We start from the raw sequence: 53,219 nt of genomic DNA, 5'->3' as shown, positions 1-53,219 counted from the left end.
GCGCCGGCATCCTCGGCGATCTTCGCCTGCTCGGCGGTGACGACGTCCATGATGACGCCGCCCTTGAGCATCTCGGCGAGGCCGCGCTTGACGCGCGAGGATCCGGTCGTGGGGAGGTCGGTCATGAAAGGGCTCCTGTCGAAATGCAACTGATCAAGCCAGCAACATAACACCGGGCAGACTCCGCGGCGCCGCTTTATCCGGAAGGATCGCCTCTGATCACCCGCGCTTTACGTGTCATATCAGCCCCGGGTCATATGGCATCCCACCTACAGCATTGAGAACGCGGGAGATCACCCCGGGAATCCGAGCGGAATCTGAGCATCGGACCGACGCCCAACAGAATACCAATATCCCAGCATTCGATTGCAGGGGCGCCCGAGAGGACGAAAGAAGCCGCATGCTGAGGGGTAGGCTCCCACTCACGGCCAGTCAGACACACTTGGCCGCTCTTGAACGCGATAGGGAAGGAGGTGAAGAATGCGCAAATACAGCAAGCCAGTGCTCGTCAAAATCGACGTCGCGAAGGCACCAGGATCATTCACGCTCTGATATCAAAAGGTCGGGGCGTGCTCCGCCAGACCGATCACGCCCCGACTGACGGAGGTAAGGACAGAATGAAACCGGAAAGCAAGCCTCTGCGCTCTTTCAGCGTTGCCACCACCTCGCAAGATGGAAATCTGTACCTCGTGCAGGGGGATGCAGCTTTTCGCCTTGGCGACGTGGAAACGGCGATCTGGGGGCTCAGCAACGGAAAGAACTCCATCGTCGATATTGCGAGCACTTTGTCGAGAGACTATGGGATTGACGTCAAGACCGCAATGAAAGACGTCCTGGACTTCGTGAAACAGCTCTCGGACGCGGATCTACTCGACGATGAATAGGGGGGCGCGTGCCATGGGCACCAGGGAGGGTCAGACCACCCTGGTGATCACGTGTTGCACGCTATGGTTCATCGCGATACTGCGGAGAGATGATCCAAACGTGACGATCCTCGTCGCAGCGATCACCATTCCGCTGTGGAGCTGGGTGGATCTGTACAAAGCATTCCCCCGAAACACGATTGTACGCAGAATTCTCAAATTCATTCCATACTTTGTACCCATTGCTACTTTTGGAATCTCACTCAAGCCCGGTCTCGCCTCGATTCTCATCTGCGCCGGCACAGCCGCAGTGTGCCTGATAGTCACGTACCCGCAAATAAAAGAGGTATTGAATCGCCGGGTCTTGGCTCTCATGCCGCGCCAAACCCTTTCCAGGCGCGCGAGCGAGGCTATCTTCTTTCTCGGATCAGCGATCGCGCAGGAATACCTTCATAGATACGTCTTGGTGCTGTATCTGATGGAGATCAAGATTCCGCTCGTGAACATCGTCGTCATCACCGCTGCGACCTTTGTGTTAGAGCATTTCATCGTCCGAGACGGTGGGCACACCGCAAAGAGCAGTCGCAACATCATTCTGTGGGTGACCCTCGGACTGATTTTCGGAACAGCCTCGGTGTGCAATCCTGATGCGCTTCTGGGTTGCATCATCGGACACGGCATGATCAACATGCCAGCCGCGATCAGACCCTTTCTCCGCGGAGCAAGGAAGGTCACCCTTGAACGCTGAACTCAGTCTCCGGAGTACCCAGCGGGCCCTGATGGATCTGGTTCCCAATGACGTAGCCGACACCTCGATGGTCTTCCTCAGCGGATCACTTGTCGAAGGGTTCGGAAACGCGAAGTCGGACATCGACGTCGTGGCGATCGGCGCGCGCGATACGAGCCTCGAGTTGCCCTCACCCTGGGTGCCTCTCGGACCGGGCAAAGTTCTGATACGAACCCTCGACGGTCGTCGCGTCGACATCGAGTTCATCCCGGTCGACGTGCTCGAATCCGCGATAGACAAGCTCGATTCGGACTCTTCAGACCGGCATCCGGCAACACGGGCATTGTCCAGCGAGCTTCTCTCAGCCTTGCACAGTCTCCACATCGGCATTCCTTTGAATCGACTCGACCAGTTCCATGAGCTGAGGAGCGCTGTTCCGTGGGCCACCCTGAACTCGGCGATGAGCGACGTCGCCGCCTATATGTGCCGCGCAACCGGGGAGGACGCCGCGGGAGCGATACTTGCGGGTGACGCGTACTCCGCCATGATCAGCTCAAAAATCTCTCTGGGCTATTCGATAGACATGCTCACCGCCCGCCTGGGCCACACGAATCCGAAACCGAAGTGGCGCGCCCGCAAACTTCAAGCGCTCGGCGCGAACGCCGTGCTTCATCGTTACATCGAGCTCGAGGCCGACACCTCGATCGAGCCCGTCGCCCTGTTGCGCCAGAGCAAGGCCAGGGTCAGATACACGCAGGAGCTCCTCATCGAGGTCTCGCAGCAGGTGTGCGAACAGTGAGTCATCGGCCGACAGCACCCTCGGGCATGGCCCTGTTCTGGTTGGGACGAGTCGCGAATGCGGCCGGTGCAGTCCTCCTATCGCTCGCGCTGCCCTATTATCTGGCGGTAGTGCTCATAGCAGATCCTCCGCTGATATCGATCGTCATGACGGGGTCCTTCGTTGCTGCGCTGCTTTCCCCCTTATATGCGGGCGTTCTCGCGGATCTATTGAATCGACAGAGAATCTGCGTGGCGGCGGAGCTCGGTCGCTTCGGCCTCGTTCTCATCCTGGCGATCCTCGTGATGGGCCATACACGAGACTGGGCGCTACTGTTCGTCATCAACTTCTTCATCGCCGCTTGCGGATCGATCGTCTCAGCAAGCCTGTTCGCTGGGATCGCGGACTTTTTCGAAGAACACGAACTGACTCGCGCGAACTCAAGACTCCAGGTCATAAGGACACTGGCGGACTCGGCGGGCTCAGCAGGGGGCGGTTTTCTTCTGGCGCAATGCGGCGCGTTCTTCGGATTCCTGGTCGCCGGAGCATCTTTTCTCCTCTCTGCCTTGGGTACTGCTTTCATCCGTTGGCCACGCGCCTCGCGCACCCTCCGGGCGGACGACAGGAAGATCGGATACGTGCGACGTGTGTCCCGTGGGTTTGAGTTCGCGATATCCCGGCCCCTCATGCGCGACCTTCTTCTCTCGAGCACCATCGCCAATGTTGCGATCGGGGTAAGCTCCATTTCTTTGCTCTGGTTGCTGGTGCGTGACCTGGAATTCCCGTTCCTCGCCTATGCTTCGATACTCGGAGTGGGCTCGGTCGGGGCGGTGACCGGGGCAATTCTGGCCCGATCGAAGAGACTTTCCACTGCGCATCCGATGTCGATCCAGATCACGGCTCTTCTTCTATACGGGGCTTTGCTCGGGGCTTACTCGGTATTGCCCCCCCTTTTCTTGGGCCGCCGTCCTCATGGCGTCGGTCATCGATTTCGCAGTAGGCGTCTCAATTTCCCTCTATGTAGTGAGCAACACAGTGCAACAGCAGACGCTTGTTCCGTCAGCAGAGCGCGGCAGCATCGGCTCGATTCGATCGTTCTCCATGGGACTCGCAGGCGCGGGAGGAACTGCCCTATCTGGCGTGCTGATAGCGTCCGTCGGGTCACGGTACAGTCTCCTGATTTCAGGGACAGTCCTCGCGTCGTGCTCCATCATCCTGGCCAGGCGACGAGCTATGCGAACCTGACAGACCCTGAATATCGTGAATACGCGCAGAACTCGCTACTGAACAGATCGAGAATGAGGAAGAAAGCTATGGACGAGCATCTCGGCAGGGTTGGATCTCGTAATTCATCGCGGACAGACTTGCCTTATACATACCGCATTCGCTACGCCGGGTGCACCGTAACGTACGGCACCGACTCACCGGAGGAACTCGAGTTCGTGAGAATGATCTTCGGGCCTTTCAATTTCCCCGAGATCGCGGACCCGCCGAAACTGGAATTTGAGGTGCTCTCGTACTCGGCGGACGGTGGCTCGATACCGCGTCGCCTCATTTCTGCGCTAGAGCCGTCGAATCTCTACGGCTACGAGGTGGGGCGGCGCGGTGAAGCACACTATGATCCGCTCGGGGATGTGACCGTGATCCAGAAGAGAGGCAGTAGAGATCTGACCCTGTACTCGCGACGACGAAGAAGTGTGCACTATCTGCGCTCTGGCGGCGACCTGCTCGATCCGTTACATGTCGAACAGTTGTTGAAGTACGCGATGCGGCTCGGAGCGATGAGCGACGGTTACCTGCCCCTGCACTCGTCGGCATGGGTCTCCGGTGGCGGCGGCGTTGTCGTCGCAGTCGGTGATAAAGGTGCGGGGAAGAGCACACTGATGCTCAACGCGCTCGGCGCGGGGGCTCGATACATGTCGAACGATGGGGTCTTCGTGCGTCGCGTCGCGGATACGGACGATCTTGAAGTCGTGGGATGGCCCAACCTGATCCGGATCGCGGATGGCACCTTGAGTGGCCTGCCACACCTTCGTGACCTGTTGCACCACGCAGGCGAAACACTGCCGCGGTCGCTTCACCCGTGGCGCGGGCCAGACGGCAAACTTCAGTTCTTCCATCCTTTGCTCGATATCGCTTTCGGGTGCGGCGATCCTGTCCTGAGCGGCCCGCTGCAGAGAACGTTGAAGGCAGACTTCTCCACCGAGCGCTCGGTCTCACGAATCGGGATGGATTCGATCGAGTGGAGCGCGATCTCCGCCGTCGTGAGGAACCAGCCCTGGGCGGCATGGCTGGACCCTCACGACGCTCCGATCATGTCTTCAACTCACGCGAAGCTCACGGCAGACGATCTCCCTGCTCCGTGTCCTTTCGAATACGGGCCGCCGAAGTCAAGACCCGACCGCGTGCTTGCCGGCGCAGGGTTGTGCTAGCTGTCGCGGAGCAGGGCCCGACTAGAGCCCCGCATGCGAGAACTTTCTTGCTCGTATGCGACGGGCTCGGTGTAGGCGCCACTCCTGATGCGCACGACAGCACACGGAACACGGTGAGGAACACGCTTCGCCATTCGCCCACAACCCGAATCCCGTTCCTCGACGACGCCGGGCTCCGGGCACTCGCAGAGAACTCACCGGGTAGCGTCGGACGATGCGCAACGCGACTCAGACCGACGAACGTCGCGAATGACTCCCTGTTCGGCCATCAGGAGATGCTGGGGAACCTCTACGACGAAAGGCTCAGCACCCTCCACCTGGACGACTTCTCCCGCAGCGTCCCCGATGGTGCGGCGCGTGCCGAACTTCGACGCCGACTCGGTGCCATCCTCGGTTTCGTCGCGGGGACAGGGGAGAAGGTGCTGCGCGCCTTCGGCGAACAGCACCTTGTCATCGGTGCTCCGATCGTCTACTTCTCGTCTCCGCGCGTGGCTCAGGTAGCCATGCATGTCAATCGGTTCTCGGCCCATGAAGCATGGGCGTGGGCGACTCGGTACGGCGCGACTCTGGACGCACTTGGATACACATTCGATCGGATAATAGTCCGTCGGTTCGAAGGTGCAGCGACCGATCGCTTCGTTCGCGTGTGGCGACGCGATCTGACGAGACCCCTGAGACCCTCCATCATCGGGCACCTCCGCCGCGCCCGGGGCACCACGACGGTGGGCGTCGGCAAGGTCGCGAATCTGGCTCACGACGGCGATTTCTCATGGACTGCCTCTTGTGCCTCGAACGATGAAGCATTGTCGATCGTAGAGGAACTGCGCAGCTCCGACGCACGCTCTCTCGTGGTGATCGCAACGTTGGATGATTTCGACGCCATACATGGGCACGGCCGTGATCCCTCGGGCTTCGCACGGGCACTGACGCGATTCGACGTCCAGGTCAGGGACTTCGTGAGCGGGCTCGGCGAGTTCGAAACCGTCATCGTGACGGCCGACCACGGCAATGACCCGACAGCGCCGGGACATGGGCATTCTCGCGAGTACGTCCCGCTTCTCGTTTTCTCCGGCGATCGCCGCATCGATCTACCGGCTGAAGGCTCATCGTTGACGACGGTCGCGTCTCTCATCGGACACCTGCATGGCGAGCGAACAGGACAGGTGACAACGTGACCATAGTCGAGCGGCTCTTCGTTCGGTTCAGGCCGTACGTCGTGCGTCCGCGCGTGCGAAATCAGGATGCGTAGAGATGTCGACACGCGAGCAGAGCGATCTCGAGATTCTCATGATCGGCGCAGGATCGCTCGGTGCAGCGATCAGTTTGTCCCTTGCGCGCGTGGGACGAAAGGTCGGAGTTTGGGGACGTGACATCCCCGCCGCACGGTCGCGTCTCAGAGCACTTTCGGAGATCGATCCCTCATCGGCGAGCAAGGCGGACAGGAACGTGTCTTTTGTGTCGAGCGAAAGACTCAGGCAGCGCGCGCCATCCGCGATCCTGGTGGCATTGCCCGTCTTCGCATTAGCACCCGTCATGACGGAAATCGAACACCGGCTCCCTCACGCTCCCATCGTGCATATGTCGAAAGGCCTCGAACCGGGAACCGGCAGGACAGCGACCCAAGTCCTGGCAGCTTCAATCCGGAGAGATCGTTCGCCAGAGTTCGGCGTGTTGAGCGGAGCCAATGCCGCACATATCGTCGCGTCGGGGAGCGATAGGACTCGCGCGGTCCTGGCGGCCCCGACGATCACGCTCGCGCACGCGCTCGTCGGCTTGCTCGAAACCGATGATCTGACGTTGGCGGCGAGCGATGACGTTTCGGGCGTTGAGTTGGCTGGGGCGCTGAAGAATGTTGCGGCGTTCGGTTACGGCCTGACGGTAGGCATGGGGGTGCAAGACAGGTTTGCTGTGCGTATGCTCGCGCGCAGCATCGAGGAGATCATGGTTGTGCTGGTGGCCGAGGGCGCCTCTGCGGACACTCTGGCCTCGGCGGCCTTCATCGAAGATGTCCTCGAAACGGCGCTCCTTCGCAAGTCCCGAAGTTTCGGTGCGGGGGTTCGCATCGGGGCTGGAGATACGCCCGAAGCCTTGCCGAACGATCTTGTGCGGTCCGAGGGGTTCGTGTCGTCGAAGGCAATTCTCAGTCGCATCGGCGGCAGGTGTCTCGGGACGCCCATGTTGAACCATATCTCTACGGCAACTCTCGGCAAGCTTGATTCGTGGGCTTTGATCTCTGAGTTACGCGGACGCTAGCTGTTTTTCCCCGACAGGTTGTGATCGTGCGACATGAGCGGAGCGTCTGCTGCCGAGCCGATGGCGAGTGCGGCGAACGGCTTGTCCATGATCGGCCGAGCGCGAGCAGCGACGACTCCCGCCACGGGGTCGATCGCTCACCGTCACGCTCTGAAGGTTCCAGGTACCCGGGGGGATGGGTAGTCCCGATTCCGCTGGACGAGTTCGTCCACACTCAGGAGGCTGAGCCGGACCGACGTGATCATGCCGTCAGAGACCCGCACCAGTTCGACACACTCCGCAGGCAGTGGTCGGGCGAAGCATCGCTCCTCCGTCGCGATCACCGCCTCCGACGCCGGCGAGTAGCCCAGGGTCACCTTGGTGGCATCACAGGAGGGCGTGACTGCGAAAGGCGCGGTCTCCGGCAACAGCCAGACCAACGGCTCACCGGCCGGCATCCTCACGCAGCCTCACCCCGCGTCGCGTCCTCGCCGTGCGGAATCGGAGATGCTCCCCCGATCGCCGTCCGAGGAACACCTCGGATCCGCACTGAATCGCGCTACGGCTCTACCGCTTCCCCGCGATCTGCCGTCCGACGATCTCGCGCATGATCTCGTTGGTGCCGCCGTAGATGCGGTGCACGCGGGCGTCGAGGAACGCGCGGGCGATCGGGTACTCGGTGATGTACCCGTATCCGCCGTGCAGCTGCACGCCGGTGTCGAGCACCTCCCACTCGCGCTCGGTCGCCCAGAACTTGACCTTCGCGGCCTCTTCCGCCGAGAGCTTGCCCTTCGAGTACGCGAGCAGCGCGCGGTCGATGTAGGCCCAGAGGGCGTCGACCGTGGTGGCCATGTCGGCGATCTTGAAGCGGGTGTTCTGGAAGTCGATGATCCGCTCGCCGAACGCCTCGCGGTCCTTCGTGTAGGCGACCGTCCAGTCGAGCGCGGCCTGTGCGGCGGCCGCTCCGGCGACACCGATCGACAGGCGCTCGAGCGGCAGGTTCATCATGAGCTGCACGAAGCCCTTGCCCTCGACGCCGCCGATGAGGTTCTCCTCGGGCACGAACACGTCGGTGAACGAGAGCTCCGCGGTGTCGTGACCCTGGAAGCCCATCTTGTGCAGCTTCTTGCCGTGGTCGAAGCCCTCCATGCCGTTCTCGATCAGCACGAGGCTGAACGCGTCGGGACGGTTGCCCTCACCGGTCTTCACGAACGTGACGACGAGATCGGCGGTCGCACCCGACGAGATGAACGTCTTCGCGCCGTTGACGAGGTAGCCGCCGTCGACCTTCTTCGCGGTGGTCTTGATGCCGCGGAGGTCTGACCCTGCTCCCGGCTCGGTCATGGCGAGAGCGCCGACGACCTCACCGGTGGCCATGCGGGGCAGCCACTTCTCCTTCTGCTCCTGCGTGCCCATGTGCACGAGGTACGGCACGGCCAGGTCGTCCTGGATGCCGAACGCGCCGGCGAGCGAACCCGCCCCGGCCGCGATGACCTCTTCGTTCACGACCGCGCGGAACCGGTAGTCCTGCAGCATCCCTGCACCGCCGAACTCCTCGGGAACCGACAGGCCGATGATCCCGGCCTCACCCGCGGCGAGCATCGTGGCCCGGTCGACTTCTCCGTCGGCGTCCCACTTCTCGATCGTCGCGTTGGTGACGTAGCGCTTGACGAAATCCTTGACGAGGTCGCGGAATGCCTCGTGATCCTCTTCGTAGATGTCGCGTTCCATGCGATCCTCCTGAACGTGTCGTGCGTCGTTGCTCCGGCGATTCTATGCGCGGATGCCGACACGAAACAGTCCATTGTGAGAATGCATCCCACAGAACGTGACACTGGGTACCGCACTTGTGGGATGCCGCAAAGCACCCCCTCGGCCCCGCTCAGGGTGCGTAGTCGGGCGCCGCCGGGAGTCCGAAGAACTCCTCCAGCGTGTGATATCCGCCGGCGTGATACGCGGCGGCGAGATCCACGCCGACGTATCGCAGGTGCCAGGGCTCCGGCGCGTAACCGGTCACCGGCGTGCCCACTTCCTCATACCGCACGATGAACCCGTACTCCCACGCGTTCGCCGCCACCCAGTCGCTCTGCCCGGTGCCGCCGAAGCCGTCGAGGCCGCCGCACGACGTCTCGCACGCGACCACGTCGAGCGCAAGACCGGTCTGATGCTCGCTGAATCCCGGCCTCGCCGACCCGGCATCCGCCTGCCCTTGCCCCTGCGCGCGCACGTGGGCGTCGTACGTCGTCACCTGCAGGCCGTACGACCGGTACCCGTTGTTCGCGCCGATGCGACCGACGCCGGCCGCCGCTGCCGCCTCGGCCATCTGCCCGACCGCGACACCGACATCGGAGCGCACCAGCCCCGAGCGCGTCGTCATCTGCAGCGGCACCGAGTCCAGCCCCGCAGGCTCATACTCGGGCGGATTCAGCGGGAGCGTCTTGTTCACCACGACCCACAGCCGCGCCGGATCGCTCAGCGAGATGCACGGCGCGTTGCCCGCGACCACGGCGGCCCGGAAGTTCTCTCCTCCGCCGAAGCCCGCGATCGCCGCCGCATCGTCACCGCTCGACAGCGCCGCCAGCACCGACGGATCGGCGCACGGGTCGGCGGCGATCGTCGCCCCGACCTTGACCGTCGGCACCTGCACGACGGCGACCGGCTCCGGCATGGTCTCGGGCGCGGCCGATGTCACCACCGGTGCGGACGCGATCGAGAACAGCATGCCGAGCGCGGTCACAGCGACACCGATCGGCAGGGCGGGACCGCGCATCGGGGAGCGCGGAGCCGCGTGCTGGGCGTGCGGCGAGGGAAGCATCACTCCCATTGTCCCCCGTGTCGGCGAAACCGCGAGACCGGGTTGCGAGCGGCATTGGTAATTCGTCATATGTTTGACTACCGTGGGAGGGTGCACCACCACGAGCGATCAGAGCGGATGCCGGTGGCCCGGCTCCGCACCGGAACACCCCTCACCCGCTTCGGCCTCGGCGGCGCCCAGCTCGGGAACCTCGGCCGGATCACCACCGACGAGCAGGCGCGCTCAGCCGTCGACACCGCCTGGGACCGCGGCTCTCGGCTGTTCGACACCGCCCCGCACTACGGCCTCGGCTACTCGGAACAGCGCCTCGGCGCACTGCTCGCCGACCGCCCGCGCGACGAGTTCGTGCTGTCGACCAAGGCCGGGCGCACGCTGGTGCCGCAACCGCACGCCGACGGACAGCTCGACGACGGCGGGTTCGCGGTGCCCGCCGCCTTCCGCCGGGAGTTCGACTTCTCCCGCGACGCGATTCTGCGCGGCGTCGACGCGAGCCTGGAGCGTCTGGGCGTCGACCGCCTCGACATCGTCTACCTGCACGACCCCGACGAGCACTGGGACCAGGCCTCCACCGAGGGGATCGGCGCGCTGATCGAGCTGCGCGACCAGGGCGTCGTCGCGGCGATCGGCGTCGGCATGAACCAGTCCGCCCTGCCGGCGCGGTTCGTCCGCGAGACCGACATCGACGTGGTCATGCTCGCCGGGCGGTACACCCTGCTCGAGCAGCCCGCCCTCGCCGACCTCCTGCCCGCCGCGCTCGCGCACGGCGTCGGCGTCGTCAACGTCGGCGTGTACAACTCGGGACTGCTCGCGCGACCCCGCGTCGCTCCGGACGCGACCTACGACTACGCGCCGGCGCCCGCCGCTCTGATCGCGCGGGCCAACGCGATCGCCGACGTCTGCGAGGAGTTCGGCACCGACCTGCCGACCGCGGCCATGCAGTTCAGCCTGCGGCATCCGGCCGTCTCGTCCGTGGTGCTCGGATGCCGCGACGGCAACCAGGTCGCGGAAGGGATCGCACGGCTCGAGGCCGACGTCGACGACGGGCTCTGGGACGCGCTGATCACCCGCGGGCTTCTGCCGGAGGGCGTTTTCGGCTGAGGCGGCGCCGAGGTGGGAGACCCTTCGTCTCGCACCGCTCGCTCAGGGACCGGGGAGGACTCGCGTCAGGACCCCGCGAGCTGCAGCACGCCGTCGACCCGGCGCGGCAGGTCGACCACGCCGTCGCGCAGTTCCTCGGGCAGCACGTCGACCGGGGCGTCCTGCCAGGCGAGCGGCCGCAGGAACCGCCGGATCGCGGTGACCCCGACCGAGGTGTGCTGCGTGTTCGTGGCGGGCCACGGACCGCCGTGGTTCATGCCCCACGACACCCGCACTCCCGTCGGGTAGCCGTCGTAGACGATGCGGCCGACCAGGTCGCGGGCGGCATCCGTCAGCTCTCCGCGCACGTCGGTCTCGTCCGGAGACGAGTGGATCGTCGCCGTGAGCGAGTGCGGCACCGCCTGCAGCGCATCACGCACCTCGCCCACCGTCGAGTACCGCATCACGACGACGAGCGGACCGAACGCCTCTTCGGCGACGGCGGGCGTGACGTCCTTCGCATCGATCTCCAGCACGGCCGGGGTCAGAGAGAACCCGTCCTCTCCGGCACGGGGCGCGACGAGGCTGCGCGCCCCGCCCTCGTCGATCAGGCGCGTGCGGATCTCGTCGAACGCGCCATGGATGCGGGAGTTCAACAGCGTCTGCGCCGCGGCATCCTGAGCCCGAGCGACCACATCGGCGACGAGTGCGTCACCCTCGGCGCCCACCGGCACGAACGCGACACCCGGCTTGGTGCAGAGCTGCCCGGCCGAACCGGTCACCGAGGTGAAGAGGCCCTCGCCGATGGCGGCGGTGCGCTCGGCCGCCGCGCCCGGCGTGATCACGAGCGGGTTGAGGCTCGACAGCTCGCCGTAAAACGGGATCGGCGTCTCGCGCTCGTCGATGATCCCCTGCAGGATCTTGCCGGTCGACAGCGAGCCGGTGAAGCCGACCGCCGTGATGCGCGGGTCGGCGACGAGCAGCGCTCCGGCCTGCTGGCCGTAGACGATCCCGAGGGCTCCGTCCGGCGCTCCGTAGGCGGATGCCGCGCGCGACAGCGACGCGAACGAACGCTGCGACGTGAGCAGGTGCGAGCTGTGCGCCTTGATGACGACTGGTCCGCCCGCGGCGAGCGCCGATGCGGTGTCGCCGCCGACGACCGAGAACGCGAACGGGAAGTTGCTGGCGCCGAAGACCGCGACGGGCCCGATCGGCACGAGCATGCGCCGCACATCCGGGCCGGGGCCGAGCGGGGTGTCGCCGGCGTGATCGATGACCGCCTCGAGGTAGCCGCCCTCGTCGACGGCATCCGCGAACAGCCGGAACTGGAAGGCGCTGCGCGACAGCTCGCCGTTCAGCCGCGCCGCGGGGAGCCCGGTCTCGGAGAGCGCCGCCTCGACGAGCGACTCCCGGTCGGCCTCGAGCCCGTCGGCGAGCGCGCGCAGCAGGCCCGCCCGCCATGCCCGCGGACGGGAGCGGAGCTCGGCGAACGCGGATGCCGCTGCCTCGGTGAGCGCTGCGACGCCGGCGGCATCCGTCGGTTCGATGTCGGTGGCCGACGTCGTGCCGGTGCGGGGGTCGGTCGTGGCCAAGAATTTCGTGTCCTGGGTGGTCATGCACTCGTCCTTCCGAGCAGGCCCCGCTGAGCGAGGTTGGTCAGGAGCGCGCCGATGCCGAAGCTCCACGGCGCGAGGTCTTCGCTGTGCTGCACGCGGTTCACCAGCGCACCGAGGCGCGGCGAGGCGATGCGCACGACGTCGCCGAGGTGATGCGTGAAGCCGTGGCCCACCTCATCGCGGTCGTCGGTGGGGGCGAACATCGTGCCCAGGTACAGCACGAAGCCGTCGGGATAGGCATGGTGCGCGCCGCTGGCCTGCTGGGCGAGGTCGGCGGGGTCGCGGCTGATCTGCGCCATGTGCGACGACGCCTTCATGCGGAAGCCGTCATCGCCGTCGACCGAGAGCGTGACGGTCTCGGATCGCACGTCGTCGAGCCCGAATCCGTCGTCGAACAGGCGGATGAGCGGACCGACGGATGCCGAGGCGTTGTTGTCCTTCGCCCGTCCGAGCAGCAGCGCGGAGCGCCCCTCGATGTCTCGGAGGTTGACGTCGTTGCCGAGCATGGCACCGACGATGTCGCCGTTCGAGGCGACGACCAGCACGACCTCGGGCTCGGGGTTGTTCCACTTCGACTCGGCCAGCACACCGACATCGGAGCCTGCTCCGACCGTGGCCAGCACGGGGGCCTTGGTGAAGATCTCGGCATCCGGCCCGATCCCGACCTCGAGGTACTGGCTCCACAGGCCCGCCGCGATGAGCACCTGCTTGAGGCGCGCGGCCTCGGGCGACCCGGGAACCAGGTCGCGGATGTCGCCGCCCAGCGCGTCGACGATCGTGGCGCGGATGCCGTCGGCCGACTCGGCCTCTCCCCGCGCCTTCTCCTCGATGAGGCGCTCGAGCATCGACACCGGGAACGTGACTCCCGACGCCTTGACGACCTGCAGGTCGATCGGCGACAGCAACCACGGCCGCGTGTCGTCGCGGGTGTCGGGGGCGGTGTTCGCCCAGACCTCGTCGAACGATCCGATGACGGGGCCGTCGGCCGCGCGCACGGCGGATGCCGGGTCGGCCGTCTCGGTCAGCGCGGCCATGGTCGGGAAGGTCGCCGACAGATCCTGCAGCCGGCCCTCGCGGAGCACCACCACGCTCGGACCCTCGGGCAGCTGGACGCGTCCGACGAGCAGCGCGTCGGCGGCATCCGTCGGGAGGACGTCGGTGAAGGGATCAGTCATGGCAGCTCCTGGTGATTCGTCTAGTCTGGTGCACCCGCGGGAGCAAGGGATCGCGCGGAATCAGGGCATCGCGCGGAATCAGGCCGATCTCTGGAGTTTCCGCCTGATTCCGCGTGTTCGCCTGATCCGGCGAGAAGAGAGAGCCCCGCATCAGCGCCGGTGGAAGACGCCGGGCCGCTTCTCGGCGAAGGCCGCACGCCCCTCGGCAGCGTCTTCGGTGGCGAAGGTGATGCCCTGCATCTCGCGCTCGTACGCGATGGCCTGGTCCTGGGGCAGGTTGAACGCCGCCCGCAGGTTCGCCTTGGCCGTCTCGGCGGCGATCGGCGGACGCGAGGCGATCGTGGCCGCCAGCTCCTGCGCCCGTTCGAGAAGGGCGTCGGCCGGGACCACCTCGCTGATCAGACCCCACGCGAGCGCACGCTGCGCGTCGATCGGATCGCCGGTCAGCAGCATCAGCGCGGCGTTGCTCGCACCGATCGAGTTCGCGAGCAGCACCGACATGCCGCCCCCGCCGATCCACCCGAGCTTGATCTCGGGAGCGGCGAAGCTCGCGGTGTCGGCGGCGATGCGGATGTCGCAGGTCAGCGAGGCCTCGAGCCCTCCCCCGAACGCGTAGCCGTTGATCGCCGCGATCACGGGCTTGCGGAGCTCACGCAGGGCGTCGCAGTAGTCGCGCCGGTTGCGGAACTCCCACGGCGTCTCGTACTGGTCGAGCGTCGAGATGTCGCTGCCGGCGCTGAACGCGCGACCCGTGCCGGTGTAGACGACGGCCCGCACCTCCGCGTCGTCGTTCAGCGCTCGCACGATGCGCACGAGCTGATCGCTCATGTCCTGCGTGACGGCGTTGAGCTTCTGGGGTCGGTTCAGCCGCACGGTCGCGACGTGGCCCTGACGCGCGACGACGATGAGTTCCTCGGTCATGGTCGTACCTCCTCGAGGCGGTCGGTGGTCAGCAGCGGAGCGACGCGCTCCTCGATCTCGTCGAGCACGCCCCCGGCATCCCGCTGCCCGGCGACGGCCGCACGCACGAGAGCGGATGCTGCGGACTGGAAGGGGATGTACCCGGCGACCCGCGGCCGCACCCACGCCGCCTCGATGGTCGAGAGAGTGCCCGAGTAGAAGCCGTGGGCGGCCGCGTCGACCGCGGCATCCGTCCACGCGGCCCGCAACCCGGGCTGCCCGTCGTGCGAAGGGATGAAGCCGCGCTGCGTCTCCTCGGCGAGAAGATGCCGCAGGTGTGCGAGCAGTGCGGGCGACGGCTCGGAGCGGCGCGTGACCGCGATGCCGGTGCCGCCGATGGTCGATCCGATCCTGCCCTCCAACGCCGGTGCGGGCCCGAACGCGACCGTCGGCGAGCTGTAGTTCACGTAGCCGTAGACCAGCGGGATGTAGCCGATGTCGCCCTGATCCCGCATGCGGTCGAGCAGGCCGATCGGGTTCAGCAGCTCGGTGCCCGCGGGCGCACGCGCCGAGAGCCGGGTGAGCAGATCGAGCGCGGCCAGCGCGATGTCGCGATCGAAAAACGACCCTCCCCGCCCCGGATCGTCGCCGAGCGACACCGCGATCGAGCACAGCGAGAGGAACGCGTGCGGACCGGCGAGGCTCGTCGCGACGAGGCCGCGCTCGGCCAGCGCCAACGCGTCGTCCCAGCTCTGCGGTGCGTCGAGCACGAGATCGCGCCGGCGCACCGAGACCTGCGTCGCGGCATCCAGCGGCAGTGCCCAGAGTCGCCCGTCGAGCCGGTACGAGGCGATGCTCGGACCGACCGCGGCATCCGACCAGGCGCGCAGCTGCGCCTCGTCGAAGAGCTCGTCGAGCGGACGGATGCTGTCGCTCGCCAGCGCATCGCCGAGATGCGGATGATCCAGCACGAGCAGGTCGTAGCGACGGGCGAGCTCGTCGATCGGCGCGGACTCGAACCCCTCGAGCGACTGCACCTCCCACCGCACGGTGTCGCCGTCGCCGAGATCACCGGATGCCGCCTCGAGCGCGTTGCGCCCGCGCGGGTGATCCCAGGTCAGGCCGACGAAGTCGGTCATGAAGGCACCGCCACCGGCACCGCGGTCTGCGCGACAGCACCCGAATCCAGCAGCTCCTGCGTGCGCTCGGGCGAGACGCCGAGCTCGGCGAGGATCTCGGCCGTGTGCTCGCCGGTCAGCGGGGCCCCGCGGTCGATGCGGGCGGGCGTCTTCGCGAACCTGTACGGGAACCCGGGCGTCTTGATGTGGCCCTCGGTGGGGTGGTCGTACTCGACGAAGGTGCCGTTGTGGATGATCTGCGGGTCGTTCACGAGGTCTTCGTAGCCGTACACCGGGCCGACCCACATGCCGGCGGGGAGCAGCGTGTCGAGCCAGTGCTGCGTGCTCTGCTCGCGCAGGTGCTTCGCGACCGTGGCGTAGAGCTCGTCGCGGTGCGTCCATCCGTGCTCCTCGGCGTCGAGGCCGCGGAACGACGGCTCGTCCAGCACCTCGCCCAGCTTCTCCAGGTCGGCGAAACCGAGCGCCAGGTAGCCGTCGGTGGTCGCGAAGATGCCGTAGGGGGCGCGGATGTAGACGTGCGCGTTGGGCTCGGCGCCGCGCTTCTGCGGCACGCCGCCGACCGTGTACACGCTGAGCTCCTGCATCTGCAGGGTCGTGAGCGCGTCGAGCATGTTGACCGTGACGAGCTGCCCCTCCCCGGTGCGCTCGCGGTGCAGCAGCGCCGCCAGCACCGCTTCGAACGCGGTCGAGGCGGTGACGGCATCCGCCAGATACTGCCCGGCGGGAGACGGCGGCTCGCCCTCGCGGCCGGCCGAGAGCATCGCTCCGCTCATGGCCTGCAGGATGAGGTCCTGCCCCGGACGATCCTTGTAGGGGCCGTCCTCGCCGTAGCCCGACATCGAGACGTAGACCAGTGACGGGTTGATCGCGGCGAGCGATTCGTAGTCGAGGCCGAGGCGCGCGGCGACGCCCGGACGGTAGTTCTGCAGGAAGACGTCGGCCCCCGCGATCAGGTCGCGCACGACCTCGCGTCCGGCATCCGACTTCAGGTCGACGGCGAGCGACCGCTTGTTGCGGTTGAGCGAGAGGAACGAGACGTTGATCTCGTTGCCCTTCGCGCCGCCCGCCGCCGCGAAGCGCTGCCATTCGCCGGCGGTCGGCTCGACCTTGATCACGTCGGCACCGAGATCGCCGAGCCGCTGCGCGGCGAACGGACCGGCCATCGCGATCGAGCAGTCGATGACGCGATAGCCGTCGAGGATGCTGCGGGGAGTTTCAGACATGACCTACCTCGGGTGCGGGGGATTCAGACGGGGGTGTCGACGCCGCCCGCCGCGGAGGACCGCAGCAGCGCGTCGATGAGCTCGACCGAGCGGGCGGCGACCGTGACGTCGGAGTTGTTCTCGCGACTCTCGCCGGTGATCAGCTCGATGAAGCGCGCGGGCGGCACGAGGCACTCGTATTCGCCCTCGCCCTCGGCGATCGCGACCTCTTCGCGGCGCCCGTCGTAGCGGCTGAGCGTGACCCGCTCGCGCTCGACGTCGATCATCAGCACGCCCTCGGTGCCGAACAGGCGGATGTCGACCTGGTACTTGTCGCCGTCGGCGAGGGTGGCGGCGCCGGACAGCGAGCCGATCGCGCCGTTGTCGAAGCGGATGACGCCGGCGTCGAACAGGTCGACCGGCGCACCCGCCGTGATCACCCGCCCCGCGACCGAGGAGGCGCGAAGACCGGTGAGCCAGAACAGCAGGGCGGACGAGTGCGTGATCTGCCCGTGGGCGTAGCCGCCGCCCTTCTCCGGGCTCGACCAGGTGCGCGGGTCGGGTGCGGTGTCGGAGTTCCAGCGCTCGAGCATGTGCGACGGGTCGGTGCCGAAGAGCCCGCGGGTCGGCGAGGCCATGTGGCACATCGCGTACTGGATCTCGCCGATCGCCCCGGCCTCGAGCATCCGCTTGGCGGCGACCGTGAACGGCTTGTAGTTCCAGCCGTACGGCACGAGGAAGACCGTGCCGGCCTGCTCGGCCCGCGCGGCCAGGTCCCAGGCCTCGTCGGCATGCAGCGTCATCGGCTTCTCGCACAGGACGTGAAGGCCGCGCTCCAATGCCTGGGCGGCGAGGGGGTGGTGCAGGTCGTGCGGGGTCGAGATCACGACCGCGTCGATGTCGGCATCCAGCAGTTCCGTCGCATCCTCGGTCGCGAACCCGAAGCCGAAGGTCGAGCGGATGGCCTCGAGACCGTCGCCCTTGCCGCAGACGCCGACGAGTTCGACATCGTCACGGGCGGCGAAGAGCGGGAAGTGGTTGCTCGTCGCCCACCAGCCGGCGCCGATCGCGCCGAGGCGCACCTTCTTCTTCGCCACGTCGGTGCTCGTCACGTCGGCGCTCGTCACGCGGTCCACCGCCAGGTGCGGATGCCGTCTCGCTCGCCCTCGACGACCCGTCCCTGTTGCACGAGGCGCTCGAGGTTGCCGGTCATCGGGAAGATGAGGTACTCGGCCGCCGCCTCAGACCAGGGCCCGAGGTCGGCGGCCGCGCGCCGGACGAGCTCGAGGGAGGTGCACGCCTCCCCCGAGGCGAGCACCTCCGCGATCACTCGATCGACGCGCTCGGTGTAGGCGAGCGAGCCGTCGAGGAACACACCGACACCCGCCCCCTCGTACACCGGGTAATGGGCGGTGAGCAGCAGGTCGGCGTCGAACGCCTGCAGGCGCCGGATGCTGTCGACATAGGCGACCGTGTCGCGGTAGGTCGGCGGGAAGGCGGCCCGGCCGTCGGCCGTCGGCACGGTCTCGCCGAGCACCGCGTCGGAGATGAGGAGCGTGTCGTTCACGGCATCCCGCAGCGCGAGGTGACCGGGCGAATGCCCCGGCACCGACAGCACCTCGATCGTGCGGTCGCCGAGGTCGAACGTCTCGCCGCCGTCGAGGGCACGGGTCACGGCGACGAGCCCGGTCGAGCGGCGCACCTCGGCCGTGGTCTCGGGCGGATCGTCGAAGCGGTCGCGGGCGGCGAACTCGCCGTAGCGCCCGGAGATGAGCAGCTCGACGTCTTCGGTCATGGGCACGTCGGCGCGACCGGCGAGGAACTCGGCGTGCGGCGCGACCGCGGCGAGCGCCGCGTTGCCGCCGGTGTGGTCGAAGTCGCAGTGCGAGCTGATCACCCAGCGGATGCCGGCCGGATCGAAGCCGATCTCGTCGAGGTACGGCAGCAGGGTGCCGGGCACCGAGTCGGCGACCCCGGTGTCGAACAGCAGCGCGCCGTCGGGACCGGTCAGCAGGTACATCGCGATGAAGCGCTCGCCGAGCGGCGCTTGGATCCGGTGGATGCCGGGGCGGAGCTGCATCACTCGCCCCAGGCGCCGTTGTCGACCAGACGCAGGCCGGCACGCGGCGAGCGCACGTGCGGGCCGGCGGGCTCCTGCCAGTCGGCGTCGCTGCGCGCCCGGATGATGGCTGCCTCGTCGACCTGGATGCCGACGCCGGGCCGGTCGCCCAGCACGATGCCGCCGTTCTCGAAGGACTGGTCGAGCGTGAGCCCGAACGGGGATCCGAGATCCTGCACCTCGGCGGAGAGGTGGTTCGGCACGGCGGCGGCTGCGGCGGTGACCGTGTGGTTCGCGGTGAGACCGACCGGGCTGACCGGCAGGTCGCGGCTGTGCGCGGTGACCGCGACACGGAGGAAGTGCGTGATGCCCCAGACCGCTCCGGCCTGCACGATGTCGGCGCCGCCGGCGTCCAGCAGGGGCCGGTACTGCTCGAGTCCGGTGAGGTTCTCGCCGGTCGCGACCGAGGCCTTGATGGCGGCGCTCAGCCGGGCGTGGCCAGCGGCATCCCATCGACGGAGAGGCTCCTCGACCCAGGTGAGGTCGAGATGCTCCTCGAGGGCGCTCACATGACGCACGGCCTGCTTGAGGTTCCACGACTCGTTCGCGTCGAGCATGAGCGCGGGAGCCGCGCCGTTCGCGGAGAGGAGGTCGGTGAGGATGCCGAAGCGCCGCAGATCCGCCTCGACGTTGCGGCCGCCCTTGAGCTTGGCGGCGGTGTAGCCGCGGTCGGCGAAGCGACGGTACAGGTCGGCGAGCTGCTCGTCGGTCAGCGCGGCGTCGAGGCCGGAGGCGTAGCCGGGAACGAAGCGGTCGCCCGCACCGAGCAGGCGCCAGAGCGGCTCTCCCGCGAGCTTGGCCTTGATGTCCCAGAGCGCCGTGTCGAAGGCGCCGATGCCGCCGAAGGTCGCGCCGCCGTGCGACGACTTGAACACCCGTGCGAGCATCGCGTCGTAGAGCGTGGTGACGGCCCGGGGGTCCTGCCCCTCGATGGCGGGGAACAGGCGGTCGAGGTCGGCGTGCGATCCCATGCCGACGCCTTCGACGCCCTCATCGGTCTCGAGGATCACGAGAGGGACGTCGGTGACGCCGGATGCGATGAATCCGTTGACGTCGCCGACGGGCCGTCCCCAGTCGTGGACGGTGCGCAGTGTGCGGTACCCGGTGATCTTCATGTCGCCCTTGAGTGTGAGAGATCGAGCAGTACTAAACACCATACATCATATGTCTGGGGTTTCGCGAGTGTCCGGTGACGGGCGGGCGACGACGTGAATAGAGTGTCTGGCATGACCCTGCCCGCAGACGCCGCCACCGCCGGTCGCGCACGCACCCCGATCGACCGCATCGGCGCGACCGTGCTGAAGGAGCTCGTCCAGTCGATCGTGACCGGCGAGTTCGGCCCCGGAGACCTGCTGCCGCCGGAGAGCATCATCAGCGTGCAGTTCGGCGTGAGCCGCACGGTCATCCGCGAGACCATGAAGCGCCTGCAGGAGAAGGGCATGGTGACCGTGGCCCAGGGCCGCGGCACGCACGTGAACCCGTCGACGAGCTGGAACGTGCTCGACCCGCTGGTGCTGTCGACCATGATCACGAACGACTCCACACTCGGTGTGCTCGACGACCTGAGCGTCGTCCGCGCCGCACTCGAGGCGGCGATGGCGGCCTCGGCCGCGACAGCGGTCGACGACGACGCCCGCGCCCGTCTGCAGGAGAGCCTCGCCGCGATGGCCGAGCACGTGGAGGACTCGGCGGCGTTCCGCGAGGCCGACATCCGGTTCCACACCGCCGTCATGGAGCTCGCCGACAACGGCCTCGCCGAGAACATCGCCCGCGTGCTGATCACGCACGCGGTCGGCAGCGATCGCTTCACCGGGGTCGATCCCGCGCATGCGTTCGAGCTCACCCTCGCCGAGCACGAGAAGATCGTCGAGACGATCTCAGCCGGTGACGCGGAGGGCGCCCGCATCGCGATGAGCTCGCACATCCTCGGCTCGTGGTCACGCCGTCGCCTGCCGTCCGACAAGCGCTCCTGAGCGACGCGGCACCTCCCCCTCTCCTTCATCACGGTTGAACATCAGTCATGTGACCTTTGCTTGCTCGTTTTCATAAGACGTAGTATGTTTCCCATCAGAGACCTGCACCCTCAGGTCCTGCAGCACACTTCTTCATCAATGTTGAGAGGATCCGCAATGAAGCGAAGGATCGCCATCCCCGCCGCCATCGGTGTGGCGGCACTTGCACTCACCGGCTGTGGAGGTGCATCGCCCAGCGGCTCGTCCGAGGGCTCGGGCACCGACGACAAGCTGGTCATCTGGAACTGGGGCGACGCCGACGAGGCCGCAGCCGCCTACACGGAAGACGTCAAGGCCGCCTTCGCGAAGAAGCACCCCGACGTCGAGGTCGAGATCGTCAACCAGCCGTTCGACCAGTACTACACGCTGCTCGGCAGCGCGGTCGAAGCCGGCACCGGCCCCGACCTCGCACTGTTCAACGGCGGCACGCAGCTGAAGAGCCGTGCCGACACCCTCGTGCCCCTGACCGACGAGCTCGCCGACCTCGAGGACACCCTCGCCGGCTGGCCCGCCTTCCAGGCCGACGGCGAGACGTACTCGGCGCCGATGTTCCTGCAGGGCTTCCCGATCTACTACAACAAGGCGCTGTTCACCGCCGCCGGTCTCGACGCGGACAACCCGCCGGCGACCTGGGACGAGCTCTCCGAAGCCTGCGCCGCGATCACCGAGAAGACCGACGCGTCGTGCTTCGCTCTCGGCAACAAGGAGGGCCTCGGCATCGAGTTCTTCCTCTCCGGCTTCGCCTCCGGCATCTTCACGCCCGAGGAGTACGACGCCTGGATCGACGGCGACCGCGACTGGACCAGCGAGCACGCCACCCAGGTCCTGCAGATGTGGGCCGACTCCGCGGCCGACGGCTGGTACAACGAGGGCGCGAACTCCACCGCGATGTTCAACGACTCGTTCGACCTGTTCTCCGGCGGCAAGTCGGCGATGGTCGTCGGCCTCATGAGCGGCACGGCGCACTGGAAGCAGTTCGACGAGTTCCTCGGCGACGACCTCGGGTTCATGATGCCCGTGAGCACCAACGACGGCACCACCCTGGCCCTTCCGGCCGAGGGCGGCATCGGCTACGGCGTGCTGAACGAGGACAAGAAGGAGCTCGGCGTCGACTGGATCAAGGCGACGGTCGACCACGACGCACTCTCGGCGTACTCCCTCGCGGGTGGCCAGATCACGTCCGACACGACCATCGAGCTCGACACCGACATCGCGTCGGCGAACGACATCGTCGGCGAGCTGTCCGGCAGCAAGCCGCTGCTGCACACCGCCCTCGAGGCCGACACGCTCGACCTGCTGCACCGCCTCGGCCAGCAGCTGCTCGGCGGCGAGGTCACCGTGCAGGACGCCGCAGCCCAGCTGGCAGCGTCGGAGGGCTGATCCCTTGTCGACGACCGACACCACCTCGACCCGGAGCCTTGTTCTCGAGAACAAGGCTCCGGGCCGCGGCCGCGCCAGCCGCCGCGCTCGCGTCCGCGCCGACCTCGGCGTGCCGCTGCGCAAGAAGCCGTGGACGTCCGAGCGCCTCGCGCCGTACCTCATGGTGCTGCCGGTCATCGCGATCCTCGCCGTCTTCCGGCTCTACCCGCTCCTGCTCGGCGTGAACTACTCGTTCACCGGCGACCGGGAGCTCAACGGCCAGTTCATCGGCCTGGACAACTACTTCACCCTGTTGGGGGACGCCCGCTTCCAGGCGGCCGCCCGCAACGTGCTGGTCGTGCTGCTGTTCGTGCCGATCCAGGTCTTCGTCGCCGGCATCCTCGCGACCTTCGTCTTCCTCAAGGTCCCCGGCCACCGCTTCTACCGCAGTGTGTACTTCCTGCCGGTGGTGCTGTCGCCGATCATCATCGGCGCGATCTTCAACATCCTGCTCGCCGCCAACGGTCCGATCAACGGCGCTCTCGGCGCGGTCAACATCCCGAGCATCGACTTCCTCGGCCTGCCCGGCACCGCGCTGCCGTCCGTGCTCGTCGTGCACATCTGGGCCACCTTCGGCATGGCCTTCACGATCTTCCTCGCGGGCTTCGCGACGCTCGACGCCGAGCTGCTCGACGCGGCCAAGATCGACGGCGCGAACCTGTGGCAGCAGATCGTGCACGTCATCATCCCGAGCCTCAGCCAGACCATCCAGTTCGTGTTCGTCACGACCACGATCGGCATGCTGACCGGCCTGTTCGGCCTCCTGTACACGATGACCGCCGGCGGTCCGGGAGCGGCGAGCTACCTGCCCGAGTTCCTCATCTGGAAGCTCAACGGCGAGGCACGACCGGCGCTCGCGTCTGCGGCATCCGTCTTCCTCCTGCTGATCGTCCTCGTGATCGGCCTCATCCAGATCCGCGTGCTCCGCCGCGCCACGAAGGAGGCCTGATGCGCCGCGAACGCCTGGGCAGGTGGCTCATCGCCATCCCCATGATGCTGCTGGCCATCGCCACCATCGCCCCCATGCTCTACGGGCTGAACATCTCGCTCAAGACACGCAAGGACTACGTGCTCGACCGCCTGGGCGTGACCCAGACGTTCAACGTGCAGAACTTCATCGACGCGTGGACCAACGCCGACATGGGCCGCTACTTCACGAACACGATCATCGTCACGATCTTCTCGGTCGCGATCCTGCTCGTGCTCGCCTCGATGTGCGGCTATGCGCTCAGCCACCTGACGTTCCGCGGCAGCAAGGTCGCGTTCCTCATCATCCTGGCGATGATGATGATCCCGTTCCAGGTGATCATGGTCCCGACGATCAAGGTGCTCAGCGACATGGGGCTGATCAACTCGTTCCCCGGACTGATCATCGCGTACGTGGCGCAGTTCCTGCCGTTCACCGTCTTCTTCATGACCTCGTACTACTCCGGCATCCCGAAGGAGCTGACCGAGGCCGCCCGCGTCGACGGCAGCGGACTGTTCGGCGTGTGGTGGCGCATCATGGTTCCCGTGGGCAAGCCCGCATTGATCTCGATGGGCATCCTCAACGCGCTGTTCGTGTGGAACGACATCCTCATCGCGCTGCTCATCATGCAGTCGCCGCAGAACCGCACGGTCATGGTCGGCGTCAGCGCGCTGCGCGGCCAGTACCCTGACAACGTGCCGACGTACATCGCCGGAGTCCTCCTCGCGGTGGCGCCGATCATCGTCGTCTACCTGATCTTCCAGCGGCAGATCTCGGCCGGAGTCACCGCCGGCGCCACGAAGGGCTGATCGCATGAGCACCGACCGGATCGAGGTGTACGCCGCCCCGGACGGATCGCCTTACGCCGACGGCTCGCACGGCTACCCCGCGAACGATCTCGCGCACGCCCTCGCGCTCGTGCGGAAACGGCGCGAGCCGGGTCAGCGGGCCGTGATCTGGATGGCCGGCGGCGAGTACGCGCACGCCGAGCCGGTGTCGTTCACCGCGGCGGACTCGTTCACCTCGGTGGTCGCGGTGGACGCGTCTCACCCGCCTGTGCTGCGCGGATCCGTGCGGATCACCGGCTGGCGGCCCGTCTCGGTCAACGGCGTGGAGGCGTTCGCCGCCCCCTCCCCCCGCTCGGTCGCCCGCCGCCTCTACGTCGACGGCGTCGCGGCGGCCCGCCCCCGCCATCCGCGCGACGGATTCCTCCGTGTCGAGGAGCAGACCGGACTCGACCCGGCCGGCAGCTTCGTCGGCACGCTGTTCGACGGCGCAGCATCCTTCCGCTTCGCCGAAGGCGACATCCCCGCCCTCGTGCAGGAGGATGCCGTCGAGATCGTGGTGCCGCACTACTGGGTGCAGGAGCGGATGCCGATCACCGCGATCGACCGCGAGAACCGCGTGATCACGAGTTCGCTGCGCAGCATCTTCGCCCTGCGCGACGACGCTGCCGCCCTCTTCGCGCGGTACTACCTCGACAACGTCGCGGAGAGCTTCGGCGAGGTCGCCGGCGAGTGGTACCTCGACGCGACGGGAGAGCTGGTCGGAGCATCCGGCCCGCACGTGCTGTACCTGCCTGCGCCGGGCGTCGACATCGCCGACCTCGACGTGCGGATGCCGGTGGCCGAGGCCTTCGTCACCCTCGACGGCACCGCCGAGGCGCCCGTGCGCGAGGTGCGGTTCGAGGGCATCCGGTTCGCGGAGGCGGACTTCGAGAACGTGCCGGCGGCCGTGCCGCCGTTCGGCGTGCGGGAGGATCCGCAGCTTCCCGAGGATGGGCGCTACGCCGCCGACGTGCAGGCGGCGAGCAGTGTGCCCGGCGCCCTCCGGTTCTCGTTCGCGCGCTCCTGCGCGGTCGTCGGCGGGGCGATCGAGCGGGTCGGCGGGTACGGCCTCAGCCTCGGCCCCGGAACCCGTGGCGCACTGATCAGCGGGGTCGAGTTCCGTGATCTCGGCGCGGGCGCGGTGCGCTCCGGCGGCGGTATCGACGCGCTGGCTGCGGACTACAACCAGGCCAACGAGGTGTCGGACTGTGTGATCGAGCGCGGCGGACAGGTCTACCCGAACGCCGTCGCGGTGCTGTTCCAGCACGGCTCGCACAATGTCATCGCGCACAACGAGATCCGCGAGTTCCTGTACTCCGGCATCTCGGTCGGCTGGGTGTGGGACTACCTGCACAGCCCGTCCGAGGGCAACCGCATCGAGGGCAACCACATCCACCACCTGGGCGGCGGCCTGCTCAACGACATGGGCGGCGTGTACCTGCTGGGCATCGCACCCGGCACGGTGATCCGCGGCAACCGCATCCACGACGTGGAGTGCGCGAACTACGGTGGCTGGGGCATCTACCTCGACGAGGGATCCTCGCACGTCGTCATCGAGCAGAACGTCGTGCACGACGTCTCGAGCCAGGCGTACCACCAGCACTACGGGCGCGAGGTCATCATCCGCGACAACGTCTGGGCGTTCGGCCGCAACGGGCAGATCTCGATCACGCGGCCGGAGGACCACGTGTCGTTCACGTTCCACCGCAACATCGTCGTCGGCGACGGCATGCCCGCGTTCGTGGGGTATCCGGATCACCGTGACATCCGCAACTTCGGCATCGACAGCGACCTGAACCTGTTCTGGGACGCGGCGCCTCAGGCCGGGGCGACCAGGGCGGCGAACGCGGAACGGGCGACCGGGGCGGACGGACGGGTGGGTTTCGACATCGTCGAGCCGCTCGACGACGAGTGGCAGCGGCTCGGGCATGATCGGCATTCGGTCACGGCCGATCCCCTGTTCGTGGATGCCGAGGGTCGCGACCTGCGGGTGCGTTCCGGGTCTCCGGCCGAAGAACTGGGCATCCGCGTGCCGGACGTCCGCGGTGCAGGGCCACGGCCGGTCGCCGAGCGTCGGCATCCGCTGGCTGCGCCGACCCTGGTGGATCCGTTCCTGCCGACGCAGGGCTAGTCTTTTTCTTCGAATCTCGCTTGCGTTAAGCTCGTTCGCATGTTCGAATGAAGCATGCGCTGGCAGGGACAGAAACTCGGAGAGACGGATGCCGCGGCACTCCCCGGTCTCGAAGACCGGTCGAGCGTGCTGCGATCGGTGACGACCCCCGAGTTCGCCGGCATGACGTTCCACGAGGTGCTGTCGAAGTCGGCGCTGAACCATGTTCCGGGCGCCTCGCGCATGCCGTTCGCCTGGACGATCAACCCCTACCGTGGGTGCAGTCATGCCTGCCTGTACTGCTTCGCCCGGGGCACGCACGAGTACCTCGACCTCGACGGGGGCGCCGACTTCGATTCGCAGATCGTCGTCAAGGTGAACGTGGTGGACGTGCTCGAGAAGGAGCTGCGCAAGGGCAGCTGGCAGCACGAGACCGTCGCGCTCGGCACCAACACCGATCCGTACCAGCGGGCCGAGGGGCGCTACAAGCTGATGCCGGGGATCATCGAGACGCTCGCGGCATCCGGCACTCCCCTGTCGATCCTCACGAAGGGCACGCTGATCCGGCGCGACATCCCGTTGCTCGTCAAGGCCGCCGAGCGCGTTCCCGTCGACGTGCAGATGTCGATCGCGATGTACGACGACGAGCTGCAGAAGTCGATCGAGCCCGGGGCCCCGACGACCCAGGCGCGGCTCGACACCGTGCGGGCGCTGGCGGATGCCGGATTCCGCGTGACGGTCTTCCTGATGCCGATCATGCCGCACATGACCGACTCGGTCGCAGCCATCGACGACGCCCTGATGCGGATCAAGGCGACTGGTGCGCGAACCGTGATCTACGGCGCGCTGCACCTGCGTCCCGGTGTGAAGTCGTGGTTCTTCCAGTGGCTCGACAGGGCCCGCCCCGACCTCGTGTCGTCGTACCGCGGACTGTATCCGGGCGCCTCCGCCGAGGCTCCGAAGGCGTACCGGCAGTGGCTCGCCAAGCGCGCTCGACCGCTGATCCGCATGCACGGACTCGACGGCCGGCACGAAGACGACTACCCGCAGCGCGGAATCCGTCCCGGCCAGGGGCACGTCGAGTCGATCTGGCGTCAGGGAGGCGTACAGAGCACCGGCCGTGCGAGCACAGCCGTCACGTTCCGCACGACGGGTTCTAGCTCGGCTTCCCCCGCGCAGCCGATGCTCTTCTGACGAGCGGCCGAACCGAAGCCGCGTAGGCTCGACAGTTATGGCTATCGGCTCCACAATGCACACGTTCGACGTCCAGCTGGCCGACACCGACCGGGGCGTCTACGACGACTACGCACTGCGGGTCGCGCGGCATCCGTCCGAGACCGACGCCTACATGATCACCCGCGTCCTGGCGCACGGCCTCGAATACACGGAGGGGATCACGTTCGGCGACGGCATCTCGTCGACCGAGGAGCCGGCCGTGATCGTGCGCGACCTCACCGGCGCGATCATGGCGTGGATCGAGATCGGCGCTCCCGATGCCGAACGCCTGCACTACGGCAGCCGTCTCGCCGAGCGCACCGTCGTCTACACGCACCGCGACCCGGCGAAGGTCATGGCGCCGTGGGCGGGCAAGAAGATCCACCGGTCCGACGCGATCCGCGTGTACAGCTTCGACCCCGGCTTCATCGACGCGGCCGCCGCGCTGATCGAGCGCCGGAACACCCTCACGCTGACCGTCACCGAGCAGGTGCTCTACCTCGACCTCAACGGCACGAGTCTCACCTCGAGCATCCACGAGCACGAGCTCGGGTAGCACCTCGCCCTTCGGCGGAGATCTCTCCGTCGGGAGGGACCCTCGACCCTGAGTCTCAGCCGGACGCGGTGTTCTCAGCCCGATGAGTGAGAGCACAAGCGAGAGGCCCTGCCTCCGCCGAAGCAGTGACGGGGCCTCTCGAGGTGCGACTCAGCTCGTGAGGGCGGCCGCGGTCGGCACGCGACCCGCGATCTCCTCGATGATGTCGTCGTCGAGACGCGCGTTCTCGAACGGGGCGTCGATCTCGGCCCGGTCGAGCAGCTCGGTCATGCGACGCTGGCGCTGACGCGTGATGAGCGTGACGACGCGACCCGAGCGACCCGCGCGACCGGTGCGGCCGGAGCGGTGCAGGTACGTCTTGTACTCGTCGGGGGCGTCGGCCTGGACGACCAGGTCGATGTCGTCGACGTGGATGCCGCGGGCAGCGACATCCGTCGCGACGAGCACGTTCACGCGACCCGAGGTCAGGCGCTCCAGGTTGCGCGTGCGCTTGGCCTGGTTCAGGTCGCCGTGCAGCGAGACCGCCGGGATGCCGGCATCGTCGAACTGCTCGGCGAGCATGTCGGCGTAGGCACGGGTACGCGCGAAGACGAGCGTCTTGCCTGCACGGTCGACGAGCGACGTGAGGATGTCGGCCTTGTCGCGGTGCTCGATCACGAGCACGCGGTGCTCGATCTGGCTGGAGCCCTGGTCTTCACCGGCGACCTCGAAGACGGCCGGGTCGATCAGGAACTCGTCGACGAGAGCGGCGACCTCGCGGTCGAGCGTCGCCGAGAACAGGAGCTTCTGGCTGCCGTCGGCCGTATGACGCAGGATGCGCTGCACGGGCTCGACGAAGCCGAGCTCGCACATGTGGTCGGCCTCATCGAGCACCGCGATGCGGCAGTCCGAGAGGTCGAGCTTGCCCTGGTTGATGAGGTCCTCGACACGACCGGGCGTGCCGATGACGATGTCGACGCCCTTCTTGAGCGCACCGACCTGACGGCCCTGCGGCACGCCACCGTAGATCTGCGTCGTGAACAGGCCCACGCTGCGGGCGATCGGCTGGATCGTGCGGTCGATCTGCAGCGCGAGCTCGCGCGTCGGGGCGAGGATGATCGCACGCGGCGACCGTCCGAACTCGCGACGCTTGCCGGCCTGCGACTGCAGCACGCGCTCGACGAGCGGCGCGCCGAAGGCGATGGTCTTGCCGGAGCCGGTGCGGCCGCGGGCGAGGACGTCGCGGCCCTCGAGCACAGCCGGGATGCTGGCTGCCTGGATCGCGAACGGCGAAGCCGCGCCGAGTCCGGCCAGGGTCTCGACGATGTTCGAGCCGAGACCGAGGTCGCCGAAGGTCACGCCATCGACCTCGACGGCGGCGACGGACTTCGCCTCGAGGCGCTCGTGCACGACGTCTTCGCCCGGTGCGAACTTCGCGCCGGTCGACTCGGGACGGCTCGTCGCATTCCAGTCGTTGCGGCTGGGACGCTCGTTGCGCGCCGGCCGCCCACGGGTGTCCGAGGTCAGCGGGCGCACACGCTCGGTGCGGTACGCGCCACCGGTCGAGGGACGAGCCCGGTCGCCACCGCGGTCATCGCGGCTCGGACGGGCATCGCGGTCGTAGCGGGGACGCTCACTCGAACGATCGTTGCGCGGACGCTCGTCGCGGTCGAACGAACGCTGGGTGCGGTCGCGATCGAACGCACGACGCGCGCGGTCGGCGTCGAACGAACGGGCCGGACGCTCGTCGTCACGGCGCGGGCGCTCGTCACGGTCGAACCGCTGGCCGCCCCGCTCGTCGCGGTAGCTGCCGGGGCCGGTGGGACGCTGGCCCCGACGGTCGTCGCGCACCGGTCGTCCGCCATCGCGGTGGTCGTTGTCGCGGAAGCCCTGACGCTGCGTACCGGTTGCCCGGTCGTCGCGGCGCGGACGGTCGTCACGGTCGAACCGCTGGCCGCCGCGCTCATCGCGGTAGGTGCCGGGACCGGTGGGTCGACGCTCGTCGCCCCGGTGGTGCGGAGCCTCACGGCGTCCGGATTCGGCACGGCTGCGGATGCCGCGGGCTTCGTCGCGGCCCGCGCGCTCCTGCGCGTTCCAGCGCTGCTTCGGGGCACCGGTCTCCGCCTCGGCCGGACGGTAGCCGCGGTGGCCGGCGCTGCGGCTGCCCGGGCGACGGTCGTATCCGCCTGCGGCGGGGGCACTGCGACGCTCGCCGGCATCCGCTCGTCCGCCGCGCTCGGGGCGCGCGCCGTCACGGGCGGCGCCACCGGTGTGGCGGTCGTGGAAAGAGGTCTTCTTGGCGCCGTAGCGCGGCTCGAAGTTGGCGGCGGGGCGTCCGCCCCGAGGCTTCTTGTTCTTGGGCATTGCAGGTCTGTCCTTCTGAGTTCTCGCACGAGAACAGCGCTGCGCACACGCGCGAGCACCCAGTGCTTCCCAAAGAGAGATGAAGCTCGGGTTCCGGACTGTCAGCGGCCGGGGCCATTCATGTGATGGTTGATTTGCGTCGATCGACGCTCACCATCGGCCCCTGGACTCACACTTCTTACACAAAAACGTCCGCGCCCTGCGCGGGTGTCCGAAGCCGACCGAACGAGTCTAGCGGTCCCGCCTGAGAGAGTCATCCGCGCCATACGATTGCGGAGTGAACTCCGCATCCCCCACCGGCACCCAGGTCCACCTCCGATCCGGCGACGCGACCGCCCAGATCGCGCAGGTCGGCGCCTCTCTCCGCTCCCTCCGCATCGGCGACGTCGACCTGGTGCCGACGTACCCGCTCGACATCCCCACTCCCTCGTGCTCGGGCGTCGTCCTCGCCCCGTGGCCGAACCGCGTGCGCGACGGCCTCTGGGACGACGACGGCACCGCCCGCCAGCTCGCGATCACCGAGCCGAAGTTCACCAACGCCAGCCATGGCCTGCTCCGCTTCGTCGCGTACGAGATCGACCAGACGGATGCCGCGGCGACGCTCAGCGCGACGATCGTGCCGCAGACCGGGTACCCGTATCTGATCGAGACCTCGGTCACCTACCTGCTGACCGACACCGGCATCGACGTCGTCCACGTGCTCACGAACCGGTCGGCCGAACCCGCGCCCGTCGCCCTCGGCACGCACCCGTTCGTCACGATCGGCGACGTCGACCCGCACGAGCTGGTCCTGCGCGTGCCGGCGGCGACCATGTTCGACACCGACGAGCGGATGCTGCCCACCGGCACCCGTCCGGCCGATGCGGCTCTGCGCGACGGCATCCGTCTGGGTGATGCGTCGCTCGACACCGGCTTCACCGACCTCGTCCGCGACGACGACGGGCTCGTCCGGCACACGCTCACCGCCCCCGACGGTCGTCGGCTCACGGTGTGGCAGGGCGAAGGCTTCGACTTCGTGCAGGTGTTCACGACCGACAAGTACCCGGGCCAGCAGCTCGCGCTCGCGATCGAGCCGATGACCGCCCCGGCAGATGCGCTCAACAGCGGCCGCGGCATCCGTCGCCTCGCTCCCGACGAGTCCTGGACCCTCCGCTGGGGCATCTCGCTCGGCTGAACGCCCGCGCGGTCAGACGAGCCCGCGGTCGCGCAGCTCGCGACGCGTCAGGTGCGACAGGTCGGGCAGACCGGAGGCATCGACCGTGACCCCGTCGGACGCGGACTCCGCCGTCGCCGGGGCCTCGGGCCCGGTCGGCGCATCCGGACCGGAACCCGTGCCCGCAGCATCTGCCCCGCCGCCCTTGCGGGCCTGACGGCGCTCCTTGGCGCCTTCGACGAGGTTGTAGAGCGTCGGCAGCACGATCAGGGTCAGCACGGTCGAGGAGAGCAGGCCGCCGATCACGACGATCGCGAGGGGCTGCGAGATGAAGCCGCCGTGCCCGGTGATGCCGAGAGCCATCGGGGTGAGCGCGAGGATCGTCGCGAGCGCCGTCATGAGGATCGGGCGCAGACGCTTCTCGCCACCGGCCTTCACCGCCTCGATGGTCGACAGACCCTTCTGCCGGTACTGGTTGACCAGGTCGATCAGCACGATCGCGTTCGTCACCACGATGCCGATGAGCATCAGCACACCGATCAGCGAGGCGACGCCGAGCGGCACGCCCGTGACGATCTGCAGCAGGATCGCACCGGTCGCCGCGAACGGCACCGACACGAGCAGCAGCAGCGGCTGGCGCAGCGACTTGAACGTCGCGACCATCACCACGTACACGATGAGGATCGCGGCGAGCATCGCGAGTCCGAGCTGCGAGAACGAGTCGGCCTGCTGCGAGGCGACACCGCCGACCTCGGCCGATGCGCCGTCCGGCAGCTCCACCGCGGCGAGCGCGGTGTTCACCGACGCCGTCGCGACGGCGAGGTTGTCGGATGCCGGCGGCACGGTGATCGTCGCCGTGCGGCGTCCCTGCTCGGTGGTGATCGAGGTGGGGCCGTTGCGCTCCTCGACGGTCGCGATGTCCTGCAGCTGCACGATGCCGAGCGGAGTCGGGATCGTGAGCTCCTTCAGGGCGTCGACCGTGGTCGGCGGCTCGGGAGTGACGAGGTAGATCGTCAGTGCGGTGTCGTCGATCTCGACGGATCCGGCCTGGGTCGGGCGCATGGTGCTCGACACGATCGATCCGACGGCGACCTCGGAGAGCCCGCGCTGTGCGGCGGCCTCGCGGTCGACAACGACGGCGATGTAGGGCAGCGATGCGGCGAGGTTGTCGGTCACCTGGCCGACGCCGTCGCGACCGTCGAGCTCGTCGATCACAGCCGTCGTCGCGGTCTGCAGGTCGTCGGCGTTCGATGCCGACACCGAGATCTCGATGTCGCTGGAGCCGAAGCTGGCGGATGCCGCGACCGACACGTCGCCGACGTCGTCGCCGAGTCCGTCGATCGCGTCCTGCACATCGGCGCGCAGCTTCTCCTGATCGGCGTCGCCGTCGGTGAGCACCGAGTAGGTGACGCCCGCTCCGCCGGAGAACGCGTCACGCAGGGCCGAGCCGCTCGAGCCGATCGAGGCCTGCACGTGCTCGATGCCGTCGATGCCGAGCAGCGCGTCCTCGACCGCTACCGCGGCATCCGACTTCGCCTCGAGGCTGGCGGTCGGACCGAGGTCCTGCGTGACCGTCATCGTGTTCTGGCCGGAGTCGCCGAGGAAGTTCTGCTTCATCAGCGGGTAGGCGGCGAGCGTGCCTCCGAGGACGACGACCGCGATGATCACCGTGACACCGGAGTGCTTGAGTGTCCAGCCCAGGATCGGGCGGTACCCGCGCTGCAGCCGCGTCGGCGGTGCGTCTTCATGCTCGGGATCGATCGCCACGCCGTTCTCGTCGAGCAGCGGCTTTCCGGGGCGGAGGAACCAGTACGCGAGCACCGGCACGATCGTCAGCGAGACCAGCAGCGAGGCGATCATCGCGATGGCCACGGTGACGGCGAACGGACGGAACAGTTCGCCGACCATGTCTCCGACGAACACGATCGGGAGGAACACCGCGACCGTGGTGATCGTGGATGCCGTGACCGCCATCGCGACCTCGCGCACCGCGAGCCTGATCGCGTCGCCCTTGTCGGCATCGCCGACGTAGTGGCGTTTTATGTTCTCGATCACGACGATGGAGTCGTCGACCACGCGCCCGATGGCGATCGTCAGAGCACCCAGGGTCAGGATGTTCAGCGAGTACCCGAAGGCCTGCAGCCCGATGAACGTGATGAGCACGGACGTCGGGATCGAGATCGCCGTCACGAGGGTGGAGCGGATCGACAGCAGGAACACCAGGATGACGATCACCGCGAACGCGAGTCCGAGAAGGCCCTCGGTCGCGAGGCTCTCGATGGACTGCACGATGAACGGCGCCTGGTCGAAGATGATCGTGAAGTCGGCGTCCGGGAACGCCTCTTTGAGCTCGTCGAGCGCCGCGATCACGCCCTGCGACACCTCGACGGTGTTCGCGGCGGGGAGCTTGGTGATCGAGATCGAGAGCGCATCCTTGCCGTCGACGCGCGAGATCGAGGAGACCGGGTCGGACTCCTGCGCGACGGTCGCCACATCGCCGATGGTGAGTGTCGTGCCGACCAGCGGCAGGGCGGCGAGCTCGTCGACGGACGTGATCTTCGCGCCGGTCTGGACCGTGAGGGTCTGACCGTCCGCGGTGATGTCACCACCGGGGAAGAGGGTGCCGTTCTGCTGCAGCGCCGACGTGATCGCCTGCGTGCTCTCACCTTCCGCGGCGAGGCGTGCGACGTCGGGGGTGATGGTGATGCGCTGACCGACGCCGCCGATGATCTGTGCGGCGTTGACGCCGTCGACGTCTTCGAGGTCGGGGATCGCGACGCTCTGGAGTTCGGCCTGGGCGTTCTCGGCATCCTCGAATCCGGTGACCGCCACCTGGATCACGGGGAAGTCGTCGATCGACACCGCGAGCACCTGCGGGCTGACGTCCTCGGGCAGCTGTCCCGAGATGCGGTTGATCGCCTGCTGGATCTTCTGCTCCGCGGTCGCGAGGTTCGTGCCGTAGGCGAAGGTCGCCTGCACGATCGAGGCGTTGGTCGTGCTGGTCGCCGTCGTCCCCTCGAGCCCGGGCACGCCCTGGATCGCGGCCTCGACCGGCGTCGACACGTCGTTCTCTACGACCTCCGGCGATGCACCGGGGTACGTCGTCATGACCATGAGGTTCGGCAGCTCGAGCGAGGGGATGAGCTCCTGCTTGAGGTTGGTCAGGGCGAGACCGCCGAACACCGCGGCGACGATCGTGATGAGGGCGATGAGCGCCCGGTTCTTCAGGCTCAGGACGGCGAGATTCGACACGGCGGATTCCTCGGTTCAGGGTGCGGACGGCGCTGCGGTGCGACCGGGGGTGGTATCAGTCTCGGGCATGCCGAGCAGTTGTGTGAGCACGGTCTCGATGAAGGGGCGGTCGAGGGCGGTGTCGCGGATCTGGGTGCTCCACATGACGCCGTCGATGAAGATCATCGCGGCGGTCGCCCGGTCGCGTCCGTACGTCGGCTCGAGGAACGAGACCAGCTGCTCGGACAGGTGCCGCGCGAGCTTGCGCAGACGGGGATCGTGGACGGCCGCGGTGACGACCGCGCGGTCGGCCTTCACGGCACGGGCGTCGTCGAGGCCGTCGGCGATCAGGTCGGCGATCACCGCGGGGCTGACCCCGCGCTCGGTGAGCGCGATGCGGACCCCGTCGAGTCGCGCGTCGACCTCGTCGGCGAGCGCACGGAGCGCGGCTGTCCGCAGGTCGTCGAGCGTGTCGAAGTACTGAGTCGTGGCTCCGAGCGGCACCCCGGCGCGTGCGGCGACGAGCCGGTGCGTGACGCCGTCGACGCCGACCTCGACGATCAGCTCTGCGGCGGCGGTGACGATCTCGCGACGGCGCGCTTCAGGATCGCGTCGGCGACGTGTGCTCTCCGCCATATCGACCTCCCTGGACATCCGTACATGTACATTTGTACATTTCCGGGATGGGAGGATGCTGGGAGCTGCTCCGCACTCAGAGCGCAGCCCCGAGAGCCAGTCCCAGCCCGGCTGCGACCAGCCCGAGCAGCAGCATCCCGACCGCGTTGAGGGCGGATGCCGGGCGCTCGCCGTCGCGCCACAGGGCGACCGTGTCGAGCATGGCCGTGCTGAAGGTCGTGTAGCCGCCGAGGAGTCCCGCACCGAGGAGGAACGCGGCCTCCGGCAGCGCGGTCGTCACGAGTCCGAGGGCGAACGACCCGGAGATGTTCACCAGCAGGATCCCCCACGGGAGCCGGCGTCCGGCGAACCGGGCGACGCCGAGGTCGACGAGATACCGCAGCACCGCGCCGACCCCTCCGGCGAGCGCGGCGCCGAGGAACAGGAGCGGGTTCACGCCGCGGCCTCCGACGCGCGACGCTGGCGTCCGAGTCGCAGGCCGAGTGCGGCGGCGGCGAGCCCCAGTGCGAGGCTGCCGATCGCATATGCCGCGGCGAGGATCGGCGCATCCGTCCATAGCTCTAGCGCTCCAGTCATGAACGCGCTGTAGGTGGTGAACCCGCCGAGGACTCCCGTGCCGAGCATCAGACGAAGGTCGGCGGATGCCGGAAGACGCGCGGCGACGACACCGATGAGCAGCGCGCCGAGTACGTTCGCGACGAGGATCGCGACCGGGAACCCACCCGCGTCGGGGAGGGCGAGTCCGAGCCCGAGCCGAGCCGCCGTTCCGATGGTGCCGCCGAGGGCGACGAGCAGAACGCGGCGGAGATTCACGTTCGCCACTGTAGCCGTCGGTGGCCGCCGTCGGAGGTGGCAGCGGACGACCCGAAAGTCAAGGCAGTGTGAGCCGCGCGTCCGAAGGCGTTGACTGGCCCGATGAAGCCCCTCTGGAAGATCGACGCGTCCCTCCCCCTCGGTTCGCCCTTCGAGGCGGGCGCCCGGCACGACGTCGTCATCGTCGGAGCCGGCATCACCGGTCTCACGACCGCGGTGATGCTGACGAGAGCCGGTCTCGATGTGGCCGTGATCGAAGCCGGGGACGTCGCCGAGCTCGCCACCGGCGGGAACACCGGCAAGCTCTCCCTCCTCCAGGGGAAGCGTCTCGCGGAGATCCGTCGGCACCATCCGGCAGCTCTCGTGCGCGCCTATGTCGACGCCAATCGTGAGGGCATGGACTGGCTGATCGCGTTCGCCGACCACGCCGGCGTGCCGTACACCTGGCGCACGGACCACTCCTACGCGCAGACGGCGGACGGTCTCGAGACCGTACGGGAGCAGCACGCGGCCGCGCGCGAGGCCGGACTGGACACGCGGATGCTGACACCCGGCGATCTGGGCACGACGCCGTTCCCGGTCTCCGGCGCCGTCGCACTCGACGACCAGGTCACCATCGATCCGGTGACGGTGACGCAGGCTCTCGCCCGCGAATACATCGAAGAGGGCGGGACGCTGCACACCGGCATCCGCGCCACCGGCGCTCACGTGCTCCCGTCGCCCCGCGTCGACACGGCGGAGGGGCCCGTGTTCGGCGAGCACATCGTCCTCGCCACCGGCAGCCCGATCCTCGATCGCGGACTGTACTTCACCAAGACCAGCGGGATGCGGTCGTACTGCGTCTCGTTCCGCGTTCCCGGTGACGTGCTGACCAGCACCTTCCTCTCGGTCGACGGGCCGACGCGCTCGATCCGTCCGGTGTCGGATGCCGACGGCCCGGCCGGCACAGCCCAGCTGGTCGTCGGCGGCAACGGGCATCCGGTCGGGCGCTCCGACAGCGAGCGCGCGGCGGTCGACGACCTCGTCTCCTGGACGGCGCAGCACTTCCCGGGCGCGGAGGAGACGCACCGCTGGTCCGCGCAGGATTACACCTCGCACAACGAGATCCCGTTCGTCGGGGCGATGCCACGAGGGCTCGGCGCCATCCGCTTCGCCACCGGCTACGCGAAGTGGGGTCTGTCGAACGCGCCGGCCGCCGCCCTGCGCCTGACCGCCGAGATCCTCGGCACGAGCTGGCGCGACCGACCGCGCTGGATGACCGCCATCAGCACCCGACTGACCGTGCCGGCGGATCTCACCGAGGGCGCCGTCGAAGGGGCGAAGGTGGCCGCCGCCGCCACCGCGGGATGGGTCGAGGCCGAATCGCGAGCGGTCCCCGTCCCCCAGCCCGAAGAGGGCACGGGCGTGCTGGCCAACCGCGGCGGCCTCCCGGTCGGAGTGTCGACCGTCGACGGCGTCACGCGCGCGGTCTCGGCGGTGTGCACGCACCTCGGCGGTGTGCTGGCGTGGAACGACGCCGAATGCAGCTGGGACTGCCCGCTGCATGCCTCCCGCTTCGCGCCCGACGGCACGCGCATCGAAGGCCCGGCGCTGAAGGATCTGAAGAACCTGCCGCGCACGGGCGGTAGCTGAGTCGTCCCCTGCCGCGGCGCGGCCGCGATCAGCTCTCGTGCCGGAGGTGCTGCACGTCGTCCCATCCCTGCTGCGGCGTCTCGCAGCTCTCGCGGAACACGTACTGCGAGGTGAGCTTGCGCTGACTGCTCGACCAGTCGATGGCCGGGCGGCGCTGCTCGGGCGGCAGGTAGCCGAGCCGGTAGACGGCCATGAGCTCGAGGTCGTCGGGCACGCGGAGGAGCTGCACGATCTCGTCCCAGCGGCCGGGCACCTCCATGGGGAACGAGATGAACTGGATGCCCATCCCGAGCTCGCCCGTGGTGAGCCAGACGTTCTCCATGGCCGCGCCCATGCTGAACACCGAGTAGAACGACGAGAGCTGTCCCGGCCGGTACTCGTTGCGGTCGAGCATGACGCCCAGCAGCAGCGGAGATCCCGCGACGAGCTTGCGGTTCTCGGCGCCGAGGGTCTTCGGCACTCCGAGGGCGTTCATGAGCGTCTGCCCGCGCTTGGTGAACACCTGCCCGGTGAACGGCCGCAGCGGAGCGGGGAGCTTGTCGAACAGCATCCCGCTGCGCTTCTCCTCCATCTCGGCCTGGCTGAAGCGGAAGTACGGCTTGTACCGCTCGAAGAACGTGCCGTTCGACATCGCCTCGGTCATGCTCTCGCCCGAGATGCTCGCGATCCTGTCGATCGTCTCCCGGCTCTCGATGACGACGAAGCGCCACGGCTGGCTGTTCAGCTGAGACGGCGCGCGCCCCGCCGCCTCCAGGAGGATCCGCTGGTGCTCCTCGGAGACGGGATCGGGCAGGAAGGCCCCGTTGGTCGTCTTGCGGCGGCGGATGGCGTCGAGCAGCTCCATGCGTTCACTTCCGGTCTGCGGGGCGGAGCGAGCACACGAGGCCCGCGAGGATGAAGGGCGCTGCGGCCAGCGCGATGAGCGGATGCCGACGCCCGTGGGTCCCGAGATACGCGATCGCCGCGAGAGGCGCGGCGGCGGGCAGCAGCACGAGGGCGGCGCGGTGGCTCGCCCGGCGCGGTTCCGCCCAGAACAGTCCGGTGACCGCAGCGGCGGCGGTCGTCACGCAGGTCGCGATGTAGAGCGCATGGTGCACCCACCGGAAGTTCGACGTGTCGATGACCCTCGTCGCGACAGCAGTTCCGAGCGCGACGTTCGCCGTGTACGCGACGGCGGCGGTGACGAACAGCGGCATGGCGCTCGTCCGCTGTCGTCGCTGCCTCATGATCCGACCATACGCCCGAGCTCCGGATGCGAGGAGCCCCCACCCTGGATCCCTGAGCTTGTCGAAGGGCGCGATACCGGTGCTTCGACGAGCTCAGCAACCCAGAGGTGGGGGCTCGGCTGCGGACGCGTCCTACAGGTTCGCGTCCGCGTAGACGCGGAGCGCGTCGCGGACGAACTCCGCGCCGTGCGTGCCGCCGGATGAGGTCGCGTAGTTCGCGCCGAAACGCGGGTCGGCGACATACATCTCGCCGAGACCGATCACGTACCCCTTCACGTCGCCGCCGGGGGCGGCCGCGGGCGTGCCGGGCACTCCCGTGAGCCACTCGACGTGACGTCGCGCGAGATCCTGAGCCTCGGCGGATGCCGCATCGATGCCGCTCTCCGCGGCGGCGATCCAGTCGCGCCCGAGGTCGGACACGCGCTGCTGCCACTCGGCGCGCTCGGCATCCGTCATCCCGCGCCACCAGCGGTCGCCGTCCGCGTAGGCGTTCTTTCCCCAACGCTCCTCGACCTCCTCCTTGTACCGGGTGTGGTCGAAGCCGTCGAACATGTTCTCTGCCATGAGTTCTTCACCTCCTCTCAGTGCGGTGATGGTGGATTCGACCGACGCGATCTGACGCGCCAGTCTGGCCTGCTCCTCGCGCAGCAGCGCGAGATGGGTCTGGAGAGCGGATGCTTCCGCGACCTGGGTCCCTGAGCCTGTCGAAGGGCCGAGCACGTCGGCGATCTGCGGCAGGCCGAGGCCCAGCTCCCGCAGCAGCAGGATCCGCTGCAGCCGCACGAGCGCGGGCGCGTCGTAGTGCCGGTAGCCGTTCGAGGCGATGCGCGACGGCGGGAGCAACCCGACGTCGTCGTAGTGACGCAGTGTGCGGCTCGTCGTCCCCGCGAGTCGCGCGATCTCCTGGATCGACCAGTCCTCCTGAACCACGGGTTCCTCCTCTCTCTGTGGTGCTTCTCAGCCTAGAAGTTGACGCTGCGTCAATGTCAACTGTCCTCATATGACAATATATAGCGCTCATATGCATTGCTTCCGCTCGGGAGCGCCTGCCACGATCGAGTTTCTTGATGAATGTCTGGAGGTGATTTATGTCCGTAATGACTGTGATCGAACCGACGCTGCTGAAGAGCCGCGTGCAGAACGCTCTCGACGACGCGCTTCTGCGCTTCGACGGCTGGTGGCTCGTTCTCCTCGCAGTGCTTCTCGTGTTCGGTGTCGCTTTCCTCGCGTCCCTGGCTGCATGGTGCTTCCTCGCGAACGGAGGCAAGCGCTTCACCGGGAACTGGAAGTGGGACAAGGGCGGCGTGTCCGTCTGGATCGAGTGCATCTAGCGCTCAAGCCCTCGGCGCATCCGCGAGGGTGCGCCGAGGGTCCGCCCGAGAACGATCAACCCGAGAACGATCAACCCGAACACGATCCGCCCGAAACGAAGGAAGAAACCGAATGCTGCTCGATGTCTCCGCCGTGGAGTTCGCCTATGCGAAGCGGACGCCCGTGCTGCACGACCTCTCGCTCTCGATCGCGCCGGGAGAGCGGGTCGGCCTCGTCGGCCCGAACGGCTCCGGCAAGTCGACGCTCATCCGTCTGATCGCCGACCTCCTGCAGCTGCGGCGCGGCAGCATCCGCATCGCCGGCCGCCCGCATCAGGAACGCGTCTCGCGCGAGAGCGTCGTCTACGTCGCGAGCAACGACTACCTGCCGCAGTTCCTCACCGGACGCGAGTACGTCGATCTCATGCACCGCTTCTACGGCCACGAGGCGGACGCGTCGCGGCTGGACGACCTTTTCGCCCGCTACCAGATGGAGTCGCGGCAGTTCGATCTCATCGAGGACTACTCGCACGGCATGCGCAAGAAGGTGCAGCTCATCTCGAGCCTGCTGCTGCGGCGTCCGCTGACGATCATCGACGAGACCCTCAACGGCGTCGACGTGGATGCGCTGTACGAGTTCGAGCGCGATGCGCGCGACCTGGGCGAGGGCAACGCGCTGCTGCTGTGCAGTCACGACTTCCGCCTGCTCGAGGCGGTGTGCGACCGCATCGTCGTCCTGTGCCGCGGAGAGCTCGCCTACGATCTGCCGCTGCGACGCGTGCACGACGAGTTCGGCTCCGTCGATCACCTCGTCAAGCGCGCCATCAGCTCTTCCCGAGGCGTGGCGTGAAGCCCGTCCTGACACTGACGGGGTTCCTGTCGCGCTTCCTCGTGCGCCGCATCCTGCGTCGAGGGGCGCTGCGGCTGGCGGTGGTCCGCTGGGGGCTCGCCGCCGCAGCGCTCCTCGCGTTCACCGCGTTCTGCGCGTTCGGCATCGTCACCCTTCAGCAGCTCGTCGCCGATCCGGCCCTGCTCGTACCCCTGCTGCGCGTCGCGGGCACGGCGGTCCCGATGTGGGTGCTCGCGATCTTCACCGTCGTCCGCGTCCTGTTCATGAAGTCGAGCGACCTCGTCGAGCTCACGTTCGGCTTCCCGCTCACCAACCGAGCACGAACCCTGGGGTTCATGCTCTTCGAGGCGATGCTCGTGGGCATCGGGGTCACGGTGATCCTCGGGGCGCTCGTCGCCGGTGCGCTCTCGATCGGCGGCCTCGGGGTGCTCGACGACGTCGTCGCATGCCTTGTGCTGCCGACCTGCGTCTCCTACCTTCTGGCGAGCGTCTACTACCTGCTCCTCGAGAGGGTCCTCCTGCAGCTCCGGCTCGCCCGGCTGCGGGCCTTCCTGGTGCCGGTCGTGCTCGCGGGCACGCTCATCGCTCTCGCGGTCGCCGTCTCGAGCCAGTCGGAGCGCGTGCTCTTCGCCGCCGCCGGAGAGGGCGAGTACTTCGCGCCCCAGCTGATCTTCGCCGACCTCGCCGCCTCGCACGGCCTCCTTGCCGCGGGAGGCGTGTGGCTCGTCGCGGTCGCACTGCTCGTCGCCCTCGTCTGCTCGGCCACGCCGCGCCAGTTCGACCCGACCCGGCGCTTCACGCGCGTCCCGCGAGTGCTCGGGGCGTCGGAGTTCGGCGCCTATTTCGTCGCGCACATCCGCGCGATCGAGACCATCACCGTCTACGGCCTCGTGTTCGCGGGTTCGTACGCGCTTTTCGTCGCCGACATCCGCCTGCCGCCCTTCCTCCTGATCGCGGTCACGATCCAGGGCGTGTACGCCTACGTGTCGACCGAGCCGCTGCGGGCCTGCGGTCCCCGCCGCCACGGACCGGTCCGGCGCTACCTGCTCGTGCTCGGCCCGCAGCTGCTCGCGCTTCTCGTCTGCGCCGTGCCGGTGGGCATCCTGTCGGCCCTCACCGGGATCGGATGGAGCGAGATCCTCATGGTCCTGGGGTTCTGCGCCTCGAACACGGTCGTCCTCACGCTCGCAGGAATCGTCTTCCCACCCGAGAAGGGCAATCCGTTCTCCGTGGTCGTCGGCGTCGCGGTCGCCGCCCTGGTCACCGGAACCCTTCTCCTCGGCGCGAGCCTGCTCGGACTGCCGACCTGGTTCAGCACGGTCGTTCTCGTGATCGTGACCGCCTGCGCCGCCACCCTCTCTGCCATCGGGATGCAGAAGATCGAAAGGATCGAACGTCATGAAGTGGTTGTTTAGGATCATCGGAAGCCTCGTGGCCGCTCTCGTCGCCACAATCGGCGCAGCCGTCATCACGGCGATCTGGCTCATGTTCTCGGCGGGTTCCGCCGAGGGCCGGCGCCTGGGATACTTCGGCGCCGTGTTCGTCGAGGTGAAGCAGACACCGCAGGGCACCACCCAGCTGGGAGTGGGGCTGGCCGACGCCCTTCCGCTCGTGCTGTCGGTCGTCGTCGTGACGTTGTTCCTCCTCGCCGTCATCGTCGTGCACGACCAGCTGCGCGCACGGAGGCAGCAGCTCCTCGCCGACGCCGGGTGATGTGGGCGACGACGAGTGACGTGGGCGACGACGGTCAGCGGACTCCGTGCTCGCGCGGTGCTCCGCTGGCTGGCGCTCGCCGCCTGGCCGATGCATCTCGTCTTCGGCGCATCGATGGCCGCGGCGACGGCTGTGGCGATCGTCTTCGATCAGCCGGGCATCCTCGACGCGCTGCTCGCCGTCGGGGTGCACTACGTCTGCGGTCTGTGCGCGTCGTTCGCGATCCATGAGCTGGGGCACGCCGTGGTGCTGTGCAGGGCGCCCGGCGTGACCGCGATAACACTGGAGCGCACGCTGCTGCGGATCTCCGTCCGGCCGCACGGCTCGATCCGCGGCCGAGACGCCTTCCTCAGCGCGCTCGCCGGCCCTCTGCTCTGCACGGCGATCGGCGTGGTGCTGTGGCTCGTCGCACCGCACCTGCTGCTGCACCCCTGGTTCCTGCTCCACGCGCTCTTCCTCACCCCCGCGTTCTCCGACGGCCGCATCCTCGTCGTCGGAGCCCGGAGCTGGGACCGATCGATTTCGCGGAAGAGGTGACACCCTCGGGATATCGACGTCGACAACTTTTCCTCCCGAAACTGCGCGTTCTCGGTACCGTCGTCAGATGACCGCATCGCATCCCCTCGCCCTGGCTCCCGTGACTGCACCGCCGAGCACGCCTGACGACTTCGCGAAGCAGTTCCTGCACAACCTCAACTTCGACCGCGGCGTCGCCCTGTCGGCCTCGAGCGCGAACGACCGCTACTTCGCCCTCGCCCACACGGTGCGCGACTATCTGATGGCGCGATGGCTCGAGGACCTGCGGCGACAGAAGGAGACTCAGGCCAAGGCGGTCTGCTACCTGTCGGCCGAGTACCTGCTCGGCCGTCAGCTCGACAACAACCTGCTGGCGGCCGATCTCGCGAAGGTCGCCGAGGAGGCCCTCGCCTCGTGCGGGGTCTCGCTCGATGAACTCCGCGCCCATGAGGTCGAGCCCGGCCTCGGCAACGGCGGACTCGGCCGTCTCGCCGCATGCTTCATCGACTCGTTGGCCACGATGGCGGTGCCGAGCATCGGCTACGGCATCCGCTACGAATACGGCATCTTCCGGCAGACGTTCGTCGAAGGCCAGCAGGTGGAGCAGCCGGACGCCTGGCTCACGCTGGGCTCGCCGTGGGAGTTCGCACGACCGGAGGATTCGCAGACCATCGCTTTCGGCGGCCACACCGAGAAGTACGACGATGAGGGTGTGGTCCGCAGCCGCTGGGTCCCCGCGTGGAACGTGCAGGCCGTGCCCTACAACTACATGGTTCCCGGCTTCCAGAACGGCCGCGTCAACACTCTGCGGCTCTGGAGCGCGGTCGCCACCAGCGCCTTCGATCTGCGCATCTTCAACTCCGGTGACTATGAAGAGGCCGTGCGGGCGCAGACCTTCGCCGAGAACATCTCGAAGGTGCTGTACCCCGAGGACTCGACTCCACAGGGCAAGGAGCTGCGGCTGCAGCAGCAGTACTTCTTCGTCGCGGCATCCATCAACGACTTCCTCGAGAACATGCTCGCCGACGGCTTCGAGCTCACGGACCTGCCCGAGCGTGTCATCTTCCAGCTCAACGACACCCATCCCGTGATCGCCGTGCCCGAATTCATGCGCGTTCTCATCGACGAGCGCCACCTCGAGTGGGATGCCGCGTGGGCGATCACCCGGCAGTGCTTCGCGTACACCTGCCACACACTGCTCCCCGAGGCGCTCGAGGTGTGGTCGGTCGAGCTGATGGGGCGGCTGCTCCCGCGCCACCTGGAGATCATCTACCGCATCAACGACGAGTTCCTCGTGGAGGTTCGGGAACGCCACGGCGACGACGAGATGCTGCTGCGCGACATGTCGATCATCTCCGAGCATCCGGAGCGATCCGTGCGGATGGCCTACCTCGCGACCGTCGCCGGCGCCAAGGTCAACGGGGTCGCGGAACTGCACTCGCAGCTGCTGCGCGAGAAGGTGCTCAGCGATTTCGACGCGTTCTTCCCCGGCAAGTTCACGAACGTCACGAACGGCGTCACCCCGCGCCGCTTCCTGCGCCTGGCGAACCCCGAACTCTCCGAGTTGATCACCGCTGCCATCGGCGACGGGTGGACCACCGACCTCGAACGCCTCCGCGAGCTCGAGCCGTTCGCGGACGATGCGGAGTTCCGCGCCGCGTTCGCTCGGGTGAAGGCGTCGAACAAGCGCCGCCTGAGCCAGGTCCTGCGCGAGCGGGACGGAGTCGAGATCAGTGACGGTCACATGCTCGATGTCATGGTCAAGCGCCTGCACGAGTACAAGAGGCAGCTGCTGAAGGTTCTGCACGTCGTCACGACCTTCGAGGGCGTGGTCTCCGGAGCAGTCGCGGCATCCGACATCGTGCCGCGCACCGTGATCTTCGGCGCCAAGGCGGCACCGGGATACACGATGGCGAAGCGCATCATCCATCTGATCAACGCCGTCGGCGAGGTCGTCAACAACGATCCGCGCCTCGAGGGAGCCCTGAAGGTCGTCTTCCCGCCGAACTACAACGTGACGCTCGCGGAACGCGTGATCCCGGCGGCCGATCTGTCGGAGCAGATCTCTCTCGCAGGCAAGGAGGCTTCGGGCACGGGGAACATGAAGTTCGCCCTGAACGGCGCCCTCACCGTCGGTACCGACGACGGCGCGAACGTCGAGATCCGGGAGCTCGTCGGCGACGAGAACTTCTTCCTCTTCGGCATGAGCGAGCCCGAGGTCGAGACCCTGAGCACGCGCGGTTACCGACCCGATGAGTTCTATCACGCCGACGCGAGCCTGCGACGAGCGATCGATCTCATCGCGTCCGGCGCCTTCTCGGGAGGCGACCGCACGGTGTTCGAACCCGTCGTGTCGAACCTGCTCTACGAGGACCGCTTCATGGTGCTCGCCGACTACGCGACCTATATCGACGCCCAGCACAGGGTGGATGCCGCGTACGCCGATCGAGAGGCCTGGAACCGCTCCGCCATCCTCAACGTCGCCCGCACCGGCTTCTTCTCATCCGATCGCTCGATCCGCGATTACATCGACCGGATCTGGCACACTCCGCCGCTCGACTGAGGCTGGCCGCGTCGGATCAGGCGACACTCTTGACAAGATCGAGATATATCGTGTTACTCTCGTAACACACGATATATCTCGATTCCACACATCAGGAGAAGCAGACATGACCGAGAAGTGGCTCATCGCCCCCGGCGAGGAACGCGTCATCGACATCGAATCCGTCAGCCGGCTCAAGGTCGGACTCGTCGGCGGCCAGATCGACATCGTCGCGCACGACGAACCCGGCATCCGCATCGAGGTGCACGGCGTCACCATCAAGGACCTCCGCGTCGAATCCCACGACGGCGAGGTCGAGATCGACCACCCGCAGCTCGGCTGGGACAACTTCCTCGAGGTGTTCCGCAACTTCGGCTCCGGCGGTCCGCGTGCCGAGGTGAGCGTCGCCGTCCCGCGCTCGATCGCCCTGAACCTCGGCGTCGTCAGCGCCGGCGCCCTGGTCTCCGGCATCCGCAACGACACCCGGCTCAACACCGTCTCCGGCGACATCATCGTCGACACCCTGATCGGCGACCTCAACGTCAACTCGGTCTCGGGCGACGTGCAGGTGCGCGGACTCACCGGCTCGATCACCGCCAACAGCGTCTCGGGCGATGTGGCCGTCACCGGCGCCGTCCGCAAGGCGACCGTCGACATCGTCTCCGGCTCGACCCTCGTGGACGCCGCGGGCGACGTGAACACGATCACCGTGAACTCGGTCTCGGGCGGCACCACGGTGCGCCTCGACGAGTCGCTCGCCGCGAACTACGTCATCCGCTCCCTCAGCGGACGGCTCCTCATCGACGGCGTGGAACGCAGCTCCTCCGGCCCGAGCAACTACACGGGCACGACCGGCGAGCTCGCGGGCCGCTTCGTCGACCTGCGCGCGAACTCGGTCTCGGGCGGCGTCACGGTCCTCCGACGCACCCCCGCATCCATCACCAACGACCCGGAGTGGGAAGAGTCATGAGCCCCGCCGTCTTCTCCCACGGCGACCTGCGCCTGTATCTGCTCTCGCTGCTCGCCGAGGCGCCGCAGCACGGCTACGGCATCATCCAGTCGCTCACCGACCGCACCGGCGGCACCTACACGCCGAGCGCCGGCACCATCTATCCCCGGCTCGCGAAGCTCGAGGAAGAGGGCCTGGTGTCCAAGACCGTCGACGGTCGCACGACGATCTACGCGATCACGGATGCCGGTCGCGCCGAGCTCGCCTCCCGCGAGGGAGATCTCGCGGGCATCGAGGCCGGCCTCACCGATTCGGTGCGGCTCATCGCCAACGAGGTGCGCCAGAGCGTGCAGGAGGCGATGAAGAGCCTCCGCGCCGACCTCGCCTCAGCAGAGCACGACGAGCGATCGGCGGCGAAGAGCCGGCCGCGACCGGCATCCGACGACGCCCGCATCATCAGTCGTGAAGAGCTGCACCGGGCGGATGCCGTCGTCAACGCCTTCCGTGCACGGGTGCGGACCGACCTGCGCACGCATGTGGCGAAGGGCGGCGTGCTGCCGGCATCCGTCGTCAGCGAACTCGAAGACGGGCTGGATGCCGCCGCACACGCGGTGACCCGTGCTCTCGGAGCCCTCGGCTCCGGGCGCTGAACGAGACCGTCGACGCAGAGGGGATCTGGCCGTTACTCCGGCCAGATCTCCTTCTGCGAATCCGGCACGGACTCGCCGAGCGGAACGACCAGCACGGAACGATGCTGCCGGTGCGTGAGCCGGGCGGCGACCGAGCCGGTGAAGAACTCCCTGATCGACTCGCCGATGCCGCGCTTGCGCGTGCCGACCACGATCAGCGACGCATCGAGCTTGGACGCGAGCTGCTTGATGGCCAGAGCCGGGTCGCCGACGAGCTGCCGAGCGGTCCAAGTGAGCCCCGAGCCGTCGAGCACGGATGCCGCCGCTGCCTGCACAGCCTCGAACTCGGCGGCGCCCGCGTCGAAGTTGATGTCGATGGGGGCGGAGTGCACGTACCCGTCGGGGTCTTCGTAGGTCACGAACCGCGTCACGTCGACGTGGGCGACGACCAGCGGCGCGCCCAGCAATCGCGCGAACCTGACGGCCTCGTCGAGCACGTGCCGATCTTGGTCCGGCTGCAGTCCGACGATGACCGCTTTCTGCAGCGCCGCGTTCTGTGCGACCTCATCGGACGGAGTGGAGGTGTTGTCGGTCATGAAGATCGTTCCCTTCACCAGCCTGGCCTCAGCCAGAGGGTCTTACCCGCGTGCTATTCTGAATGCTACTCTTACCGGCTTCGAACCGGTGTCGTGAAATGCGTCGGGCTCCTGCCGCCCGCAGCTGAAATCGTGAGGGGGTCTGGCGTATGGGCCGTGGCCGTCAGAAGGCGAAACACACAAAGATCGCCCGCGAACTCAAGGCGTACAGTCCGTCGGTGAACTACTCCGCGCTCGAGCGCGAGCTGGGTCATCCGACAGACGAAGACGCCTACGTCGACAAGTGGGCCGACGAGTACGAAGACGAAGACGAGGACGAACTGGAAAAGGCCTGACCGCCTGCTCCGTCGTTCTGCCCCCGTGCGACCCACGGGGGCTTCGTCGTGTCCGGACACATCGACCCGGCTGAGAGGATCTCTCCATGGCTCATGTCGTCGCGCTGTACCGCCACCCGATCAAGGGCCTCACTCCTGAGTCCGTCGACGCGCTCACCGTGCAGGCCGACGGGAGGGTCGCCGGCGACCGGGTGCTGGCGTTCCGTTTCGCCGACGCGGTGACACCGGAGGAGCGTGACGGACTCGACTACTGGCCGAAGGCGAAGGGCCTCGCTCTTCAGGACTTCCCGGCACTGGCTGCGCTGCGCACGAGCTACGACGATGCGTCGCGGCGGGTGCGGATCGAGCACGAGGGAGCACTGCTCGTGGAGGCCGGCCTCGACGACGACGGCCGCGCCCAGCTCGTGGCCGCGGCCACCGATTTCGTGCTCTCGACTCGCGAGGGGCGCCGGTTGCAGCGCCCCGGACGGCTCCCGCTCGTGCTGGTCGGAGACGGCGAGACGTCGCGGTTCCAGGATCGGGCGCGCGGCTACGTCTCGGTGCACAGCCAGGGCAGCACGCGTGCGCTGGGCGAGGCGCTCGGTGCGGACGCCGATGACCGCCGCTTCCGCTCGAACATCGTCATCGACGGCGTCGACCCCTGGGACGAGCTCGACTGGACCCGCGAGGTGCGCATCGGCGCCATGAGCTTCCGCCCGGCGGGTCCGATCGTGCGGTGCCTCGCCACGCATGCCAACCCCGACACGGGCGTGCGAGACGCCAGGGTGCTCACCACCCTCACCGGAGCGCTCGAGCAGGACGAGCCGACTCTCGGACGACTGCTCCTCCCCGCAGACGGAGCGCCGGAAGGTGTCATCCGTGTCGGCGACGAGGTGCACGCGCACTGAACCCCCGCGTTGCGGGCGGCAGCGCTCACCCGCCCCAGACGGCGCGGGCACCGGCTTCGCCGATGAGCACGACCATCACCGTGCTTCCGGCGCCGCTCACGACCGCCAGCACCGCCAGGATCACCCGGGTCGTGCGGCCCGGCCCGTCTCCGAACCGATGCCAGCACCACTGCAGCGTCGCGACGACGAACATCGCCAGAGTCCACGGCCAGAGCAGGCCGCCGAGATCCGCGTGATGCACGACGGCCGGCACCGGACCGACGCTTTGCGCCAGCGCTTCGCCGGCGAGCATCGTGATGGGCACGAGCACCAGTACGATCAGTGCGGCGATCGGCGTGACGATTCCGAGCCGCTTGCGCGCGGCGGGGAAGAGCGCACCCAGGATGAGGGCCAACGCCGTGAGCGGCACGAGGATGACCACCGCGTGCACGATGAGCGGATGCACGGGGAGCCCGGCGATCTCGAAGAGGTCCATACTCATGACACGGGATCGGCCCGCCCGAGGTTCAGATGAACTTCTCGCCGCCCTGTCTCGTGTTCTCCGGAGAGGACCCGAAGGAGGTCGCGGATGCCGCGGGATGACGCTGCGCGTCTCGGCGCGCTCTACGACGCGCATGCGGCGCCGATCTGGCGCTACGTCGTGCACCTCACCGGCGACCGCGCGGGGGCAGACGATGTGGTGCAGGAGACCCTGCTCCGCGCCTGGCGGACGCCGCGCATCCTCTCCGACGACCCGGAGTCCACGCGTTCGTGGATGTACACGGTGGCCCGTCACCTCGTCGTGGACGAGGTGCGCAGCGCCCACCATCGCCGGGAGATCGCGATGGACGAGCCTCCGGAGGCGTCGGTCCGCGACGCCACCGACGCGATCTTCGACGCGATCCTGATCGAGGAGGCGCTCGCGGCGCTCTCGGAGCCCCATCGCGAGGTCGTCGTCCGGGCGTATTACCGTGGCCTCACGGTCGCGGAGATCGCCGAGGAGCTGACCATCCCCGAGGGAACCGTGAAGTCGAGGCTGCACTACGGCCTCCGCGCTCTGCGCCTCGGTCTGCAGGAGAAGGGAGTGACGCGATGAACGCCGACCACGCGCGCTACAACGAGTGGGACGCCGCCTACGTGCTCGGAGCCCTCAGCGCCGCAGACCGCGCGGAGTATGAGGCGCACCTCTCGCAGTGCCCCGAGTGCCGTGCGGCCCTCGGGGAGGTCGCGCCGACGCTCGGCCTTCTCTCACGGGTCGCTCCCGAGCGGGCCGAGTCGCTGCTGCGGACCGCGGATGCCGAGACTCCCACCCCCGAGACTCCCGGCCCCGAGCATCGCGCGCGCGTGCTGTCGCTCGCCGCGGCGCGCGCGCGTCGACGTCGCCGCGCCTGGGTCGCGGGGATCGCCGCCGCCGCGGCGATCGTCGTGGCCGCGGTGGCCGTGCCGATCGTGTCGGCGCAGCTGCGGCCGCCCTCGACGACCATCGCGCTGGACCAGGTGGTCGACGCGCCGCTGACGGCCACGGTCGACCTCACGGATGTCGCGTGGGGAACCAAGATCGACATGGCGTGCGACTACGGCTCCGAGGGCGATGCCCCCGCGAACGGGTGGGCGTATGCGCTGGTCGTGGTGAGTGATGACGGTGTCGAGAGCGTGCTGTCGACGTGGCGGGCGCACCCGGGAACGACGGCACGCCTGAGTGCGGGCACCGATCTGTCGGCATCCGAGATCGCCGCGGTGGAGATCCGCTCGGTCGATTCGGGCAACGTGCTCATGCGGTCTTCCGTCGACGTGTCCTGAACCTTTCGCCCGCCGCTCTCGTGTTCCTCGTGACCGCACCCGCGGTCCTGCACAGGAGGTCCACAATGCTCTCGAGAGTCTCGAAGACCGCGGCGATCGCCGCTCTGCTCATGACGTTCGTCGTCTCCGGATGCTCAGCGTCCGGCGGCAGTACCGGTGGGGGAACGGACGACACGGGGGGCGCGTATGGCCAGTCCTCGGAGTCGAGCACCCCTGCTCCCAGCGAGGACTCCGGCGGGGCCGCACTCGCGGTCGCCGACTCGGACCTCGGGGAGATCGTCGTCGCCCCTGACGGGAAGACGCTGTACATGTTCGACAACGACACCCAGGGTTCCGGCGAGAGTTCGTGCTCCGGCGACTGCCTGACGAACTGGCCGCCCTTCACCATCGACGGCGATGCCCCCGCGGTCGAGGGAGTGACCGGCGAGGTCGGAACCATCACCACGGCCGCCGGCGACACGCAGGTGACGCTCAACGGCTGGCCCCTGTACTACTTCGCCGGCGACGCCGCCGAGGGCGACGTGAACGGTCAGGGAGTCGGCGGCGTCTGGTGGGTGCTCTCCCCCGCCGGTGAACGCATCGCCGACTGAGCGCAGCACGAGCCGGCCTGTCGCCCGCCGCGTCAGATGAACATGACGCGGTGGGTGGGGTGGTCGGTGTAGTGGCGGCCGAGGGGGCTGTGCCAGGTGATGGTGCCGTCGGGTTCTTGGGTGGCGGTCCATCGGTGGGCATCCGGGATGTCGGGGGGTTTGAGGGTGTGGTGGGCGCGGCAGAAGTGGGCGAGGTTGTCGATCCGGGTCTTGCCGCCTCGGGCGTGGTCGTGGTTGTGGTCGATGTCGCACCGGTGCACCGGTGTGCGGCAGCCGGGGAATCGGCAGTGCTGGTCGCGGGCACGCAGGAACCGGCGCATCTGCTCGGTCGGTGTGTAGGTGTCGGTCTGGGTGGCCATCCCGAACCGGTCCAGCAGGAGGCGGGACCAGCCGGTATTTCGCCCGGCGAGGAGCCGGGCGATGTCCGGGTGGAGGGGCCCGTGTCCGTCGAGGTCGGCGAGGCGGTCGTCGGCCCCGGCGAGAGTGGTGCCGGCGACGGTGACCTGGATCCGGCCCTGGATGTTCTCGAGCCCGGTCCCGTGGACGGTGCTCGGGTCGGCGGCAAGCAGCAGGTCCGCGAACAGATCCGCCTGGATCTGGTCCCAGGTACGCGTGTCCTCGCTTACGTTGCCGGTGTCCGCATCGGCGCCGGCGCTGTCTATGTCGAGGTCGAAGTCGATGTCTGACTCGGGGTCGGTCGCGAACGTGTCGTCGCTGACGATCTTGCCCTCGTCACGGCCGACGTTGCGGTCGCGGTCGCGGTCAACGTCGGTGTCGGTGTCGGTGTCGGTGTCGGTGCCGATGTCGCGGGCGGGCTGCTCGTCGGCGTCTTCACGAAAGACATCGCGTGCTGCACGCGCACCACGACTCTTGCGGTTCCGTATGACCTGCCGTGCCATCTGCGCCAGCCGGTCGGCGATCGCGACCGCCACCCATTCCGGCAACACCGCCGTTAACAACGCCAACCCGTCCCCGACGGACCGCACCTTCACACCCCGCTCCCCGGCCGCACGCTTGTGCCGCTCCGCCACCGTCTCACCCACCAACGCCGCCGCAACCTGCTTCGCATGCGCCGCCGTCCGTGCCGCCGTCTCCCGCTCCGCGAACACCAATACGGCCGCCTCGTAGAGCCCCATGACGTCGGCATCCACTCGCCGATTGCGGATCGCCTCCGACACGATCGCGCTCGCCCGACAGATCTCCCGCACATGCCCCGCACTGACCCGCCCCACCGCGAACGCCGCCCGCACCGCAGGCAAGTCCTCACTCACCGTGCGGGCATCAGCGAACGCGAACTCGACAGACCCT

50 protein-coding genes and 1 pseudogene (1 of these 51 running past the window's edge) are annotated in these 53,219 nt (G+C 68.0%); 29 read left to right on the top strand and 22 right to left on the bottom strand.

The annotated features are described in order from the left end of the window. Positions 1 to 125, bottom strand: a pseudogene (locus LC452_RS09950) (pyridoxal 5'-phosphate synthase lyase subunit PdxS); the annotation flags it as partial. Positions 126 to 569: 444 nt separating this feature from the next. Here LC452_RS09950 and LC452_RS09945 point away from each other — a divergent pair. The 6 genes from LC452_RS09945 to LC452_RS09920 all read left to right on the top strand — a co-directional run bounded on the left by LC452_RS09945 (position 570) and on the right by LC452_RS09920 (position 7,053). Further along, entirely contained in the window at positions 570 to 884 is a 315-nt protein-coding gene (locus LC452_RS09945) for a PqqD family protein (protein WP_223624658.1), read from the top strand. A 100-nt stretch (positions 885 to 984) separates the two neighbouring features. After that, entirely contained in the window at positions 985 to 1,611 is a 627-nt protein-coding gene (locus tag LC452_RS09940) for a type II CAAX prenyl endopeptidase Rce1 family protein (RefSeq protein ID WP_223624656.1), read from the top strand. A 31-nt stretch (positions 1,612 to 1,642) separates the two neighbouring features. Further along, entirely contained in the window at positions 1,643 to 2,389 is a 747-nt protein-coding gene (locus tag LC452_RS09935) for a hypothetical protein (protein WP_223624654.1), read from the top strand. 26 nt (positions 2,390 to 2,415) lie between these two features. After that, on the top strand, positions 2,416 to 4,800 hold the full coding sequence (locus tag LC452_RS09930) for an MFS transporter (RefSeq protein ID WP_223624652.1): 2,385 nt from the start codon (positions 2,416 to 2,418) through the stop codon (positions 4,798 to 4,800). A gap of 275 nt (positions 4,801 to 5,075) precedes the next feature. After that, the gene (locus LC452_RS09925; protein WP_223624650.1) at positions 5,076 to 5,975 is read left to right on the top strand and encodes a hypothetical protein; all 900 of its coding nucleotides are present in this window, start codon (positions 5,076 to 5,078) and stop codon (positions 5,973 to 5,975) included. 76 nt (positions 5,976 to 6,051) lie between these two features. Next, entirely contained in the window at positions 6,052 to 7,053 is a 1,002-nt protein-coding gene (locus LC452_RS09920; protein ID WP_223624648.1) for a 2-dehydropantoate 2-reductase N-terminal domain-containing protein, read from the top strand. A 546-nt stretch (positions 7,054 to 7,599) separates the two neighbouring features. On the opposite strand, the gene LC452_RS09915 is transcribed toward LC452_RS09920, so the two are convergent. Together LC452_RS09915 and LC452_RS09910 are read right to left on the bottom strand one after the other, a co-directional pair. Further along, complete coding sequence (locus tag LC452_RS09915) at positions 7,600 to 8,763, bottom strand: acyl-CoA dehydrogenase family protein (protein ID WP_223624646.1); 1,164 nt, start codon at positions 8,761 to 8,763, stop codon at positions 7,600 to 7,602. 151 nt (positions 8,764 to 8,914) lie between these two features. Continuing rightward, positions 8,915 to 9,847: a M15 family metallopeptidase gene (locus tag LC452_RS09910; RefSeq protein WP_223624644.1), complete on the bottom strand. Its 933-nt coding sequence runs from the start codon at positions 9,845 to 9,847 to the stop codon at positions 8,915 to 8,917. 117 nt (positions 9,848 to 9,964) lie between these two features. Between LC452_RS09910 and LC452_RS09905 the strand changes: the two genes are divergently transcribed. Continuing rightward, entirely contained in the window at positions 9,965 to 10,945 is a 981-nt protein-coding gene (locus LC452_RS09905; RefSeq protein ID WP_223624733.1) for an aldo/keto reductase, read from the top strand. 65 nt (positions 10,946 to 11,010) lie between these two features. Here the strand turns inward: LC452_RS09905 and LC452_RS09900 are convergent, their stop codons facing one another. From LC452_RS09900 to LC452_RS09865, 8 genes are all read right to left on the bottom strand, one after another. Further along, on the bottom strand, positions 11,011 to 12,540 hold the full coding sequence (locus LC452_RS09900) for an aldehyde dehydrogenase (NADP(+)) (RefSeq protein WP_223624642.1): 1,530 nt from the start codon (positions 12,538 to 12,540) through the stop codon (positions 11,011 to 11,013). Further along, a complete protein-coding gene (locus LC452_RS09895; protein WP_223624640.1) occupies positions 12,537 to 13,715 on the bottom strand; it encodes a fumarylacetoacetate hydrolase family protein in 1,179 nt (392 codons plus the stop codon). Before LC452_RS09895 ends, LC452_RS09900 begins: the two co-directional genes overlap by 4 nt. 150 nt (positions 13,716 to 13,865) lie before the next feature. Beyond that, on the bottom strand, positions 13,866 to 14,636 hold the full coding sequence (locus tag LC452_RS09890; protein ID WP_223624637.1) for an enoyl-CoA hydratase/isomerase family protein: 771 nt from the start codon (positions 14,634 to 14,636) through the stop codon (positions 13,866 to 13,868). Continuing rightward, positions 14,633 to 15,754, bottom strand: a complete 1,122-nt coding sequence (locus tag LC452_RS09885; RefSeq protein WP_223624635.1) for a hypothetical protein — start codon at positions 15,752 to 15,754, stop codon at positions 14,633 to 14,635. Before LC452_RS09885 ends, LC452_RS09890 begins: the two co-directional genes overlap by 4 nt. After that, entirely contained in the window at positions 15,751 to 16,977 is a 1,227-nt protein-coding gene (locus tag LC452_RS09880; protein WP_223624633.1) for a CaiB/BaiF CoA-transferase family protein, read from the bottom strand. The genes LC452_RS09885 and LC452_RS09880 overlap by 4 nt, the downstream gene beginning before the upstream one ends. Positions 16,978 to 17,000: 23 nt before the next feature. Then, positions 17,001 to 18,068, bottom strand: a complete 1,068-nt coding sequence (locus tag LC452_RS09875; RefSeq protein WP_223624631.1) for a Gfo/Idh/MocA family protein — start codon at positions 18,066 to 18,068, stop codon at positions 17,001 to 17,003. 11 nt (positions 18,069 to 18,079) lie between these two features. Continuing rightward, positions 18,080 to 19,036 (bottom strand): MBL fold metallo-hydrolase, encoded by a 957-nt coding sequence (locus tag LC452_RS09870; protein WP_223624629.1) that lies wholly within the window; start codon positions 19,034 to 19,036, stop codon positions 18,080 to 18,082. Further along, the gene (locus tag LC452_RS09865; RefSeq protein WP_223624627.1) at positions 19,036 to 20,190 is read right to left on the bottom strand and encodes a mandelate racemase/muconate lactonizing enzyme family protein; all 1,155 of its coding nucleotides are present in this window, start codon (positions 20,188 to 20,190) and stop codon (positions 19,036 to 19,038) included. Before LC452_RS09865 ends, LC452_RS09870 begins: the two co-directional genes overlap by 1 nt. Before the next feature lie 111 nt (positions 20,191 to 20,301). Here LC452_RS09865 and LC452_RS09860 point away from each other — a divergent pair, with 111 nt between their 5' ends. The 7 genes from LC452_RS09860 (at position 20,302) to LC452_RS09830 (ending at position 28,181) form a co-directional block, all read left to right on the top strand. Continuing rightward, entirely contained in the window at positions 20,302 to 21,048 is a 747-nt protein-coding gene (locus tag LC452_RS09860; protein WP_223624625.1) for a FadR/GntR family transcriptional regulator, read from the top strand. Between the two features lie 156 nt (positions 21,049 to 21,204). After that, entirely contained in the window at positions 21,205 to 22,467 is a 1,263-nt protein-coding gene (locus LC452_RS09855; protein WP_223624623.1) for an ABC transporter substrate-binding protein, read from the top strand. Between the two features lie 4 nt (positions 22,468 to 22,471). Further along, positions 22,472 to 23,455 (top strand): carbohydrate ABC transporter permease, encoded by a 984-nt coding sequence (locus tag LC452_RS09850; RefSeq protein ID WP_223624621.1) that lies wholly within the window; start codon positions 22,472 to 22,474, stop codon positions 23,453 to 23,455. Beyond that, complete coding sequence (locus LC452_RS09845) at positions 23,455 to 24,282, top strand: carbohydrate ABC transporter permease (protein WP_223624619.1); 828 nt, start codon at positions 23,455 to 23,457, stop codon at positions 24,280 to 24,282. Before LC452_RS09850 ends, LC452_RS09845 begins: the two co-directional genes overlap by 1 nt. 4 nt (positions 24,283 to 24,286) lie before the next feature. Further along, on the top strand, positions 24,287 to 26,431 hold the full coding sequence (locus LC452_RS09840) for a right-handed parallel beta-helix repeat-containing protein (RefSeq protein WP_223624617.1): 2,145 nt from the start codon (positions 24,287 to 24,289) through the stop codon (positions 26,429 to 26,431). Between the two features lie 54 nt (positions 26,432 to 26,485). Further along, positions 26,486 to 27,604 carry an Rv2578c family radical SAM protein gene (locus LC452_RS09835; RefSeq protein ID WP_223624615.1) on the top strand — a complete coding sequence of 373 codons (1,119 nt, stop codon included), beginning with the start codon at positions 26,486 to 26,488 and terminating at the stop codon, positions 27,602 to 27,604. 37 nt (positions 27,605 to 27,641) lie between these two features. Continuing rightward, entirely contained in the window at positions 27,642 to 28,181 is a 540-nt protein-coding gene (locus LC452_RS09830; RefSeq protein ID WP_223624613.1) for a YaeQ family protein, read from the top strand. Between the two features lie 150 nt (positions 28,182 to 28,331). Here the strand turns inward: LC452_RS09830 and LC452_RS09825 are convergent, their stop codons facing one another. Continuing rightward, positions 28,332 to 30,524: a DEAD/DEAH box helicase gene (locus LC452_RS09825; protein ID WP_223624611.1), complete on the bottom strand. Its 2,193-nt coding sequence runs from the start codon at positions 30,522 to 30,524 to the stop codon at positions 28,332 to 28,334. A gap of 277 nt (positions 30,525 to 30,801) precedes the next feature. On the opposite strand from LC452_RS09825, the gene LC452_RS09820 reads away from it, so the two are divergent. Beyond that, a complete protein-coding gene (locus LC452_RS09820) occupies positions 30,802 to 31,698 on the top strand; it encodes an aldose 1-epimerase family protein (RefSeq protein WP_223624609.1) in 897 nt (298 codons plus the stop codon). 12 nt (positions 31,699 to 31,710) lie between these two features. On the opposite strand, the gene LC452_RS09815 is transcribed toward LC452_RS09820, so the two are convergent. From LC452_RS09815 to LC452_RS09800, 4 genes are all read right to left on the bottom strand, one after another. Further along, positions 31,711 to 34,929 (bottom strand): efflux RND transporter permease subunit, encoded by a 3,219-nt coding sequence (locus LC452_RS09815; RefSeq protein WP_223624607.1) that lies wholly within the window; start codon positions 34,927 to 34,929, stop codon positions 31,711 to 31,713. Positions 34,930 to 34,944: 15 nt separating this feature from the next. Then, complete coding sequence (locus LC452_RS09810; RefSeq protein ID WP_223624605.1) at positions 34,945 to 35,544, bottom strand: TetR/AcrR family transcriptional regulator; 600 nt, start codon at positions 35,542 to 35,544, stop codon at positions 34,945 to 34,947. Positions 35,545 to 35,620: 76 nt separating this feature from the next. Further along, positions 35,621 to 35,980: a CrcB family protein gene (locus LC452_RS09805; protein ID WP_223624603.1), complete on the bottom strand. Its 360-nt coding sequence runs from the start codon at positions 35,978 to 35,980 to the stop codon at positions 35,621 to 35,623. Next, complete coding sequence (locus LC452_RS09800; protein ID WP_223624601.1) at positions 35,977 to 36,357, bottom strand: CrcB family protein; 381 nt, start codon at positions 36,355 to 36,357, stop codon at positions 35,977 to 35,979. The genes LC452_RS09805 and LC452_RS09800 overlap by 4 nt, the downstream gene beginning before the upstream one ends. A gap of 102 nt (positions 36,358 to 36,459) precedes the next feature. On the opposite strand from LC452_RS09800, the gene LC452_RS09795 reads away from it, so the two are divergent. Next, positions 36,460 to 37,989: an FAD-dependent oxidoreductase gene (locus LC452_RS09795; protein ID WP_223624599.1), complete on the top strand. Its 1,530-nt coding sequence runs from the start codon at positions 36,460 to 36,462 to the stop codon at positions 37,987 to 37,989. A 28-nt stretch (positions 37,990 to 38,017) separates the two neighbouring features. Here LC452_RS09795 and LC452_RS09790 read toward each other — a convergent pair whose 3' ends face one another. The 3 genes from LC452_RS09790 to LC452_RS09780 all read right to left on the bottom strand — a co-directional run bounded on the left by LC452_RS09790 (position 38,018) and on the right by LC452_RS09780 (position 40,145). Continuing rightward, a complete protein-coding gene (locus LC452_RS09790) occupies positions 38,018 to 38,833 on the bottom strand; it encodes a nitroreductase family protein (RefSeq protein WP_223624597.1) in 816 nt (271 codons plus the stop codon). A 4-nt stretch (positions 38,834 to 38,837) separates the two neighbouring features. Next, entirely contained in the window at positions 38,838 to 39,215 is a 378-nt protein-coding gene (locus tag LC452_RS09785) for a hypothetical protein (RefSeq protein WP_223624595.1), read from the bottom strand. Positions 39,216 to 39,347: 132 nt separating this feature from the next. Next, the gene (locus LC452_RS09780) at positions 39,348 to 40,145 is read right to left on the bottom strand and encodes a MerR family transcriptional regulator (protein WP_223624594.1); all 798 of its coding nucleotides are present in this window, start codon (positions 40,143 to 40,145) and stop codon (positions 39,348 to 39,350) included. A gap of 167 nt (positions 40,146 to 40,312) precedes the next feature. On the opposite strand from LC452_RS09780, the gene LC452_RS09775 reads away from it, so the two are divergent. From LC452_RS09775 to LC452_RS09740, 8 genes are all read left to right on the top strand, one after another. Then, positions 40,313 to 40,546 carry a hypothetical protein gene (locus tag LC452_RS09775; RefSeq protein WP_223624593.1) on the top strand — a complete coding sequence of 78 codons (234 nt, stop codon included), beginning with the start codon at positions 40,313 to 40,315 and terminating at the stop codon, positions 40,544 to 40,546. Between the two features lie 112 nt (positions 40,547 to 40,658). After that, positions 40,659 to 41,375 carry an ABC transporter ATP-binding protein gene (locus tag LC452_RS09770; protein WP_223624592.1) on the top strand — a complete coding sequence of 239 codons (717 nt, stop codon included), beginning with the start codon at positions 40,659 to 40,661 and terminating at the stop codon, positions 41,373 to 41,375. After that, positions 41,372 to 42,790: a hypothetical protein gene (locus LC452_RS09765; protein WP_223624591.1), complete on the top strand. Its 1,419-nt coding sequence runs from the start codon at positions 41,372 to 41,374 to the stop codon at positions 42,788 to 42,790. Before LC452_RS09770 ends, LC452_RS09765 begins: the two co-directional genes overlap by 4 nt. Next, positions 42,774 to 43,088 carry a hypothetical protein gene (locus LC452_RS09760; protein ID WP_223624590.1) on the top strand — a complete coding sequence of 105 codons (315 nt, stop codon included), beginning with the start codon at positions 42,774 to 42,776 and terminating at the stop codon, positions 43,086 to 43,088. Before LC452_RS09765 ends, LC452_RS09760 begins: the two co-directional genes overlap by 17 nt. A 15-nt stretch (positions 43,089 to 43,103) precedes the next feature. Next, positions 43,104 to 43,625 carry a hypothetical protein gene (locus tag LC452_RS09755; RefSeq protein ID WP_223624589.1) on the top strand — a complete coding sequence of 174 codons (522 nt, stop codon included), beginning with the start codon at positions 43,104 to 43,106 and terminating at the stop codon, positions 43,623 to 43,625. Positions 43,626 to 43,692: 67 nt separating this feature from the next. After that, a complete protein-coding gene (locus LC452_RS09750) occupies positions 43,693 to 46,167 on the top strand; it encodes a glycogen/starch/alpha-glucan phosphorylase (protein WP_223624588.1) in 2,475 nt (824 codons plus the stop codon). A gap of 106 nt (positions 46,168 to 46,273) precedes the next feature. Further along, positions 46,274 to 47,116, top strand: coding sequence for a DUF4097 family beta strand repeat-containing protein (locus tag LC452_RS09745; protein ID WP_223624587.1), 843 nt, complete (start codon positions 46,274 to 46,276; stop codon positions 47,114 to 47,116). Beyond that, complete coding sequence (locus tag LC452_RS09740; protein ID WP_223624586.1) at positions 47,113 to 47,745, top strand: PadR family transcriptional regulator; 633 nt, start codon at positions 47,113 to 47,115, stop codon at positions 47,743 to 47,745. Before LC452_RS09745 ends, LC452_RS09740 begins: the two co-directional genes overlap by 4 nt. Before the next feature lie 32 nt (positions 47,746 to 47,777). Here the strand turns inward: LC452_RS09740 and LC452_RS09735 are convergent, their stop codons facing one another. Beyond that, complete coding sequence (locus LC452_RS09735; RefSeq protein ID WP_223624584.1) at positions 47,778 to 48,320, bottom strand: universal stress protein; 543 nt, start codon at positions 48,318 to 48,320, stop codon at positions 47,778 to 47,780. Positions 48,321 to 48,469: 149 nt separating this feature from the next. On the opposite strand from LC452_RS09735, the gene LC452_RS09730 reads away from it, so the two are divergent. Next, complete coding sequence (locus LC452_RS09730; protein ID WP_028503149.1) at positions 48,470 to 48,655, top strand: DUF3073 domain-containing protein; 186 nt, start codon at positions 48,470 to 48,472, stop codon at positions 48,653 to 48,655. 86 nt (positions 48,656 to 48,741) lie between these two features. Continuing rightward, positions 48,742 to 49,542: an MOSC domain-containing protein gene (locus LC452_RS09725; RefSeq protein WP_223624582.1), complete on the top strand. Its 801-nt coding sequence runs from the start codon at positions 48,742 to 48,744 to the stop codon at positions 49,540 to 49,542. A gap of 25 nt (positions 49,543 to 49,567) precedes the next feature. Here the strand turns inward: LC452_RS09725 and LC452_RS09720 are convergent, their stop codons facing one another. Further along, complete coding sequence (locus LC452_RS09720) at positions 49,568 to 50,023, bottom strand: DUF2231 domain-containing protein (RefSeq protein WP_223624579.1); 456 nt, start codon at positions 50,021 to 50,023, stop codon at positions 49,568 to 49,570. An 87-nt stretch (positions 50,024 to 50,110) separates the two neighbouring features. Here LC452_RS09720 and LC452_RS09715 point away from each other — a divergent pair, with 87 nt between their 5' ends. From LC452_RS09715 to LC452_RS09705, 3 genes are all read left to right on the top strand, one after another. Then, on the top strand, positions 50,111 to 50,617 hold the full coding sequence (locus LC452_RS09715) for a sigma-70 family RNA polymerase sigma factor (RefSeq protein ID WP_223624578.1): 507 nt from the start codon (positions 50,111 to 50,113) through the stop codon (positions 50,615 to 50,617). Continuing rightward, positions 50,614 to 51,321, top strand: coding sequence for a zf-HC2 domain-containing protein (locus tag LC452_RS09710; RefSeq protein ID WP_223624576.1), 708 nt, complete (start codon positions 50,614 to 50,616; stop codon positions 51,319 to 51,321). The genes LC452_RS09715 and LC452_RS09710 overlap by 4 nt, the downstream gene beginning before the upstream one ends. A gap of 65 nt (positions 51,322 to 51,386) precedes the next feature. After that, positions 51,387 to 51,911, top strand: a complete 525-nt coding sequence (locus LC452_RS09705) for a hypothetical protein (protein WP_223624573.1) — start codon at positions 51,387 to 51,389, stop codon at positions 51,909 to 51,911. A 32-nt stretch (positions 51,912 to 51,943) separates the two neighbouring features. Here LC452_RS09705 and LC452_RS09700 read toward each other — a convergent pair whose 3' ends face one another. Then, positions 51,944 to 53,219, bottom strand: partial view of an HNH endonuclease signature motif containing protein gene (locus LC452_RS09700; protein WP_223624571.1) — the 3' portion only. It continues 230 nt past the right edge of the window; 1,276 of the gene's 1,506 nt are visible here — the last part of the coding sequence; its start codon lies beyond the right edge, outside the window — the gene reads right to left on this strand; its stop codon occupies positions 51,944 to 51,946.

It is taken from the genome of Microbacterium sp. EST19A (genome assembly GCF_019969685.1).
GTDB lineage: Bacteria > Actinomycetota > Actinomycetes > Actinomycetales > Microbacteriaceae > Microbacterium.
Note: the sequence above shows the minus strand (reverse complement) of the source record. Positions and strands in the feature narration are given on the sequence as shown.

Bases quoted from the DNA above. Each gene is read 5' to 3' on its own strand.
- LC452_RS09935 (WP_223624654.1), top strand. From the start codon at position 1,643: ATGGATCTGGTTCCCAATGACGTAGCCGACACCTCGATGGTCTTCCTC.
- LC452_RS09930 (WP_223624652.1), top strand. From the start codon at position 2,416: ATGGCCCTGTTCTGGTTGGGACGAGTCGCGAATGCGGCCGGTGCAGTC.
- LC452_RS09925 (WP_223624650.1), top strand. From the start codon at position 5,076: ATGCTGGGGAACCTCTACGACGAAAGGCTCAGCACCCTCCACCTGGAC.
- LC452_RS09920 (WP_223624648.1), top strand. From the start codon at position 6,052: ATGTCGACACGCGAGCAGAGCGATCTCGAGATTCTCATGATCGGCGCA.
- LC452_RS09915 (WP_223624646.1), bottom strand. From the start codon at position 8,763: ATGGAACGCGACATCTACGAAGAGGATCACGAGGCATTCCGCGACCTC.
- LC452_RS09910 (WP_223624644.1), bottom strand. From the start codon at position 9,847: ATGCTTCCCTCGCCGCACGCCCAGCACGCGGCTCCGCGCTCCCCGATG.
- LC452_RS09905 (WP_223624733.1), top strand. From the start codon at position 9,965: ATGCCGGTGGCCCGGCTCCGCACCGGAACACCCCTCACCCGCTTCGGC.
- LC452_RS09900 (WP_223624642.1), bottom strand. From the start codon at position 12,540: ATGACCACCCAGGACACGAAATTCTTGGCCACGACCGACCCCCGCACC.
- LC452_RS09895 (WP_223624640.1), bottom strand. From the start codon at position 13,715: ATGACTGATCCCTTCACCGACGTCCTCCCGACGGATGCCGCCGACGCG.
- LC452_RS09890 (WP_223624637.1), bottom strand. From the start codon at position 14,636: ATGACCGAGGAACTCATCGTCGTCGCGCGTCAGGGCCACGTCGCGACC.
- LC452_RS09885 (WP_223624635.1), bottom strand. From the start codon at position 15,754: ATGACCGACTTCGTCGGCCTGACCTGGGATCACCCGCGCGGGCGCAAC.
- LC452_RS09880 (WP_223624633.1), bottom strand. From the start codon at position 16,977: ATGTCTGAAACTCCCCGCAGCATCCTCGACGGCTATCGCGTCATCGAC.
- LC452_RS09870 (WP_223624629.1), bottom strand. From the start codon at position 19,036: ATGCAGCTCCGCCCCGGCATCCACCGGATCCAAGCGCCGCTCGGCGAG.
- LC452_RS09865 (WP_223624627.1), bottom strand. From the start codon at position 20,190: ATGAAGATCACCGGGTACCGCACACTGCGCACCGTCCACGACTGGGGA.
- LC452_RS09860 (WP_223624625.1), top strand. From the start codon at position 20,302: ATGACCCTGCCCGCAGACGCCGCCACCGCCGGTCGCGCACGCACCCCG.
- LC452_RS09855 (WP_223624623.1), top strand. From the start codon at position 21,205: ATGAAGCGAAGGATCGCCATCCCCGCCGCCATCGGTGTGGCGGCACTT.
- LC452_RS09845 (WP_223624619.1), top strand. From the start codon at position 23,455: ATGCGCCGCGAACGCCTGGGCAGGTGGCTCATCGCCATCCCCATGATG.
- LC452_RS09840 (WP_223624617.1), top strand. From the start codon at position 24,287: ATGAGCACCGACCGGATCGAGGTGTACGCCGCCCCGGACGGATCGCCT.
- LC452_RS09835 (WP_223624615.1), top strand. From the start codon at position 26,486: ATGCGCTGGCAGGGACAGAAACTCGGAGAGACGGATGCCGCGGCACTC.
- LC452_RS09830 (WP_223624613.1), top strand. From the start codon at position 27,642: ATGGCTATCGGCTCCACAATGCACACGTTCGACGTCCAGCTGGCCGAC.
- LC452_RS09825 (WP_223624611.1), bottom strand. From the start codon at position 30,524: ATGCCCAAGAACAAGAAGCCTCGGGGCGGACGCCCCGCCGCCAACTTC.
- LC452_RS09810 (WP_223624605.1), bottom strand. From the start codon at position 35,544: ATGGCGGAGAGCACACGTCGCCGACGCGATCCTGAAGCGCGCCGTCGC.
- LC452_RS09795 (WP_223624599.1), top strand. From the start codon at position 36,460: ATGAAGCCCCTCTGGAAGATCGACGCGTCCCTCCCCCTCGGTTCGCCC.
- LC452_RS09790 (WP_223624597.1), bottom strand. From the start codon at position 38,833: ATGGAGCTGCTCGACGCCATCCGCCGCCGCAAGACGACCAACGGGGCC.
- LC452_RS09785 (WP_223624595.1), bottom strand. From the start codon at position 39,215: ATGAGGCAGCGACGACAGCGGACGAGCGCCATGCCGCTGTTCGTCACC.
- LC452_RS09775 (WP_223624593.1), top strand. From the start codon at position 40,313: ATGACTGTGATCGAACCGACGCTGCTGAAGAGCCGCGTGCAGAACGCT.
- LC452_RS09770 (WP_223624592.1), top strand. From the start codon at position 40,659: ATGCTGCTCGATGTCTCCGCCGTGGAGTTCGCCTATGCGAAGCGGACG.
- LC452_RS09760 (WP_223624590.1), top strand. From the start codon at position 42,774: ATGAAGTGGTTGTTTAGGATCATCGGAAGCCTCGTGGCCGCTCTCGTC.
- LC452_RS09750 (WP_223624588.1), top strand. From the start codon at position 43,693: ATGACCGCATCGCATCCCCTCGCCCTGGCTCCCGTGACTGCACCGCCG.
- LC452_RS09745 (WP_223624587.1), top strand. From the start codon at position 46,274: ATGACCGAGAAGTGGCTCATCGCCCCCGGCGAGGAACGCGTCATCGAC.
- LC452_RS09740 (WP_223624586.1), top strand. From the start codon at position 47,113: ATGAGCCCCGCCGTCTTCTCCCACGGCGACCTGCGCCTGTATCTGCTC.
- LC452_RS09735 (WP_223624584.1), bottom strand. From the start codon at position 48,320: ATGACCGACAACACCTCCACTCCGTCCGATGAGGTCGCACAGAACGCG.
- LC452_RS09730 (WP_028503149.1), top strand. From the start codon at position 48,470: ATGGGCCGTGGCCGTCAGAAGGCGAAACACACAAAGATCGCCCGCGAA.
- LC452_RS09725 (WP_223624582.1), top strand. From the start codon at position 48,742: ATGGCTCATGTCGTCGCGCTGTACCGCCACCCGATCAAGGGCCTCACT.
- LC452_RS09720 (WP_223624579.1), bottom strand. From the start codon at position 50,023: ATGAGTATGGACCTCTTCGAGATCGCCGGGCTCCCCGTGCATCCGCTC.
- LC452_RS09715 (WP_223624578.1), top strand. From the start codon at position 50,111: ATGCCGCGGGATGACGCTGCGCGTCTCGGCGCGCTCTACGACGCGCAT.
- LC452_RS09710 (WP_223624576.1), top strand. From the start codon at position 50,614: ATGAACGCCGACCACGCGCGCTACAACGAGTGGGACGCCGCCTACGTG.
- LC452_RS09705 (WP_223624573.1), top strand. From the start codon at position 51,387: ATGCTCTCGAGAGTCTCGAAGACCGCGGCGATCGCCGCTCTGCTCATG.